Origin of the sequence: Flavobacterium cryophilum, assembly GCF_048286555.1 — a bacterium.
Classification (GTDB): Bacteria; Bacteroidota; Bacteroidia; order Flavobacteriales; family Flavobacteriaceae; genus Flavobacterium.
Map to the genome: position 1 here is coordinate 1 of NZ_JBLVPZ010000014.1, position 57,671 is coordinate 57,671.

Consider the following 57,671-nt stretch of genomic DNA (forward strand, 5'->3'; position numbering starts at 1 on the left):
CTCAATTGAACGGCTTTCTCTTTAAAAGCTCGGTCATAAATTTTACGCACTTGTTTCATAAGTTAAAATTAAGGTTTTATTCTTAACTTTTTATGCAGGTAAAGTTAGCAAGTCCATACTGTTCCTAATATTCTTTTAATTGGATTATGAGTTGACCCAATTAAGATTTTTTTAGTCAAATATCCCGTGGAAATACCAATAACATTATTCAGTATATTTCCTTTAAAATCAGATGATGTAGCCATTTGGCCAAAGACATTTTTGATTAGATTTAAAGGTTTTAAACTTTCATACGTATGATGATACTGGTCTTTAAGATATACTAATTCGTTAGATTGTTTTATTTTAAGCAACTGTATCTTTTTCTTAAGTGTATCTGTCTCGTTAATGGTTTCCATATTACCTTTTTTTAAACATTTTGACAATTATAATATTGCTGATAGGTATTTTAAGCCATTTATCTTTATAAATGTATAGCACTATTGATAGTAATAAATAAGCACTGGATACAATAAAAAAACCATAATAAACTTTGCCTAATAATTCGCCTAGCCACAGGGATAATCCAATGTTTACAAGTAAAACAAACATAACAAAAACAATAGAAACAGTTAATCGTGAAAGAAGTGAGGACAAGACATCAGCAGTTGTATCAACTGCACTCAACTTTACTAATTCTATTGTTGTTTTAGTATAATCCTCCGCTTTGTCAAAAAGCATTTCTATTGTTGTTGCTGTGTTTTCCATGATATAATTTCTAAACTTACGTTGTAGTGAAATTTTAATACCTAAATATCGTGTTAGATATTTGTATTTTTAATTTCGTTTTTAGCATCGTAAAATTTTGATTTACCTTCCGCAAGTAAAGTTTCACCTTCTTGTTTTGCATCATCAAATTTTGATTTTCCTCCAGCGATTAAATTTTCGCCTTCGCTCCAAATTTTCTCATACTTTTTGTTTATTGTTCCCAATAGAGTATCTAATTTGTCTTTTAATTCATCAGCATAATCGTTGCTTTTATCCATAATTTTTCTTCTTGTTTTGTCTCCTTTTTCAGGTGCAAACAATACTCCTAATAATGCTCCAACGGCTGCGCCTCCTAAAACTCCTAATAATATTTTATCTGCTTTCATAATTATGTATTTTATTGTTTTAATTTTTGATTTAGATCCCTCTACCTTGTATTAGTCTAAATAATATTGCAATAACGGCAATAACAAGAAGAACGTGTATAATTGATCCGACGTTAAAGGCAAAAAATCCAATGGCCCAAAAAATGACTAAAATAACTGCGATTGTGTAAAGAAGATTGCTCATGATTTCTAGTTTTTAATGATTTATAAATTTATTTGATTTGTTTTCGTAGGTCAGTTATGTAGGTATTAATAGGTTAATAAATTATATTTTTCTGCCTTGTATTATTCTCAATATAACTGCAATAACTGCAATGACGAGAAGTATATGGATTATTGATCCTACGCTATATGCAAAGAATCCAATTGCCCAAAAAAGGACTAAAATTACTGCGATTGTGTAAAGTAAATTGCTCATGATTTTTAATTTTAACTATTATTTGTAGGTTAAATTTAGTAAAGTTACAGATAAAACAAATAAGTATTGTGTTGTTTTACAGGATTTTAAGTGTATTTATGATAAAATTAAGATTATTTATTTCCTATTAATTAAAAACCAAAAGCAGCGTAGACACTCAAAACACTATTTTTAGCATCTGGCGAGCTAAAGCTAGTTGATGAGTCTTCTTTTCCTATTTTAGTAAGTCCATAATTGTAGCGTACTCCAAAACTAATTGCTTCTAAATCAATCCCAACACCACCGGCCAAACCTGCGTCAAACCTATTAAAATTGTTGGTGTCAATATTATCTTCAAAATTATAACTACCGCTATCTGACTTATTTGTAGTTTTTGCACTAACCATGTAAGCCGCATAGGGGCCGGCGTGAATATTAAAATTTTTCGTTACGTTTACCACTAATAAAAGAGGTAGTTCAATGTAATCTAATTTAAATTGAGCAGTTCCGCTCACTAGAGCGTTGCTGTATACAAGTTCAGCTCCCTTTCCGGTATACGAGATTTCGGGTTGTAAAGCGATATTATTTGAAAGAGGTAGTTTGGCAAAAAAACCAACATTAAAACCTGTTAACACATTGTTGTCATAAACATCGTCAGTATATAAATTAGAGAAGTTTACACCTCCTTTTACACCAAATTTAGTAGCGTTGTCTTGTGCGCTTGCAGAAGTTAATGTTAAACATGTTACCACTAATGAAGCAAAAATCAGTTTTTTTGAATTTTTCATCTTAATTTTTTTTGTTGTTGAATTATCCTACTACAAATATCAGCATCATACTCGCCAACTTTGTTACAAAACTTTGGGTTAAGTTTACATTATTCACACCTTAATTGATTGATTGTAAATCATTCCTCGATGTTTTTCTAAATTAAAAAATAATCAGACAAAAAAAAGACGAGCTATAAAACTCATCTTTTTAATTTACTATTTGTTATTTACGGTTAAGTTTTTCAAGGCCTGACCAAGTTCGTCCATATCGCGATTGCATTCCTGTTTAAAAGATTTCCAATCACTTTTGGAGTCATTTTTATACGTTTCAATCTTAATTTTTAGTTCATTATTTTTTTGTTCTAAAGCTTCGATTTTTTTAACATATTCTTGATCGATTGATTTGCTGGTTTTTTTAAAGTCATCCCTCATTTTAGCTATTCGAATTTCATTTTCGGAAATTGTTGCATTCGTATTTTTTTTGAATGTTTCCCATTCTTCCTGAGTTGCTGCTTTTCTAGCATCAGTTAATTCATCTTTTGCATCTTCAAGATTTTCTCTTGCATCTTCTACATTATCTTGAGCAGCTTCTTCTTTTTTTGTTGAACTCTGACAGCTTATTAAAACGGCTCCAGTCATGAGCGTTATTATTGCAAGGGTAAAAAATGTCTTTTTCATTTTATAAAAGTTTAATGTTAAATGTTTTATTGGATCGGAAGCTTCTGCACAACCATTGTACAATTCCATAAGAATATCGGGCTGATAATTTGATTTAAGCAATAGTCTTACATTTTGTAATGAATGTAATAATAACGGTAAACATGGTTATTTAAATGAAAATTATTAAATAGACTGAATAATGTTAAGAATTTCTTCTTTCGTTTTACCCAATTTAATTTGGAGTTTTCCAATCATTTCTTCTTTTTTACTTATCGTAAAAAAAACATCATTATCAGTCAAAGCTGCGAATTTTTGTTTTAATTCTCCTTTTTGCTCTTCCCAGTTCCCCGTTAGTTCTATTGAATTCATTTTTTAGTATGTGTTGTGGGCGAAATAATTTTCACTTTACAAAGTTGGTGCCTTAAGAGTTTAAAGTAGTTATAGAACTTTGGTGATTTGTTGTTTTATTCACTGATTTTATAAAAAATGCAATAAGTAAGTAATTACTTTTCACGAAATAATCGCAGCCTATTTTCGCTACATATCGATAAATAATCCCGTTTAATTCGAATCAGAGTTATGATTTGGAATGTATTTTTTCAATATATTTTCTAATGATTCGTGATAATCTTTTAGTATTTTAATATTTATTTCAGGATTTGAATCGTCCGGAATAGTTACGGGCATCTCTGATAAGTATTTAGATAATTCAGGATAGTCATTTCGTATTTTCATTGTAATTTTAAGAATAGCGTCATTGAATTCTTTCTCTGTTTTCATGATCAATTAAATTTTAAAGTTATTTTGTGAGGAACTTGTTATTTGCGAGTAAAAAATAAAATCATTAAAAACATCGTACAATTAAATGATGTTTTTAATGATTTTAAATTCAGTAGGGTATAGGTAAAAGCTTTTTGAAATTTCAACTACCGTAAACAATAACCTTAAAGTATGGTAAAAGCTCCTATATCAGTTGTAATACCGGCTGTAACTATTATATTCATTTTTGTCACAGGTAATAACGGTAGAGCAGGAGTGATAGTAATTGTGTACGTTCCAGGAAGCAGTCCCATAACTAAAAAATCACCATTTTCATTAACATTACTGGTATAGCTTATCGATGTCGATGACGTTGCTGTAACTACTGCCATTGTTCCTGCCGAAGTAATTTTACCTTTAATGGAACCGCTAATTGCTTTTTCGATCGTTCTGATCACCGGTTTCAGCTGATATCCACCGTTTCCTAATTTAACCACTGATTTATTGGCATCAAAATCCAAAAGTACAGTATATAATATTCCGTCTTGCAGTGTCTGGTTAACTTTAAGCTTCAAACCGCTTTGTTCTGCACTTGGAGTGCTCAAAGGGTAACTTACGCCATCAAGGACCACTGTATTATCAGCACCCAGAATAAGTCTTATTTGTTTTACTGAAGAAATCTCCAGTGAATCAGTTGCAATTATTGTATCGACACCATTAGAAAATTCTAGTAGGTTATAAATACCTTTTTCTACATTAAGTGCTACAGTTTTGCCATTTTCATCTATTACTTCTACACCTTGGATGTTTACATTCACTTCTTCATAAGGACCGGGAGCGTCAGTCAATCTCACGGCGTAGGGATAACTTGCATTAGTGTCATCACTATTACAGGAAAAGAAGAGTAATCCAAGCAAAGTAAAAGACAGAATAAATTTCATTTTTTTCATTTTAATTTAATTTAGGGATTCAAAATATTAATATGGTTGTAAATGTACAAGGCAGTACTATGTTAAATGTTATACTGCCGTACTATTAAGTTATAGGATTGCCACTTTTTTATTTAAAAATATGTTATTGGTCCGATGTAGTTTTTAATAAATAATAACATCCACATTTGCTAATTAAAGCACTATTTTATAGTATCAAATTTTGCACCCATATTTAATTCTTTTTTCATTTCTATTTCTTCCTGATCGTCCACATCATCTAGCTTTTTATCCTCTGCTTTTTTCTTTTTATTGAAGTAGCCTCTTAATAAAAAATTATGTTTTGCAGCTTCTATAACTTCATTAAGTCCTTGTGTTCCTGTTTTTACATTTGTTAAGGTAGAATCAATCATTCGACCCATTTTTTCATCACTGACTAACTTTGACAGCGCACCTTTTCCATCATTCATTTTAAAAGTAAATTTTTTAAATTCATTAGAACTGTTTTCAAGATTAGTAATCATATTTTTTATACTGTTTCCAAATTCCTCATCGGAGACTAATTTAGATAAAGCGCCGTTTCCATTATTCATGGTATAACTAAACTGTGCAAGTTGCGCTGTAATAACGCCGGCATTATCAACACTCTTTTTAACACTGACCATTAGATCATCCATTTCTATAGCTTTTTTCGAAGCTATATTATCGTTGTCTTCTACAATTACATTAGAGTTTTTACCGGAGGATATTGTAAGCACCTTATCGCCCATTAAGCCATCAGAGCTAATACTTGCTATAGCATCTTTTTTGATGTATTTACGAACTTCTTCTTTTATAAGTAATTTAATTGTTACAGAAGTATCAGTAAGAAATTCAATCTCTTCCACTGTACCTATATTGATACCAGAAAAGCGAACATTATTACCGACTTCTAGTCCATTAACCGAATTAAATTTAGAATTTAATTCAAATGTAGAGCCAAATAAATTTTTCTGTTTTCCAACAAAATATATTGTTGTAACAAAAAGTACTAACCCTATAATTACAAACATTCCTAATTTCCATTGGTATCCAGATTCTTTATCCATTTTATTTTTTTTTAGTGGTTATATGAAAAAGGAACGAACCCACTCGTCATCACTTTTCTCTAAATCATCGTAAGTTCCTTCGATATGAATTACTCCATCTTTTAGAATCGCCAATCGATCAGCAGTGTGTTTTGCACAAGCCATATCATGAGTAATAATAATAGACGTCGTTTTATTTTTTTTTTGGATTTCCAACAGTAATTCGCTGATTTCTCTCGAAGTTATCGTGTCTAATCCAGTGGTAGGTTCATCATATAATATTATTTCAGGTTTTAGAATAAGGGTTCTTGCAAGACCAATTCTTTTTCGCATCCCTCCAGACAATTCCGAAGGCATTTTATCAATTGCTTCACTCAAACCTACACTTTCTAAAACCTCTTTTATCTGGCTTTCTACTTCTTCATCAGATAAATCTTTGGCGTGTCGTTTTAAAGTAAATCCCAAATTCTCTCTAACACTCATAGAATCGTATAACGCTGCGTTTTGAAAAAGAAAACCTATTCGAACTCTAATTTCATTAAGCTCACTGTTGTCTAATTTTGTTATATCGGTGCCAAAAACATTTATTTCACCCTCGTCAGCAACAACTAGACCCACTAAACATTTTATAGTTATAGATTTACCAGAACCTGACTTTCCTAATACCACTAAATTTTCACCTTTGTTTACAGACAACGTAACTCCTTTTAATACCGCATTACTCCCAAAGGACTTGTATAAGTCTTTGATTTCTATAATTGGTCCATTAGTTTTCAAAATGGGAGCAGGGGCTATGGTTGTTGTTTCTTGTATCATTTTAAAAAAATAAATCTGTTAATTGTACAGCGAGCATATCAATAATAAATATGGTGAGCGAGGCAGTAACTACAGCAGAGTTTGCAGCTTTCCCAACACTTTCGGTACCATTAGAAGCATTAAACCCTTTGTAACAACCAATCATGCCAATGAAGAAACCAAAGAAAATAGTTTTGATGGTCGCTGGAAAAATATCTAAAAATGTAATGGACTCTAAAACTTGTGAGATGTAACGATACAAATTAACATCACTGTGAATATTAATACCAACATATCCTCCGATAATCCCAATACCATCTGCAAAAATCACTAAAAGCGGAATCATTAGAGTCGTGGCTAAAATCCGTGTAACGACTAAATATTTATAGGGATTTATTGCTGAAACTTCCATCGCATCTATTTGTTCTGTCACTTTCATAGATCCTAATTCAGCACCAATACCCGATGACACTTTACCTGCACAAATCAAAGCAGTAATTACTGGTGCTATTTCCCGAATCAATGAAAGAGCAACCATACTTGGCAGCCAGGATTCGGCACCAAACTTGGCAAGAGTAGGTCGAGACTGCAGTGTAAGAACTAAACCCATTATAAATCCTGTAATGGTTACTAATGGTAAAGATTTATACCCAATAACGTATGATTGTCTTATGAATTCCTTCATTTCATAAGGAGGCTTAAGTACTTCTTTGAAAAATCGCATTGCAAATAATGTTATCTTGCCTACATCATTGAAAGTTTCCTTCAAGTACGTTAGCATGCTTTCTTTTTTAGCTGTTACAATACTATTCATTGTTCATTGTGTTTTTTAAGAATGCGAATTAAGGATGAACTTATGATAAACTAGAAAAAAAATACTGTTTTGTTAAACACTACAATTGATTTTTCTTTATTTATTTTATTCTTTTTTAACAGTAATTAGATTAAATCATGTTTAATTACATCATATTTCAAACAATGTACTTAACAAAGTTGATCATAATTGCAAGTCAATCTGTTATATAACTAGTATATAATCAGGCATTATTCACACATTCAGTACATTAAAATTTAGTGTATCATGACTAAGCGACTTTTTTATTATTTACCACCATTAAAAGAACGCCGCCTAAAGCAAGTACAACTCCTATTATTGGTGACCATTTTACAGGATGATTAACTTGCTGGTTGATTTCAATTGGTCCAATATCAACTACTTTTTCTGTTGTTACATAATTAAAACTAGTATACAATAACATTATTATTCCTAAAATAATCATAACGATTCCTACAGTTCTCATTTTCATTTTTGTAAGTTTTTAAAGTGATATATAATTTTATAAATTTTGAATTAAGCTCTGGAAAAGTAATCTATAACAAAATTATGTTGCTGATTTTCGTCCATTTTATCGGTGTCTTTAATTTCGAATTTAATTTTTAAAAAACGGATATCTTCACTTAGTAGATCAAAGAGTTCTATCTTTGCATTCGTTGGCCCAAATAGAATTACTCGTTTGTAATTTTTTATGGTTTCCCCAATTTTTTTATAATAATCAAAAAGCTGTTTTTTCTCTTCAATCAAATCATAATTTTCGGATTGCGCTAAACTCGCCATCGTTTCCTTGTTGTTAAGTTTAGATTCAATAGTTTCTATTTCAAAATGTTTAGTAGTAAATTCCATTAAATGGGCTATGGAATGATCCATCCAAATGCCTAATTTTTTGGTTGTTTTCATAATTATGTTTATAAGATTATATAATAAAGCTGTAATTCTAGCTAATTAATTATAATCTTCTAAAGTTCAACTATTTAATCCAATAAAACATTACATTACTATAAGTAAAGTTTATATAATTTTCATGTTTTAACATTAGAATAGCGGTTAAAATAATTTGGATGAATTATGCTATTTTCCAATAGTACTTATAATGCCGAAAAGGCTATCGTAAAAATAATAGCCTTTAACCAAACCTAAAAAAAACCAACCTAACTTTAATGTTTTTATGAATCTGCTTTTGCTGTAGTTTTATCTTCCTCCATTTTTTTAGGAGTTATTTTGCCTACTCTGCAATAACTGGTTGAAGCTAAATAGACTTCTTTTTCTGAATTTTCCATTTTTTAATGTTTTTATTTATTCTAAGTATCTTCGTAGTGTCCAAGACATTGTTTCGTGAGCTTGCATTAAACCTGTCAGAAAATCAGCCGTTCCGGCATCCTGATTTTCTTCGGCACTTGTGTTAACATCTTTTCGAAGATGAACAATAACGGTTTCATGATCCTGTAATAATTCTTTTACCATATCTTTTCGACTTGGGTACTGATTAGGCGATTCTTTGATTATCGTTAAATCTGAAAACTCCTTCATCGTTCCAATAGTTTTACCTCCTAATTTGCTGATACGTTCTGCAATTTCATCTATTGAAGTTTCCAGTTCTGTATATTGACCTTCAAATAATTTATGAAATTCCATAAAACTTTCACCGGAAACATTCCAATGAAATTTTCTTAATTTTACATACAGTGTCATTTCATTCGCTAAAATTGACGAGAGGATAGCAATGCTATTTTTTAAATGTTCTTGTGAAATTCCAATTTGTAGTTTCATGTTTTCGATATTTTATTATTTAGTTAATAGGTACTTTTTAATGTCTTCTTACATTTTTTTTTAAAATTATGTGCAGCAAGTAAAAAGTTTTACATAGTACAAAGGTCTTTTAATTCCTTTCTAAAAGTATTATAGAATTGTTACGATAACTTACATTATTCACACTTTTATTTTATGTAAAAAACTTAAAGTCAACAATTTAATTTATTTATGTGCTTTTGATCAATGGGTAAAATAGAGATATATCCAAAATCCGAATGTCGACGGTGCAACTACTGCGGATTCAAACTTCGAAGAATTTGCCCACTTTTATTGTTTGGTTAAATATTGTATCTATATCAGACGAATTGGACAAATGAATTTGATGTACTGTTTTACAGATATGATTAATAAAAAAATATTTTTCATTGCCTAATAAAAATAATAATTTCGTTGTAACATTCAATTATCCTTTATTTAAAATGATGTAAAACAATGTTTTAGTATTCAACGTGTCATTCTTCAACCGTTATGCATTGGATAATCTGTATATCCTTTCTCCTCAGCCGTATAAAATAAATCCATATTAAGGTCTTGAGATAAAGGCCAATTGTTTTCATATCGTTCTACCAAATCAGGATTATTTATAAATGGACGACCAAATGCTACCAAATCTGTAAAACCGCTTTCAATAGCTTCTTCGGCACTTTCTTTATTAAAGCCACCACACATTATCAAAGTGTTTTTGAAATTATAACGGATCATTTTTTTAATATTTATAGGAACTTCTGGCGCTCCCATTGTTGAATGATCCGTAAGGTGTATGTATGCAATATCCAGTTTATTAAGTTCTTTAGTTAAGTAATCATAAGTAGCGTCTATTTCAGGATAGTGCGGCATATCACTTGCAACTCCATATGGTGATAGTCGAATACCGGTTTTCTCTTTTCCAATGGCCAGTGCAACAGCAGTGGCAACTTCAATAACAAAACGGCATCGATTTTCAATGCTTCCACCATAAGCGTCCGATCTGATATTACTGACAGGCGAAAGAAACTCTTCTAATAAATATCCATTGGCTGAATGTAGTTCTACACCATCAAATCCTGCTGATAAAGCATTTTTTGCTGCCGTTACATGTTCTTCTTTTGCAGTCAAAATATCTTGAGCATTCATTTCTTTCGGTACTATAAAATCTTGAAGTCCTAGTGTATCGGTCCACATTTGCCCAGCTGCTTTTATTTGAGAGGGAGCTACTATTTGTGTTTCTTTACCCATATTAAGAGGATGACTAATTCTCCCCGAATGCATTAACTGAATGATTATTTTACCTCCTTTTTCATGAACTGCACTGGTAGTTTTTTTCCATCCTTCAATTTGGTTGCTATTAAAGATCCCCGGAATTCGAGCATATCCAAGGCCATTAGGTGAAGGTGAAGTCCCTTCGGTAATAATCAGTCCAGCAGTGGCTCGTTGTTGATAATATTTCTGCATTAATTCATTAGGAATATTTTCAATTGCTCTACTTCGAGTCATGGGAGCCATAACAATTCGATTCTTTAAATCGATAGAGCCTACTTTTATTGGTGTGAATAATCGATTTGTTTCCATGTTTATTAGCTCTTAAAATATTGATATAAAGATAATTATAGTTAATTATTTGTCAGTTGGAAAAAGATATAAATTAAACAAGTAGAGGTTTTGAACGAGTTTATTGTAAAATTAAAAGCAATTTCATTTAGGCGATTACTATTGCATAAATAAAATTGCTCTCAAAAATTATGTTAGATTTTTATGCCTTTTTAAAATTTTCTGATTAACAGGTATCAAGCTCGTGTACCACTTCGTTGGTCATAGGCGGAAGGTTGGGAAACCCCTATGTTCTTGATGCTGTTTCGCCAACCTGGCAAACCAGAAAATAGACTATCTAACAAAATAGCAGTATTGTTTTAATTTTAGTGCATAGTAGCCTGATTTATTTATCCTTTGGGAGTAATTGCTCCATACATTGCGTCATATTGCAGTATAATAACGCTTTCGTCTATTGAATAAAAAAAATCTTCTAAGCGTTTAAGATGATCTAATGTAAATTTTAAATGTATTTCTAAAGCATTTACTAATTCGTCAGTAGATGCATTCTTGATCATTACAGGAATAGATAGCATTAATGCTTTTTCACTATAATAAATTTCTTTTAACTCCTCTACAAAAACATTGCGACAAATTTCTTTTTCTTCTGGTATTCTATCCTCTGAAGTTTTTTTACTTTCTTGAAACTTTATTCTTTTAGTATTTTTGGTGGCTGTACTTTTCATTTGTTTCTATTTACTTGTTGTTTCGTGTTTTAGTAAACTTCCGTTTTTAGATCTAAAGTCATTACCTAATTTTTAGAATCAAGTGTAACCTTCGCAATTATAGTTATATAAAAAAAGGAGTATTTAATAATTAAAATGAAGCATTTTTTAGTATAAATAACCGCTCTCTGGAATTAAATAAAAAGAGGGGGGCTATAGATAATGTAAATTATAATGATTTTAGTTTAAATTCATGGGACGAATTCTAAATTTAACATTGGGGAAATAGTGATTAGCACGTCATATAATTTCATTTTTGATCTCCGATTAAAAGGTGCTAATCATCAATAAGAACGCTAAATACAATAGTATAATTTTATGATTCGTCTTTCGTTGTACGAACCAAACTGATTCCTGAAACAAAGAAAATAATACCAAGTACGCCGTAAATAATTAATGATTTTACATCGGTCATGTCGCCAGATGTTGCAGCAAATAATACGGCAGTATAAATTAAACCACCTATTCCAAGTGCAGTTAATAAGGCTCCAAAAATTCTTTTAAGATTCATAATTTTTTTTTTAAAGATTGATATTGTAATTTATTTTTATGTTTAATTTTCAAATTTTATATAATAAAATATAAATATTTTGGATTTATATTTCTTCAAACATTTGTTTTTGAAGTAATTACAAAGCAAATATATTTCAATTAAATTCAAAAAGTGTTACATAATTGTCAATAAAAGTTATATCATTCACACACTTTAAAGAGGAGAAACTACTATTTACAACCAAATGGTACGTTAAAAAAATGGAGAACTACTGTCGGTTTTTCTGAATTGCAACTAGCTATAATTTTATTTTGTTTACTCAACATTATTGGCTGGAAGTAATTTTTACACTTTAGTTTCGTTTGATACACATTGACTCCTACAGCTTTGCATTTTTCTAAATCCACAGTAGAAGCTTCGAATTCAAAGCACCAATATCCTTTTAAAATTCATTGCATAACAAATTTATTCCGAAGTCTCATATCCAATTCTTATAGCAGTTGTGTACCAATTGCAGTGATTTAATATCATTCAACCAGTGTATCGTACTTAATGTTGTTATAACAGAAAAAAAAGCGTTGTTTTTTTACAATACTTTTTGTTTGTGGAGATCTAATTTTCATAAAAAAATTTAAAGTTATAAAAACCATCCAAATTTATTTTCGGATGGTTTTTAAACTAAATTACAATTATTAAACAATAAAAATATTTGCGATTGCTACCGCTTGAGCTGTAGTCAGTGGCTCGTCATAAGATTCTGAACCTGCATCTGCTCCAAATAATGAAGCTGTATTGTATCCTGCTTGCACTGTAACTTCTTCACCGTCATATACGGCTTGTGTTGCTGCTGGCATACCTGCACCTCTCTGATTTCCTGTAATCCAGCCTTTTAATCCTCTTAACCTTCTTACTTCCGATGCATGTCGAGCTTCAACAGAGTGAATCTGTAGTGCCGCGGTTAATAAGTCGGGAGTTGAAATTAGATTTCCAGCCTGTCCTTTGTAAGCTCTTACTCCCGTGTCTTCGAAGGCTTGTGCCAAGGCAAGAAATGTTGGGTACTCGGTAAAAGGTTTAAAAGCACCACCAACGGTGAAATCAAAAGTGGGTTTAGGGACAAAGTTTGCACTTGCAGTACCACCTAATCCTGCGATTAGAAAAGCCACATGGCTGTTTTCGTGTTTAGAAATCTGTTCAAAAACCTTTCTATCACGTCCTGCATTTTCAGATAAAGGTATTACATTAGAATCTAAAGCCATTTGATAAAATTCTTTTTCAAGATATTCTAATGTTAAAGCAAGCTGTAAAGCCCCAATTGGTGTACTCGGAGTTGGCGAAATATCCGCAGCATAGGCTGAAGTTGATACTGATGCTAATCCGAATGGAATAGCAGCTAACGCTAAATTTTTACCTAATTTACTGAATTGGCCTAAACTTTCTCTTCTAGAGCCTTTAGCTTGCATTACACTTTCATCTGCAAGAGACTCTATAAATTTTAATATGTTCATAATTTCTATTTTTAAATGTTAAATGTTAATTGTTTACGGTAAGTATAATGCAGTAAATGGAGTTGTAATAAATCCATCAGCAATGGCGAGGACTTCCGAAGGATTTTTCTTAACATCCAGGCCAGTTGTAGGATCTACTACATCGTCCCCGGCAAAATCTTTGGAATTAGGATTAATTAAACTTCTGATTGCAGAAGCATGTCTTGCTTCAACCGAAACTATTTTCCCGGCTAATAACAAATATTCAGGATTTGAAATTAATCTTCCCGCACCGTTATAAGCGGCAACTCCTGTATCTTCCAATGCTTTAGCTGTAGCTAAAACCTGGCTGCGACTACTAAAATTTAAACCTCCATAATCAAAGGCTAAATCAGGAAGTAATTGTTTTTCTGGATTTGGAAGTGCTGCACTCAGAGTTGCTTGAAAGAATTCTCTGTGTATTACTTCATGATAATACAAATCAATCAATACCTGCTGATCTTCTGCTGTAAAACTTGATGTAAAACCACTAGCATTTACGACTCTAGTATAAAAATCGGCCTCTAATTGTTCTAGAGCGTAAGCGTAGGTCAGTATTCCTAAATCATTTCCTCCTAAATCAAATACACCTTTTTTTACCCCAGGGAAGTGACCGCCACCAAATTTGGATGTTAAACTGTTATCATTAGGGTTTAGCATCTCATCATCGTTAGTACAGCCAGCCAATAGTAAGCCTGTGCCCATAAGCGTGAGTCCACTGATTTTGAGGAATTTCCTCCTGTCTGTCAAGGCAGGGTCTACTTTTTGAATTTTAACTACATTTTTCATAATTTAAACAATTAAAAGGTTAACAATAAAATTAATTAATCATGCAGTAGGTGTTTTAGTTTTGGGAAGATTATTAAAACTTAAATAATTAAAACACTCTAATGGGTTAGAATATAATTATTTATCCAAGTTTAAATTTATGCGATTTATACTGATTTATAATTCGTTTATTTTTCGTCTGTTTTTTTCATTTTCTTCATCATTTCCTCTTTAGTCAATCCAGTAGTATTTATATCTGCATCTGCAGTGTTGTCCTGCACTGCAAAAGTTAGTTTTTGCATATACATTGGATTACCTCCATTCATTTTTTCTTTTACAATATCTCCATATGCTTTTCGTGCCTCTTCAACAGATTTTTTACCCATAATTATATCATTAGCCAAATTTAAGGCTAAGAAATTATTTCCTTCTTTATCGCAGCGGGCACTCATAGTTCCCTGAGTACGGTCAAAAGTTACACTTCCATCGAATTTACCAAGTTCGTCCATTATATCTACCGGCACTTTATAATGTATTGTGGTTTGCATCATATCAGTATGCTCAATTGGAAAACTATGCTTCGTTTCTTTTTTATCAATACATATTTTTTTCCAAACACCTTTTTTCAACCAAATTAATTCGTTATTCGTAACACCGTCGGGTTTGCCGTACTTGTCCGTAATTTCTTTTACCGCCATACGCGAAGCTTCTGGCCAGTTTTTTACATCAGGCATCATTATTGCATTTTTAGACTTAGACATTTTGTCCTGTGCTGATAAATTTCCTAATCCTGATAAGAGAATCAGTAAAAAAATTGCTACTGTGTTTTTCATCTTTAGTATTTTTAAATTGTTGATAAATGTTATCTTAAAACCTTATATATTTATGTTTAATTTTAACTGAGGTAGGTATATAATTTACTGTACTGATGTACAAAAATATTATTATGCAGTGCAGCGGTTATTTTTCAACTAATAACGGTTCTCCAATCATAATAACAAATCATTACCGTAATGCGATAATGTTGTTCATTTTATACTTTATTAAGCTCGATTTGGGGTTTTCAAGCGTTTTTTTCTTCTGTTCAAAAATTATTCATTGTCTGACAAGAGTTCAAATTTTACATGAATTTATTTTCAGCTCATTTCAATTTTCCACTTATGCCAATGAAGTTTTTTTTTGAAGTTTAAAATTACGAAAATAATAACATATGTATGTGTCTGACTATCAAAATATTAATAAAAATTTAACAACCGTTTAATATCGTATCCGTTTGATTTTCAATGCGCTAAGGTTTTAAGCAAAAAACGCAGCCGCTTATGGTAACTGCCTCAAGACTAGGATATAACTTTTGAGGCAAAGATTAATAATGGGTTGTTCTTTTGTTAATATTCTGTCTCTAAACAGTATGATATTTTGTAAGTACTCATTTAACATACTTTAATTTTTAGTACATGTTTTGATCAATAAAGCCACCACAATTATATCGGTGCATGTTTGTGATCTGAGTACAAATTATATATGTAAATGTAGGCTTGCACGTTGCCAAAGCAAATCGTGAGCTATTATTTTTGCACCACATTAAAATGCGATTAGCGTGTTATCAGATCTTTTTTATCTGGCAGGTAAGTACATTTAAAAAAATATCTAGTAGGAAAAAAATACCCGTAACGTTTTAGAATCCCTGCAGGATCACAAATGGTAATGTATACTGTTACTGAAATAATCTGACTCAGGTAACAGCGTTTAAATGAGAACAGGAAAAGGAAAAAAAAAGGCTGCCCGATTAGGACAGCCTTTTTATATGTTTTTTTTTAACAATTACATCGGCTTGGTTACCGCATTCATTTGAAGTGTTACCGCAGTTTGCGCTAGCAATCTTCCATTAATTGTTGCTTTAGTCTGTAAATTGATCCCGGTCATACTTAATATGTTTCCTTCAAAATGACTAGTGGTTCCACATGTAACCGCATCTGAAACTACCCAAAAAATATTTTTAGCTTGTACGCCTCCTGCTAATGTCATTCTAACTGCAGAACTTAATTTAAGAGTTCCTGCTACTTGGAAAATAAAGACATCAGTAGGACTTCCTGCAATAGTTATATCAGTTGGAATAGTAAGCGCGGTTGTCCATTTGTACAAACCTGCTGTAAGTGTTTTTCCACCAATATTTCCTGCACCTAAATTTAGGAAATCAGGATGAGTTCTTCCAGCCGCGTCAGTATAGGCTGTTTGCATATCCCCAACTGCAATTGTTAATCGTGTCGCATTAGGTACACTACATGGCAGTGGACCTGCTGCATCAACCGTATATATTGTTCCTTCAACCTCTGTACATCGAACTAATATTGCGGCGCCAGTTATTGGGCTTGCGCCAACATCACCTGTAATCGCTGATTTGTATACATTCGTAATTCCTGCTTTTGATAGGATAGCAAAATCTCCTGCAATACCTAGATTTACTACTTCTTGAGCACCTGTTTTTGCCTGTATATTATAGGTTTCGTTAACTGTATACATGTTCGAAGTGGAAGTAGCTGATTTTGCAATTGTAGCGTTAGTGACTGTTAAATCATCAGCAGTATCATTACTGCAACTGGACATAAATAGAATCGAAAGCAACGCAAGTGTAGATAATGTATTTCTTAATTTCATAACTCATTTTTTAATCTGTGACTTATTTATCACATCACAAAGATGAACGGAATGTTGGTAATAGAAGTTATACGATTTGAGTTTAATGTTGTAATATTACTCTATTTTTGATAAATTACAATGAAAATTCCTATTTGCCAATAACCAAATGGTAAAATTAAATAGAGTCAAATTAATTTGTTCTTTATAATTTTAAACCAAAAAATATTTTTTAAGAAATCAACAATATTATTTTATTTTTTGGCACTTTTAAATGCATCCAATTCTTGCTGCAATTCGATACACGCTTGTAGACAAACTTCCTCTAGTTGCATCACCAAGCTGTGGATCTCTTCTAATTTTTCTTGTGTTATTGCTGATTCCTGAATTTTTTTTGCCATATTTTCAAAATCTGAACTAATTCCCATTATTGAAAAAGAAGGTATCATCTTATGTACGGAGGCACTTAACAATTGCCAATTTCTCTCCACTAAACTTTGTTTTATACTGCTTATTAATGGAGGTGTTTGTGCTAAATATAATGAAATCATTTCCATCATTAATGCTGGATTTGATTTTGTTCTATGGTGTAAATATTCTAAATTAATACATTTTATATTTTCAACAATAGTACTAATGTCTTCTTTTGAATTAAGTTTTGATTTTTTTAATGTTCCTACAATTTTTTTATATAATACTCTTTCATCGACTGGTTTAGCAATGTAATCATTCATTCCCACGGCGATGCATTTAGCTACGTCAACTGTTGTAACATCAGCGGTTAATGCTATGATAGGAATTGTTGAACGCATCGTATTTCGTATATATTTTGTAGCTTCAAAGCCATTCATTTCTGGCATTTGCAAATCCATGAGTACAATGCTATACTCTTTTTCTTTGAGTTTTTCTATCGCTATTATCCCATTTTCAGCAATGTCAATTTCAAATCCAAAATCATCTAAAAGTGTCTTCATAAGCAATTGGTTTAACGCAATATCTTCTACTACTAGTACTTTTATATTATTCATATCTGAATTTATTTCGACCAACTCATTTTCCACTTCTACATCGGCATTTGTTTTTTGAAAAGCTAATGTAAAACTAAAAGTTGAACCTTGATCAATAGTGCTATTTACACGAATAGTGCCACCTTGAGGCTCTATTAATTGTTTTACAATAGCAAGGCCTAGACCAGTTCCTCCATACAATCTGGAAGTTCCGCTGGTTGCCTGTTGAAAATTTTCAAATATTGTTCCTATTTTTTCTTCGGAGATACCAATTCCAGTATCAATTACAGCAAATTCGAGTATCACTTTATCACTATCTTCATGTAGTAAAGCAACGCTGACAGTAATTTGTCCTGTAGAGGTAAATTTGACGGCATTAGTAACTAAATTTAAAATGATTTGATGCAAGCGGGTAGGATCACCCACTAGTACTTCAGGGATTTTACTGTCGTACTCTTTAACCAATTTTAAGTTTTTTTCCTGAATTTTTGGTTCAAACAGATGAAGCATGGCTGAAATAGAAGATTTCATTTTAAAAGGGGTTTTCTCGAATGTCATCTTACCTGCATCTACTTTTGCCAAATCGAGTATGTCGTTGATAAGAACGATTAATGCATCACCGCTGGTTTTTATTGCGTTTAAATATTCTTTTTGTTTTTCTGTTATTTCTGTTCTCAAAATCACTTTTGTAAATCCGATGATTGCATTCATTGGTGTACGGATTTCGTGACTCATATTCGACAAAAATTGTTGCTTCGCTTTTACTGCATTTTCAGCTATTATTGTGGCATTTTCAGCATTTGTTTTTGCCTCTTCTGCAATTTTTGTGGTAAATTCTGCAAAAACTTTAGCTTCAATTAATTCTGTTTCAATTCTTTTTTGATCAGTTACATCTCGTGCTACAATTGCTGCTCCAAGCACATTGTCTTTATCATCTTTGTAAACGGATCCATTAAATAATACATGAATCAATTTGCCCTTTTTATGGCGAAGGATCAGTGGAGAATCAGCAACAAATCCATTTTCAAACACTTTTTGGTATATTTCACGTGCTTTTTGTGGTTCAGTGAAATAATCAAAAAAATTGGTTCCGATTAATTTAGCACGCGCTATACCAGTTACTTTTACCGATGCATTATTCATATCGGTTATTTTCCCTTCAGGGCTTATCGCAAATAAAGGGTCATTACTCGCTTCAATAAGACTTAGAGAATATTCAGAACGTAGTTTTTGGGCGGTAAGATCCGTATTGAGTTTTTTTAGTTGTTCTGCCTGAATTAATAATTCCTGATTTTTAGTATGTAAATCCGCAAAAACTGCCACTTTTGCTTTTAATATTTCTGGAGAAAGCGGTTTAATCATATAATCAACAGCACCAGCTTGGTATCCTTTGAAAATTTGTAACGAATTATCCATACTGGCCGTTAAAAAAATAATCGGAACATGTTTGAGTTTTTCAATTTGACGAATCAATTCTACAGTTTCAAATCCATCCATCATTGGCATTTGCACATCTATTAAGATTATTGCAAAATCTTGTTGGTGCAGCAAGATTTTCAAGGCTTCATTACCGGAATTTGCTTTAACACATAAATAATTTTCATCAGAAAGAATTACTTCTAAAGCAAACAGATTTTCAGGAAGATCATCGACCAATAAAATTTTAACTGGGCTATTTATTTTCATTTTCAATTGTAAAATAAAAGTTTGAATGTTGACTATTTACTAAAATACCAACAAAAAATGTAACGTAAATGGGATTGGGGAAATACTGCCGTTGTACTATTATTTACTTAACCATACGCGCATCAACGACAACAAGCGCTCTACATCGATAGGCTTGGTAATGTAATCATTAGCACCGGCGTCTATACATTTTTGTTTGTCGTCTTTCATGGCTTTTGCAGTTAGGGCAATAACAGGCAAATTCCTGAATTTTATCTGGCTACGTATTCGGTTCATAGCTTCATAGCCGTCCATTTCGGGCATCATTATATCCATTAGAACTAAATCGATATCAGGATTTTTCTCTAGCATCTCCAATGCGGTTTTTCCGTTTTCGGCTTTGATAACATCCATTCCACGTTCTTGCAGTATTTTGGATAATGCAAAAACATTTCGCATGTCATCATCAACCAATAATATTTTTTTTGAATGAAATATAGCTTCTTTATCATGCAAATTATTAATAATCATTTGTTTTGCTTTTGGTAGATTACTGATCGTTCGGTGCAGAAAAAGAGCCGTTTCATCCAGCAATCGTTCTTCGGATTTTACACCTTTTATTATTATGCTTTCCGCATATTTGTGAAGCAAATTATTTTCTTCTTTTGTAAGTTCTTTACCGGTGTAAACGATAATAGGGGGTAAGTTATGGCCTTTGACATCCTCCAATTTACTGATAAGTTCAAAACCAGTCATATCGGGTAATCCAAGATCCAAAATGATACAATCGATGTGATTGTTCTCAAACAATTCCAAAGCCTCTTTTCCTGTTGCAGCTTCATAACATTTTACATCTCCATTGCCAATGAGTACTTTCATTGCTTTTCTAGAGTTTTCACTATCTTCAATAATCAACAGGTTTTTTATTTTTCTATTGACAAAATTTTCAATTCGGTTAAAAGCTTCTTCGAGACCATCTTTAGATATCGGTTTCATCAGGTACTCTACCGCACCTTCTCTGATTGGTTCCAGCGAACGGTCATTTGCAGATATAATATGCACCGGTATATGTCTTACGGAAGGATTTCCTTTTAATTCATGCAATACTTGCTGCCCTTTTATTCCAGGTAAACCCATATCGAGAATGATGGCTTGAGGTCTGTATTTTGAAGCCAGCACTAAACCATCTTCTCCTGAAGCAGCTGACAAACATTTGAATCCTTTTTTGTTGGCTTGTTGTAAAAGTATCGCAGCAAAATTTTGATCATCTTCAATAATCAGCACTACTGTATCATCAGTGCGTATCGTTTCTCTATCATCTTCTATTGTGGAATAATTTAGATATTTGATGTCATTTTTCGAACTGGTTGCATACGAATTTGGTTTTAACTCAATTTCAGTCACAGATTCTTGTATAGCATGGATTTCCAGTGGAATAATAAGAGAAAAAGTCGATCCTTTATCTAAATTACTTTTTACTTTTATTTCGCCTTCCAGTAATTTGGCAAGTTCGCGGGAAATAGAAAGTCCTAGACCAGTACCACCATATTTTCTGGAAGTTCCACCTTCGGCTTGTTGAAAAGCTTCAAAGATGGCTGTTTGTTTGTCTTCGGATATTCCAATGCCAGTATCAGTAACAGAAATCGTTAAAGTAGTCTCTGTATTTGGGTCAATATGTATGATGACACTTCCTTTTTCGGTAAATTTTATAGCATTGGATAAAAGATTTTTCAGTATTTGATTTAAACGTTGTGAATCGGTGTGAACAAATTCGGGTAAAGTTGTAGCCAATTTACAAAGTAGCGTTAGTCCTTTTTGTTCTGCTTGATGTTTAAAATCGCGAACAAGAGTATTAGTGAAATTTTTCAGTGATACCTTTTCAATATTTATCGCCATTTTTCCTGCTTCAATCTTCGAAAGATCTAACACTTCATTAATTAGCACAAGTAAGTCATGACCACTTTTATAAATTATTTCCGCACTTTCAACTTGAATATCATCCAGGTTTTTCTTCCTGTTTTCTGACAAATCTTTGGACAGAATAAGCAAACTATTAAGCGGAGTTCTTAACTCATGGGACATATTTGCCAAAAATTCAGATTTATACTTGCTGCTAATCTCAAGTTGTTTGGTTTTTTGTTCAATATCATTTTTTGAAGCTTCAACTTCTTTATTTTTCTCTTCTAATGATCGCGTCTGCTGCTCCAGTTCTTCATTAGTCATTTGCAGTTCCTCCTGCTGTTGCTTAAGATTTTGAGCTTGCTGTTCTAATTCTTCATTGAGTTGCCTCAATTCTTCCTGTTGCATTTGTAGTTCTTCCGCTTGGATCGAGAGCTCTTTGTTTGCAAAACTTAACTCCACGGCTCTTTTTTCCTTTTCATCATTTTGAAAGGCGAGCTCTTGGTTTGCAATTCCTAATTCGGCAGCTCTTTTTTCCTTTTCATCATTTTGATAGGCAAGTTCTTTGTTTGCAATTCCTAATTCGGCAGCTCTTTTTTCCTTTTCATCATTTTGATAGGCAAGTTCTTTGTTTGCAATTCCTAATTCGGCAGCTCTTTTTTCTTTTTCATCATTTTGAAACGCGAGTTCTTTGTTTGCAATTCCTAATTCGGCAGCTCTTTTTTCCTTTTCATCATTTTGAAACGCGAGTTCTTTGTTTGCAATTCCTAATTCGGCAGCTCTTTTTTCCTTTTCATCATTTTGAAAGGCGAGTTCCTTATTTGCAATTCCTAATTCGGCGGCTCTTTTTTCCTTTTCATCATTTTGAAAGGCGAGTTCGTTGTTTGCAATTCCTAATTCAGCGGCTCTTTTTTCCTTTTCATCATTTTGAAAGGCGAGTTCCTTATTTGCAATTCCTAATTCAGCGGCTCTTTTTTCTTTTTCATCATTTTGAAAGGCGAGTTCCTCATTTGCAATTCCTAATTCAGCGGCTCTTTTTTCCTTTTCTTCCACTTGTTGAACCGTATTGACACTTATGGCAATACTGTTAACAGAGACATTTATAAATTCCTTTTCTGTTTCGGTAAAATCAGTAAGCTTGCCAATTTCTATTACTCCTATCGTTTTGCCGTCAAGCAAAAAAGGGGTAATCAGCAAATTCTTTGGTGTTGTATCCAGAACGGTTGATGTGATGCGTATTTGATCTTCGGTTATGTCTGTTATAATAATTTGTTTCTGTTCCCATGCTGCCTGGCCAATTAATCCCTCGTTTAATTTAAATATTTCTTTACCAGCTTTTGAAGATGAAAAAGCGAATCTTCCATTAAGAATCAGCGAATTTTCTTTTTCATTAAACAGATATACAGCTCCAATATTAGCGTTCAAGTAGGTGCATAAAAAACTAATAGTATTGTTTGCCAACTGTGCGATGCTTTGATTTCCTAATAATTTTTCATTGAGTTCTGAGTTACCGGTAAGCAACCAGTTCTTACTGGCAGTTTCTGATTCGGAGTTTTTTAATGCTTTAAGGTTTTCAACAACTATAATGTAAACAACAAGAAGAATAAGCATAATGATTAACAATAAAAAAGCGAAAACAAGATTAAATTTGCTGGCATCATATTCGCTGGTTTGCTTTCTTTCGTTAAGCAAAGTTTGTTCTGTTTCCTGTGCTTTAGTAATCCTTTTTCTAATTTCTTCTTGTAGCTGTTTGCCCTCACCAGAGGCAATAAATTCTTGCGCTTTTTTAAAATCGTCTTTACGAAAAGCAATGCATTTATTTAAATTTTCAAAACGAATTTTGATTTGTTCCGTCAGGTCTTCAATATTTATTTGTTGATTTGCATCCTCTGATGTTAATTCCTTTACATTCGCAAGTTGCTCGATTATTTTGGTTTTAGAAGATAAAAATGGTTTTAGGTAATCTGCGTTGCCAGTGATTGTATACCCACGTACACTCGTCTCAGCATCAAGGGCAGATATCAAAATTCTGTCAAATTGATAGATTACCGCATTGGAATGGTTAACTAAAGCATTTGAAGCGACAAATTTTTCGCTATTTTTAAAAGAAAAAATTGCAACTGCTACAAGAACTGCGGCACAGGCACTAAATCCTATTATTATTTTTCTGCCTAGGGTTATTTTCATTTTTTTTTATTTGTAAAGATTATATCTATTCTGTTTTTTTAACATCCAATGCTATCAGCAGCGCAATTATGTTCTCTATTGATAAAATATGATCCGATTCAACAGCGGTAAGTGCTGACAAGGGCATATAAGGAGATTCTGCTGTGGTTGGGTCTTGAATAATGATCAGGCCACCACATTCTTTTATTCGTTTTAGACCTTGGGTGCCATCGTTATTTGATCCGGTGAGCACAATTCCAATTAATGTATGTTTATAAGCTTCAGCAGCCGATTCAAATAATACATCAATAGACGGTCGTGCAAAATTGACACGCTCGTCAATGGTAAGAGAAAAGGTTTTATCCTTTTCAATTAGCAAATGATAATTAGGTGGAGCAAAGTATACCGTTCCTTTTTCAATTTTTTCTTTTTCATCGGCTTCTTTTAAAATGAGATTACTTTTTTCATTTAAAAGTTTTATCCATTTACTATTGGAATTTGCGCCTACATGTTGCACTATAATAATTGGCGTATTGAAATAGGCAGGTAAGGATGAGAACATAATTTTTAAAAGATTCATACCACCTGAGGAAATTCCTATAACAATTGCTTCATAACGCACTTAATATTTCTTTTTAAATATTCGTTGTAAACTATCCAGCTCTTGATAATCCTCATATAAATCGGAGTAGCGCAAACTTTCTTTTGATCCTAAACATAAAACTCCTCCATTTATAAGGCTATTGTAAAAAAGAGTTTGTACTTTATTTTGTAAATTTTTATCAAAATAAATAAGTACGTTTCGACATAATATCAAATTAACTTCAGCAAATACACTATCTGTTACAAGATTATGATTGGCCCAAACAATATTCTTTTTCAAGGATTGATTCATAATGACGTTATCATAATTTGAAATATAATAACTAGAAAAGGATTCTTTTCCTCCTGCTAATTGATAGTTTGCTGTGTATTCTTTTATCATTTTGTTGGGAAAAATTCCCTCTTTCGCGCGATTCAAAGCAAGCTGATTAAAATCAGTAGCATATATCGTAGTTCTGTCATACAATCCTTCCTCTTGTAAAAGTATAGCCATCGAATAAGCTTCCTCTCCCGTAGCACATCCTGCATGCCATATTTTTATAAAGGGATAGGTCTTTAAAATAGGGATGACATTTTCCCGTAATGACCTATAAAAAAAAGGGTCACGAAACATTTCAGTTACAGTTATTGATAAATCTTGTAATAGTTCAGAAGCAAATAATTGATCATTTAAAACTTTAGATTGCATTTGAGAAACATCTTCGAATCCATATAACGCCATGCTGTTCATGATCCTCCGCCTGATATGCGCCTGGGAGTACTCTCTGAAATCGTAACCATATTTCCGAAAGATCGCTTCCAACAACAATGAAATTTCCAAATCTGACGTGTCTTTATACCGCATTTTTTTTAAATAATATTGGTTTTAATTTTGACTAAATCAGCAGTGATTACTATAAATCTATTAATTAAATTCAAACATAACTATATAGTGAAAACGGATTACATCCTGTCCATGTACCAATTTAATTCTTTTTCCATTTTTTGATATTTAAAAACAGAAGTGATTATTTTTTGCAAACGAACAAAAGCTGTTTCGCTTTTAACTACATAGTCAACAGCTTTATGGTGCATACAATTTATGGCAACTTCAATTTTATCTTGAGAAGAAAGCATTACAACTGGGATCTCGGGATTGAAAGCTTTTATTTTATCTAATGTTTCAATGCCGTTCATTGCATTTGCAACAATACCATCAAGTTGATAATCTAAAATTACTATATCTGGATTATTATTTATATTAGCGATGCATAGCTCTCCAGTAGAATAAGTTTCCACTATAAAATCAGCATTTTCTAAAAACTCTATTTCTAAGGATTTTAAAAATAATGCATCATCATCTACTAGGAAAATTTTTACTTTAGTATCATTTTTCATTATATGGTATTTTTGATTATATTAAATTCTTCTTGTAATTCTTGACATGCTTGACTACAAATTGCGTCAAGTTGCATAACTAAGTCATTTATTCCCCCTGATACTTCTTCTGCAATTGCAAATTCTTGAATTTTTTTTGCAATATTTTCAAACTTACGACTCATGCCCATTATTGCAAAAGACGGAATTATTTTGTGTGCGGCCGCGCCCAATAACGTCCAATTTTTTTCGGCTAAACTTTGCTTAATTGTATTTATCAAAGGGGGAGTTTGTGTTAAATAAAGTGATATCATTTCCATCATTAACGTTGGATTTGACTTTGTCCGTTGTTTTAAATAAGCTAGGTCAACACATTTTATTTTTACCACTTTGGGAATACTCTCATCTAAATTTTCATTCTGTATTGCAGTACGTTTTTCGCGTTGTGGTCTCTTTAATAATCCAACGATTTTACTATACAATAAACTTTCACTAACGGGTTTTGCCAGATAATCATTCATTCCTACTGCTCTGCATTTAGCTAAATCTACCGTTGTAACGTCGGCGGTTAAAGCTATTATAGGAATTTTTGAATTCATCGTTTTTCGGATGTATTCTGTAGCCTCAAATCCATTCATTTCTGGCATTTGTAAGTCCATTAAAATGATATCGTAGTCGTTTTCTTTTAATTTTTCGATGGCTATTTTGCCATTATCGGCAATATCTCTGAAAAATCCAAAATCATCTAATAATGCTTTCATTAATAATTGATTCAGAGGAATATCTTCTACCACTAATACTTTTATGTTCCTAATTTCAGTGTCTAATTCAAGCAGTTCATTTTCTAATTCAGCGTCTGCACTAGTTTTTTGAAAACTCAATGTAAAACTAAATGTTGATCCTGCATTAACAGTACTTTTCACACAAATTATTCCTCCTTGTGGTTCTACTAATTGTTTTACTATAGACAGTCCTAATCCTGTTCCACCGTATAATCTTGAAGTACCGCTTGATGCTTGTTGAAAATTTTCAAATATTTTTCCTATTTTTTCTTCTGAAATGCCTATTCCAGTGTCAGTTACTGCAAATTGAATAATTACGTTATTCTCCTCTTCATGTAATAAATGAACACTAACCGTAATTTTTCCTTTAAGGGTGAATTTAACGGCATTACTCACTAAGTTTAAAATAATTTGATGTAATCGAACAGGGTCACCTACAAGAACATTAGGAATTTTACTGTCATATTCCGTAATTAATTTTAAATTTTTTTCCTGAATTTTAGTTTCAAATAGATGAAGCATCGCCGATATTGAAGATTTCATTTTGAAAGGTATTTTTTCAAATGTCATTTTGCCTGCATCAACTTTTGCTAAATCTAGAATATCATTTATAAGTACGACTAAGGCATCGCCACTGACTTTAATTGCGTTTAAATATTCTTTTTGTTTAGATGTCAATTCTGTTTTCAAAACCACTTTAGTAAACCCAATAATTGCATTCATTGGTGTCCGTATTTCATGGCTCATATTCGACAAAAATTGTTGTTTTGCTTTTACTGCATTTTCAGCTATAATGGTAGCACTTTCGGCCTTCATTTTTGCTTCTTCTGCAATTTCGGTGGCTAATTCAGCAAAAATTCGCGCTTCTATTAACTCCGACGCTATTCTCTTTTGATCCGTTACGTCTCGGGCAACAATTACAACTCCAAGTACGTTTCCTTTATCATCTTTATAAACAGAACCATTGAACAATACATCCGTGAGCTTCCCTTCTTTATGGCGAAGCGTTAGCGGAGAATCAGCAACGGAAGCTTTTTCGAACACTTCTTGATATACTTCACGTGCTTTTTGTTGCTCCGTAAAATAATCGAAAAAATCAGAATCGGTAAGATCTTTACGAGTCATACCCGTAATGTTTACAAATGCTTCATTCATATCGGTAATTTTACCTTTGGTATTTATGGTGACCAATGGATCCAGACTTGCTTCAATGAGACTCAGGGAATATTGCGAAGCTAATTTTGCGGTATAACTAAGTTCTTCCAGTTCTTTGTTTGCGATTTGCTGTTTTGCCTTTTCTTTATTTTGAAATTGAAGCTCTTTGTTAACAATGATTAGTTCATTAGCTCGTTTTTCTTTTTCATCATTTTGATAGGCTAATTCTTCGTTAGCAACGACTAATGCTGCGGCTCGTTTTTCTTTTACCTTATTTTGAAACGCAAGTTCTTCATTGACTGCAATTAATTCAGCCGCACATTTCTCCTTTTCATCATTCTGAAAAGCAAGTTCTCTATTGGCTACAATTAATTCCGCTGCCCGTTTCTCTTTTTCAGCATTTTGAAATAGAAGCTCTTTATTAGCAATTATTAATTCGGCGGCTCGTTTCTCTTTTTCATTATTTTGAAACGCAAGTTCTTTATTGGCAACAGCTAATTCAGCTGCCCGTTTTTCTTTTTCATCATTCTGAAACAGAAGCTCTTTATTAGCAATGATTAATTCAGCTGCCCGCTTCTCTTTTTCATCATTTTGAAAAGCAAGTTCTTTATTGGCAACAACTAATTCAGCTGCGCGTTTCTCTTTTTCGTGGTTTTGATAGGCTAATTCTTTATTGGCAATTCGTAAATCTAAGGCCCATTTTTGCTCGGCAATATCTCTGGCGACTATTACAACTCCTAATACAGATCCCAAATCATCTTTATATACAGAACCGTTGAATAACACATCCGTCAATTTGCCATTTTTATGTTTCAGCGTAAGCGGAGAATCTGAAACGGAGCCTTTTTTATACACTTCTTGATATACTTCACTTGCTTTTTGTTTTTCAGTAAAATAATTAAAAAAATCAGAATTTATTAACAGATCTCGATTCAGCCCCGTAATAGTAACAGTTGCCTCGTTTACATCCGTAATTTTCCCTTCCCGATTTATGGTAATTAACGGGTCTAAGCTAGCTTCAATTAGACTTCGGGTATATTGTGATTCTTGAGTTTTTATGGTTTCTATATTTATTTTAAAATTGATTTAATTTTTTATTCTAAATTACCAATGTCTTCTATAGGGTTGCGTCTTTTGTCTTTTAATTGTTTAAAATGGGAAGGGGAGAGTCCAGTAACTTTTTTAAACTGGCTGGATAAATGCGCAACGCTGCTGTAATTCATTTTCCAAGCTATTTCAGTGATGTTTAATTCACCATAAATAATCAGCTCCTTTATTCGCTCCGTTTTATGAGAAATTATAAACTGTTCAATTGTAGTTCCTTGCACTTCCGAAAACAAGTTGGATAAGTAGGTGTAATCGTGATTTAATTGTTGGCTCAGATAGTCAGAAAAATTAATTTTTATATTTTCTGTCGAATGGTGAACCATTTGAATTATCACATTTTTAATTTTTTCAATTAGCATGGATTTTTTATCATCCATTAATTCCAGTCCGGAGTTTAAAAGGGCACTTTTTAGTAGTTGTCTCTGGTCAATTGAAATATTTTCCATAATTTCAACTTCACCTAAATCTACCACCATGAAGTGTAGTCCAAGTTTTTTCAATTCCTCTTTTACCGCCATTTTGCAGCGATTACTGACCATGTATTTAATGTATAGTTTCAAAGATATTTGGTTTACGGTTTAGATTTTTTTTTTGAGGTTCAAGTTACATTATATTTTCTAGGAATGATTTATCAAAAATGTTTCAATCCTATTATGATCTTAAATATTTGCTTTAAAATTAAAATATTGGAATCCGGTATATGATGTTTTTTTCTAGATTTTAGGAACAAAAAGTATTTTTATAAAGTAAAGTTAATTATCATATCCGCTTTTTATGGTTGTTGAAATCATTTTGAACTGCACATTTGCATTAAAGCAATGTCTAGAGTGTGCCGGAATTATTATTCCTTCTCCTAATTTAAGTAAGTGCTTGGTTTCATTAATAAAAATCTCGGCTGTTCCGTCAATTATTTGTACATAATTATCAAAAGGAGATGTTCTTTCAGATAATTCTTCACCAGCATCAAATGATAAAGCGGTAATGTTTCCGGTAGTTTTTTTAATTATGGTTCGGCTTACAACAGCGTGTGGTATATATTGTATAATTTCTACGATGATATGTGATTGAGATCTTGTTAACTCACGATTATCTATCGGTGTATTTTTAGATTGCATATTGACTATTTATTGCTCTACGATGAGTTGATATTTTGTGAAGGTACTCGCTTTAATTGCAATCACGTTATATAATCGTCTAAAAGAGTTGATTTGCTCGAAAAAAGCCAATAATAAAACAGTGGATTTGTTTAAATTATCAAAGATGCAGCTAAACAAAATCTTTTTTTACATCATTAAAAATCTGTCTTAGGTAAATTAAATAAAGCCTCACTAATCTAAAGGTGGATTAAAGAGGCTTTACTGGGGCATAAAAGGGTTTAAATTTACGGGCTCGTGTTTAAAAAAGAATTATTTCATCTCAAAAGGAGTAACCCAATCTAATGATTTAATGGAGGAAACTTTATTTTCTTCATCCATTGAAACACGAAGTTCTTTATTGGCTACTTTTTTTGAATACAATGCTTTGTAGCGAAAAATTGTTGTTCCATCAAAATTATTTTTATAAATTTCAACTAATTGTAAATCAATAAAAGTTCCATAATATTGGCGGAATCTGGTACAGGTTTTTGTCAATCTTTCTTCAGTAGTGTTTTGGATTACTGATGCTGTTGCTTCACTTTGGCTGAAAGGTTTAAATTTAGAGGTGTTACAAGTCATTAATACTCTCTTTCCTAATTCATATGCTTTGTTTTTTTGACTTTCGTTAACGTCAGATAAAGCAAGTTTTTCAATTTTAGCATTTTCAAAAGCTGTCACAGCATTTTTTGATTTACATCCAATAAGCAAAAGAATGCTAAAGACAATAATTATTTTTTTCATGTTTAATTAATTTTTAATAAGATATTCGGATCGGGACAGTTTTGTAAGTAACGCTTTAAGTCGTTTTCACTACTAACTCCAGGATAATCACCAAAGGAATTTGAAATTTCTTCAATTATCTGAAAATGTAAATGAGGTGCATAATCTCCATTCACGGAAGCGTCTCCTAAAGTTGCTATTTGTTGTCCTTTTTCAAAAATTGTGCCGCGATCAATATCATTAATACTTTCTAACGAAAGATGACCATATAAAGTATAAAATTTCTGATTTTCTATTTTATGTTCTAAGATAATGGTTGGGCCATAATCACCTACACCTGTATTGTAATTAAAACTGTGTACTACGCCATCAAGTGCTGCCAATACGGGAGTTCCAGCTTTAATCCATAAATCGAGACCAATATGAATATTTCGTTCTTCAGTTTTAGAATCGTTGAAAATATCACTTCGTTTGTAAAGATTTCTAATTTCATTGTAACCACCAAAGGCTACTTTTGCATTATTTTCTTCTAAATAGTTTTCAATATACTTCTCAAAATCAGTGGCATTATCAATAGCATGTTCAGCAAAGGCGTCATTTTTTATAGATAAATCCAGTGGAATATACTGGTTGTAATCAATTGAATTGTCTATCACTTTAACATTTTGTATGTCGTTTAAGATAGTTTCTAATACGGTCATAATTTTTGTAAATTTATTATAATTCCTAAATTTAAAATAAAAAATAGCAACATGAAAATTTAGGTTGCATTATAACTTTTAATTGTGAAAAACATTTTTAACAAAATCATAATAAAGAATGCCAATATGAAATTTCATATCGGCATTTTAATTCTTCGTTTAGATAATGATTTTTGATATCAACTTTTGCTTCTCCTCCGGAAAGTTGCAAAATGAATTAGAGTTTGAAATAATAAAAAATTCCAATCTATTACGATTGGAATTCTACTTTATAAAAAACGTAATTTTAATACAAATTTGGATATTTCGAAGGATTTACTTCATTCATCATTGCATAGACTTTTTCAAAAATATCTTCTGCAGAAGGTTTTGAGAAATAGTCGCCGTCCGTTCCATAAGCAGGTCTGTGTGCTTTTGCAGTTAAGGTTTGCGGTTTGCTGTCTAAATAATTATAGGCGTCTTGCTGCTCAATTATTTGTTGCAAAATATAAGCTGAAGCTCCACCGGGAACATCCTCGTCAATAACTAAAAGACGATTAGTTTTTACAATACTTTTCACTACATCTTGATTCACATCAAATGGAAGTAAAGATTGTAAATCGATGATCTCACAATCAATGCCTACTTCAAGAAGCTCATTTGCTGCTTGCTGTACTAATCGCAAAGTTGAACCATAGGAAACAAGTGTAATGTCAGTTCCTTCTTTCAACGTTTCCACAACTCCAATAGGAGTTTTGAATTCGCCATAGTTCAAAGGCATTTTTTCTTTCAATCGGTATCCATTCAAGCATTCGATTACTAAAGCAGGTTCATCACATTCGAGCAAACTGTTATAAAATCCGGCTGCTTGAGTCATGTTTCTTGGAACTAACACATGAATTCCTCTTATGGCGTTTATGATCATTCCCATAGGAGAACCTGAATGCCAGATTCCTTCTAAACGATGGCCGCGTGTTCGAATGATTAATGGCGCTTTTTGTTTTCCAATGGTACGATATCGTAGTGTTGCTAAATCATCACTCATGATTTGAATAGCATACAATAAATAATCTAAATATTGAATTTCAGCAATAGGGCGTAAGCCTCTTAATGCCATCCCTATACCTTGCCCTAATATGGTTGCTTCACGAATTCCCACATCGGCAACACGTAATTCACCATATTTTTCCTGCATTCCTTCTAAGCCTTGATTAACGTCTCCGATGGTTCCAGCATCTTCACCAAAAATCAAAGTTTCAGGATATTTTGTGAAGATTGCATCAAAGTTATCACGTAAAATCATGCGACCATCAGTATCTTCTTTTGCATTTTCAGGATATACGGGTAGCACCTTTTCTACTGAAAACACATTTAAATCTGTTTCTGAAAATAAGTTGCTGCTAAAATTTATCTGCGTTTTAGAAGTATATGATGTTATCCACTGGGATAATTCCTCTTTGCCTTTTTCGTTTTGGATTAAACGCAAAACCTTTCGTGCCGCAACTAAAATGTCCTTCTTTATAGGGGATTTATTACTATTTAAATCCGCTGTGAATTGTAAAATTCTTTCTTTACTTTTACTGGTTTCAGCTATTTTTTCTAATAATCCAATCAGTAGTTTTTGATCTTCAATAATAGGTTCAAGAAATGCATTCCAAGCCGCTTTTTTAGCTTCTAAAACATCTTTTTTGGCTTGCGCGTCAATTGCATCAATTTCTTCTGGTGAAGCAATGTTGATCGCAATCATCCATAATTTCATTTGGCGGATACAATCGAAATCTCTTTCCCACGCCAAACGATCTGCATCTTTATATCTTTCATGAGAACCTGAACTGGAATGTCCTTGTGGTTGTGTTAACTCATTTACGTGAATTAAAACAGGAACGTGGTTTTCACGGGCAATATCAGCAGCTTTCTCGTACGTTGCAATTAAGTCAGCATAATCCCAACCTTTTACTCTTAATATTTCGAAGCCATTGGTTCCTTTTTCTCTTTGGTACCCTTTTAAAATTTCAGAAATATTTTCTTTGGTCGTTTGGTGTTTTGCATGTACCGAAATTCCATACTCATCGTCCCAAACACTCATAACCATCGGTACTTGTAATACTCCTGCAGCATTTATAGTTTCAAAAAATAAACCTTCAGAGGTACTGGCGTTTCCTATCGTTCCCCATGCAATCTCATTTCCTTCATTAGAAAAATTAGCCGCATTTGGTATTCCAGAAACTTGTCTGTATATTTTTGAAGCTTGAGCAAGTCCTAATAATCTTGGCATTTGTCCTGCCGTCGGAGAAATATCAGCACTTGAGTTTTTTTGTTTTGTTAAGTCTTTCCAACTTCCGTCTTCATTTAAACTATGAGTGGCAAAGTGCCCGCCCATTTGTCTTCCGGCTGACATTGGTTCTTGTTCAACATCAGTATGACCATATAATCCAGCAAAAAATTGTTGCACGGTTAATTCTCCAATAGCCATCATAAAAGTTTGATCGCGATAATATCCGGAACGGAAGTCACCATTTTTGAAAGCTTTCGCCATTGCGAGTTGGGGAACTTCTTTTCCATCACCAAAAATGCCAAATTTAGCCTTTCCAGTCAATACTTCTTTACGTCCTAAAAGACTGCATTCTCTACTGATTGAAGCTAATTTATAGTCATTCAGTACTTCGATTTTGAAATCTTCAAATGTCAATGTAGTATTGGTTTTTTCTTTTATCATAATTAAAAAGTATAACTTTGTGTGGCAAATTTACTTAAAAACTAGCTATTTTCATCATTGATTAAAAAAAATATAATTTAATTATTGCAATTTATTCTATTAAAAAGAACTTAATTTTTTTGTTAAATGTAATTTCATGTCTACTTTACTGATAATAGTTTAATAAAAAATGAAAATTGTATTGGTTTAGAACCATTTTCGATTAAAAAGATTGATTAATGTTTTAGGTGAAAAAGTAACTATAAATCGTATTTTTTCGTTATAATTAGTTTGCGCTATTTCCCAACCATTATTCGAGTATACTGGAAAATACAATTCAAAGTAATCAGTAACGAGATTAAGTCGTATTCCGCTATCGTATAAAAATTTTTCGTTTTGGCTTTTATTTTTTATAAAACCAATATCGCCATAAATTTCGATCCAATTCCATACGCTAACACTTGCATTCAAACTCGTAATCCATCGATTTGCAAATGGAGTATCCATCTTTGATTTAAAGCCGCCTTCTGCCATTATAAATTGTTGACTGAACAAACCAGTGCTTTCTGATCGCCCAAAATAGTTGTAATCAAACAAATAATCGGTAGGCCTGTCTGTAGCGAAACTAAAAAAATCAGATTCTGTTTTATTGTATAAAAAACTTCCCGTATAAAAGCGCAAATTAATTTGACGATTGTTTTCAAAAAGTTTTCTATATTCTACTTCGGCATTAACTTTTCCAAATTTCCCCGAGATTTGAATATCCGAACTAAAATTGAAATGATTGGTCACCTCCGTTTTTGAATTTATATAACGAACATCAAAAATGGAATAGTTGGATGGTGCATTGTCAATTGCCAAAGCACTTTTTTCCTTGTTTACAATGACTTGCCTTAGTAGAATCAATTGTTTTCTATTGTCTCTAAAATTAGGTTCCCGAATTCGCAATTGCACCGTCGGATTTAATCTAAGGTAAGAGGCATCTTGCGCATAATGAAAATAAGATCCACTAAAAGAGTACTTTACATTATAAAGTGTGCTGTTTCGATAATTTTGATTGACTAATAATGAAGCGGATCCTGATACATTATTGGATTTAGTTGAGTAGGATGGATTAATGTCAAAAGTAAAAGGTTTGTCTAAAATAGTTTTATTATGCAAGCGCAATCCTGGCGTTATTCCGTCGTATAAATTATAATATATTGAAGGAACGTATAAAACTTGATTGTAATAAGGATCTTCCAAATCCTTCATAAATACAAACTTAACCGGACGGTTGTTTGGAAAAAAACCATCTAATTTTTTCCAGTTATTTCTTAAATTATATTCAGGTACTTCATTCTTTAGGTTTAAAATAATTTTATCAGCACCATTTCTTTGCATAGTAAATGTACTGTCACATTCTTCAATATCCAGCCATTTTTTAAAAACAACTACACCTTTCTTCGTACCATAAACTGGAATGGGAATAGGAGTTCCGGTTTTGTTTATTACTGAAAAAGTGATACTTTCATTGGTTTTCTTAACACTGGAGAATTTATAGTCAATAATAGCTCTAGAATTTATAATCGTAGTAAAAAACCAGTCAATGTCTTTATCAGTATTAGATTTTAAAATGGTTTCAAAATCAGTTCTGGAAACCTGCTTTAACTGATTTTGACTGTAAAATTGTTTTATACTAGTGGCTACAGCATTATTTTGAAGATAATCATCCAAAAACCGAATACTTAATCCGGAACGATATTTACTGGCTATTTGTTCATTGAATTTTATTAAAGTGTTTTTTGGGTCGCCAAGTGGTTGGTCCAGATTTTTTCGTGCCATCAGCATATAAAAATAACTATACTGATCATTAAAACCAATATTAGCAATATTAAAGCTTTTCAGTAGTCGGATCTTACTTGCGCTCCCTATCATTTTGGTATTTGGGTGATTTTCATCCATATATTTCATCATAGCATAAACCTGCAAACCATCATATATCCAATTGTCTTTTCGGGGGTCTAATTGTAAACTTGTTTTTAGATATTCATCCAGATAGGTTTTTAGAAATTTTATTTCAAAAAGAAATTCATCGGAAAACGGGCTTATAAAAGAAGGTAGTTGATTCAGACCGTAAAAAGGATTTTTCTCATAGTCTGTTTGTGAAACAATAATTTTTTCATGCGGATATTTTCCAATTAAAGCATTTGTAAAATTCGCCACTCGGTTTATTACAATTGCTTTTTGGATAGTATCTAATTTACTGTTTCGCAAGTCAGTCAGCACTTCAACAGCGCTATTTTTATAGCTTTCAAAATGTGTTTTAGGCTCGACGATAAGACTGAAATCAGTTCTGTTAGTTCCTGATAATTTATAATTTGTAAAAGCGTCATCACTAGCTGATGTGCTGCTTTTTAAATCGGAAGTAACTTCGAAATTTTTAGGTATTTTTAAATCAATTTCAAAACTTGAATAGGCATTGGCGATATCATCTAAATTAATATTGCTGTATCGTATAAAATTATGGTTTTCATACCGGGCTGGCGTAAGAAACCAATTTTTTAAATAGATAGTTCCGTTATTATTGTAACCGTATTTTGTGAATTTATCGCTAGGTATTTTAGCGATATACGTGATATGTAAAACAATCTTCTGATTTGGAAGTAATTTTTCGGATAATTTAACGTCAATTAAATCAGGATTTTTGTTTGGTCTTTCCCATGATAAAACTAATTTATTGGGATCTAAAATGCTGACATTTTTCGTACTTCCACGTTCTTCTTCTTTGGCTAAATGGAAACCTCTAAAAAATTCATCCGAAAATCGCTTGGCTAAAGGAGTATTTTTGGTTGAAAAAGCATTATTCCAATCATTCAACACAATCGAGCTCAGCGTGTCGTCTGACTGATTAAAAAAGGTAATATCCTGCTGAATAGTCAACGTTTTATTCTCCATATTTAACTCAGCCGCGATATCAGAATGATGTTGCGCATATTGTTTTACTGATAGTAATAAAACAAGCGTATAAAACGTAATTTTAAAGAATGAGTTCAAATTCCAGTATAAATTTTATTAAAAAAATAAATATACTTTTTTTTAAAATACAACACTATCGAAACGCCGTAATTAACATAAAAAAAGCTGTTGATTAGACAGCTTTTTTGTTAAAAGTTCGGAGTTAAATCATATTTTTTATAAAATTTATCCAACACATCAACCACCTCATCTTCAGTATCTACAATTTTAAATAAATTTAAATCTCCGGCGCTTACGGTATGTTCTTTTTCTACTAAAACTGTTTTTATCCAATCTATTAATCCTGCCCAAAAGGTAGTTCCAACAAGTATAATAGGGAATTTCGCAATTTTTTTGGTCTGAATCAAGGTTATCGCTTCAAACAATTCATCCATGGTTCCAAAACCACCGGGCATCACCACAAATCCTTGAGAATATTTGACAAACATTACTTTTCGAACAAAGAAATAATCAAAATTTAAATTTTTATCGCTATCAATGTACGGGTTGAAGTGTTGTTCAAATGGCAGCTCAATATTCAGTCCTACCGATGTTCCGCCGCCTAAATGGGCACCTTTGTTTCCTGCTTCCATAATACCAGGACCACCGCCAGTAATCACGCCATAACCCGCTTTACTGATTTTATAGGCAATTTTCTCTGCTAATAAATAATAAGCATCATCTGGTTTGGTTCTGGCAGAACCAAAAATTGTTACACAAGGACCTATCCGCCCCATGCTTTCGTAACCATTGACAAATTCGGCCATGATTTTAAAAATCGCCCAGCTATCATTGGTTCTTATTTCATTCCAGGTCTTCCTTTTCATTCTGTCTTGGATGACTTTGTCCTCGTCATTATCAAAATCTTCTAATCTCATTTTCAAAAATATAATTTAATTTCTGTTTTTTTTGCAGCTATTTCCTGCTATCCATTTCAATCTTTATTGTTTTAAACAAAAACAATAAAGCATTTCCATTGCTATCAGGGCTAAGCAAATTTAATACGTTTGCTCTTCAATGGATTTTGTTATTTTGGATATAACTTTACCCGTATGTTCCGTTGTTTTTGATTCTATCAGCATTATTAAACATTCGTTAGTCGACGAAACTCTATGATTTATACCTTTTTTCACTACAAACAAATCTCCTTTTTCCATAGTGAATTTAGGTTCGTTTTGAATTTCCATTAAAAGTTCTCCTTCTACGATGTAAAATAATTCATCTTCATTTTCATGATTATGCCATGGCAAATCTTGGCCCTTAATTTTTGCTACTTTAATAAATTGATCATTAACTTCACCAATTATTTTAGGTGAAAAGTAGTTTTCGACACTACTAAACGCTTCTTTTAAATTCATAATTTTCCCAAATTATTTTTTTAGTTCTATGTATACTAAAGTAATTCTTTTTTCAAGAATTGCGCCGTATAACTTTTCTTATTTTTAATAATCTCTTCCGGACTTCCTTTGGCAACGAGCTGTCCGCCACCTTTACCACCTTCTGGACCAATATCTATAACATAATCCGCAAGTTTAATCACGTCCATATTGTGTTCGATAATCAGAATCGTATTTCCTTTATCAACTAGTTTATTAATCACTTCCATCAACACCCTGATGTCCTCAAAATGCAAGCCGGTTGTAGGTTCATCCAGAATGTAAAACGTGTTCCCGGTATCTTTTTTAGATAATTCACCCGCCAGCTTGATGCGTTGTGCCTCACCACCGGAAAGTGTCGTGCTTTGTTGGCCAAGTGTTATATAGCCCAAACCTACATCCTGAATGGTTTTTACTTTTCTATAAATCTTTGGAATCATTTCAAAAAACGGAACCGCTTCATCTACCGTCATATTCAATACATCTGAAATGGATTTTCCTTTGTATCGAATCTCCAATGTTTCTCGGTTAAAACGTTTCCCTTGGCACGTTTCACATTCTACATACACATCGGGTAAAAAGTTCATTTCAATTGTTCGTACGCCAGAACCTTGGCAGGTTTCACAACGTCCACCTTTTACATTAAAACTAAAACGACCCGCTTTATAACCTCGAATCATACTTTCGGAAGTCATCGTAAACAGATTTCTAATTTCCGTGAAAACTTCGGTATACGTTGCCGGATTACTTCGTGGTGTCCTTCCAATCGGGCTTTGGTCAATATCAATCACTTTATCGATATGTTCCAAGCCTTCAATTTTTTTATACGGTTTTGGTTTTTTGACACCATTAAAATAATACGCGTTCAAAATAGGGTAAAGCGTCTCATTAATCAACGTAGATTTACCACTTCCGGAAACTCCAGTCACGCAAATCATTTTGCCCAAAGGCAATTCTATCGAAACATTTTTCAAGTTATTTCCTGTTGCTCCGGTCAGTTTTAGGAATTTCCCATTTCCCTCCCGACGTTTAGCTGGAACTTCAATTTTCATTTCACCATTTAGGTACATCGCTGTAATAGTATGATGTTTCAGGATTTCAGCCGGCGTTCCTTTACTAATGATTTCTCCTCCGTATTTTCCTGCTTTTGGTCCAATGTCAATCACATAATCAGCGCGTTCAATCATGTCTTTATCGTGTTCAACCACAATGACAGAGTTTCCAATATCGCGTAATTGTTCGAGAGAATGGATCAATTTATCATTGTCCCTTTGGTGTAAACCAATACTTGGCTCATCCAAGATATATAAAACACCTACAAGTTGCGAACCAATTTGAGTCGCTAATCTAATGCGCTGTGCTTCACCACCCGAAAGTGATTTAGAACTTCGACTTAAAGCCAAATAATCCAAACCTACATTCATCAAAAAGTTCAATCGATCTTTGATCTCTTTGATTACTTCCGTAGCGATACGTTTTTGTTTGTCAGATAAATGATTGTCCAAGTCAAGAAACCAAGTTGTCAAATCCGAAATATCCATATCACACAATTCGGTAATATTTTTTTCATTTATTTTAAAGAACATCGCTTCTTTTTTCAAACGGGAACCTTCACAAACGGGACATTTTATTTCGTCCATGAATTCTTTTGCCCAGCGTTTTATAGTTGTGGAGCCGCTTTCATCATGTTGGTTTTTTATGAAATGCGAAATCCCTTCAAAATCAATTTTATATTCACGGGCAACGCCTAAATCTTTGGAGTTGATGGTGAATTTTTCTTTGCCGCCATTTAAAATCATTTCCATTGCTTCCTGCGGAATGGTTTCTATGGCATCCGTCAATTTGAAACCATATTTTTCGCCTATGATTTCCAATTGCTTAAAAATCCAGGATGATTTGTATTCGCCCAAAGGAGCAAAACCACCCGCTTTTATCGATAATTTAGGATTGGGGATAATTTTTTTCGGATTAATTTCATTGACCGTTCCTAATCCGTTGCAGTGATCACAAGCGCCTTTTGGGGAATTAAAAGAAAATAAATTCGGTTCGGGATTTTGGTACGAAATTCCAGTAGTAGGACACATTAAATTCCTGCTAAAAAATCGTACTTCATTTGAATCTTGATCTAAAACCATCAATACGTTCTCGCCGTGATGCATGGCCGTATTGATGCTTTCCGACAAGCGTTTCTCATTATCAGGGGTGGCTTCGATCACCATTCGATCCACAACAATTTCGATATCGTGTGTTTTGTAACGGTCTAATTTCATTCCCAAAGTGATATCCATCACATCGGCGTTTACGCGAACTTTAAGAAAACCTTGCTTGGCAATTTGTTGAAAAAGCTCCGCATAATGTCCTTTTCGAGCGCGAATAACCGGCGCTAAAATATTGATTCGTTTTCCGGTAAAATCCTGAATAATCAAATCTTTGATTTGCTCATCACTGTAACTCACCATTTTCTCGCCTGTATTATAGCTATAGGCATCGGCACCACGAGCATACAACAAACGCAGGAAATCATAAATCTCAGTGATAGTTCCCACGGTGGAACGCGGACTTTTACTGGTGGTTTTTTGTTCGATGGCAATCACAGGGGAAAGTCCATCGATTTTATCCACATCGGGACGTTCCAAGCCACCAAGAAACTGTCTGGCATAAGCCGAAAAAGTTTCTACATAACGGCGTTGCCCTTCGGCATAAATGGTATCAAAAGCTAAGGAGGATTTTCCAGAACCCGAAAGACCGGTTATTACTACCAGTTTCTCCCGCGGAATGGAAACATCTATATTTTTTAAGTTGTGTACACGAGCGCCCTGAACTTCAATGGTATTGTCTTTGTCTAACATAATTTTTGCAAAAAAGCAAAGTTACCATTTTGATTTATTCTTTCGATAGAACACTTTAGAAGTTTATGTTAAATTAGGATATAAAAAAACGCTAATTGTAGTTAGCGTTTTTTAATTTGTAAATTTTTTATTTTATTCCATCCCTAATCCTAGTGTCTGTAAAACTCCCACAATCCACACTATAGGTTTCCAAAACACAATAAAACCTATAATTGATAAGATAGAGAGAAGTGACCAAAACCAAAAACCAGCATCATGGGTAAAAACGGGAAACATTTCATTTAATAACATATAAATACCGAAAGGAATGGCAGCTAATACAAATAGGATCCAAACGATACATTTTATAATAAAAACGATAATATTTAATAATACTTGAAATAACATAACTGTAAATGTATTGTGACTTTCGTCTGATTAAAAATGATTATTTGGATAATAATAACTATTTAAGTTGTTGAAATTTTGAGCAGGAAGGTCATCATTCATTGCGGTGATTAAACCGGTAACTGACAGTGACAGCCCGACACGAATGATACCATCCGTTTTTGATTTTTTCTAGCATAATTTGCAATTGCCGTCAATGTTAATGCAATTGTTACAATTAGGTTTGCAAATTAATTATCATTTTGCATATAATTTTGTTTTTAACATTAATCGTCAAAATCAGGAAACCAACACCCACAATCGTGTTCAAGTAATTGGCACCTATTACATCTTCTCATACTCAAAACACTTGGTATTTTTTTTAATATTCTCTTTATCATAATTTTAGGTTTGGTTATTTATATTTTTCATTATTTTTCAATTACATTTTCGGCTACTTTTATAAATGTATTAGCACCAGGTGGTGCAATTGCTTTAATGGCATTATTAACAACTCTATTGATTGCTTCTTCGTTAACTTTAAAATCGTTAAAATCATGTCTTTCTAAAAAAGTATAAACAGGTTCAAAAACAGGAATTCCTTTAACAAATAATTGCCGCTTAAAACCTACTTCAGTAAATTTCCTTTTAGTGTTAAAAATTACAAAATCATTTCCTTCTTCAAAATATTCTTTATAAGGTGTAATATTTACAAAATAATCTTTTTCAAATTCTACAGAAGCATCTTTTTTTCCTCTATCAAAAGATTCCCTTTCAATAACGATACACTTATTCTTTAATTCTAGAATTTGTTCATTTAAAACTGAGACTTTTTCCTCAAGTTTTTTGTTTACTTCATAATCAATGTTAGATTTTACATTAGCTAATTCAATTGATAATTTTTCTTTATCATGAGTCAATTTTGTTTGAATATTCTTAAAGAAAATTATCCAAACTAATGTTGTTAAAACTAAAGTACTAGATATAGATGCTATTATGATTTCCATTTTTCTCTTATTTAAAAATTAATATTTTTCTACAACGCAGGCGAATGCTTCCCTTTACCAGCACCATTCGGATGTCTATGGCAGGAATTTCCAGTTAAGCTTGTAATAGTTGAAGAAGAAGTTCCACAGTATTTGCAACTATATTGCATTTTTTCTGCACCTTCGTAGAGTTTGTGTTTGCCATTACCTTGAGGATGACGGTGGCAAGAGTTAGCGGTTAAACTCGAAATACTCGAACTTTTTGTTCCGCAGTATTCACAGTAAAAATTAGGCATATTCTTTGTTTTTTTTTGGGTTTTAAACCAAATCTAAAAAGATAAAAAACAATAAAAAACCCCGAATATGTAATTTGGGGTTTCTGTCTTATAAAGCGGGTATTCTGTACTATAATTGATTTTTTGGTTAAATCATTAATCGGATTTTTACAGTAGTTCCGTTTTCTGAAAAATTAATTTTTATGGGGTCTAAATTGGAGGGTTGCATAATTTGTAGGCGTTCTTTGGCTATGGAAATCCCTCTAGAAATATGCGTTTTAGTAGTTTTTGCATTGCCTTTTCCGTTGTCAGAAATGATAATTTCTATTAGGTTTTTATCAAGGATGATAAATTCAATTTTGAAGGCAGGGTAGAGGTACTCCTCATCAAAAGCGTGTTTGAAAATATTTTCTACAAACGGTTGTAATAACATCGTTGGAATTTCGATAAATTCCATATCTATAGCTTCTTCAACTATTATTTGATATTGAATACGATTGTCAAAACGTTGGTTTTCTATCAAAATATAGGTTTCTAAATAGTCAATTTCATCTTCAATTGTGATGGTTTGTTTAGCCGAATTGTCTAATGTTTGTCGCATCAAACTAGCCACTTCGCTAATATAAATGGTTGAATTTCGGGAGTCATGATTAAAAACAAAACCTTGAATAGTATTCATCGCATTGAATGTAAAATGTGGATTCATTTGACTCAGTAAGGCTTCGAGCTTTGCTTTGGCAATTTGATTTTCGGTTTCGGCTTTTTGCTCGGCCCGCTTTTTTATTCTTAAAATTATAAAAACAGCAGTAAAAATCAGTAGGATTCCTATTAAACCATAAAACCATCCCGTTTTCCATAAAGGCGGTTGAATTTTAATTTTTAAAATGTCGAAACGCGATGTTTTCCCCGCATTCAAATCTAAAATTTCAATTTCTAAATGATAGGTATCATTGGGCAAATAGGACAAATAAACAAAAGGCTTTTCGGAATATGGACTCCAATGATTGGTGGTTTTTAGTCGGTATCTGAATTTTAATTTGTTGGGGAAAGAATGCCCTTTTGGCACAAAATCTACAGCAATAGTATTGTGATCATAATCGCAAACTAATTGGTTAGAAGCATAAGAAAACCAACGAAAATCGGATTGATTTATAGGGACTGAATTGATTGTAATTGCTCTGATTTCGATACTAGAAACGGTGCTTTTATTTGCTGTAAGTTTATCTAAATCAATAGTGTAAAATCCTTTTTTGGTGCCTAGCCATAATTGGTTCTTAAAAATATGCGAACTACTAATCGCAGCATCTTTTAATCCTTGTTCTTTGTCAAACAATTGAATGATTCCGTTTTGATAGATGTTGATTCCTTTCTCGGTGCCAATAAAAATGAAGTCCTTGTAACTTTCAAGAAAAGTTATAGTATTTCCAATAATTTGATTTTTTGAAATTGTTTTGAGTATTCGAAATGATTTCGCCACATCAATTACGGTAACAGCGCCAAATTCTGAAGCGATGATTAAGTTGCCTTTTTTGTTTTTGGTAATAAATTTTAGTTTGCTTTCTTTCCAAATGTTTTCCTTTAGCAGCGATTGGAATGCTTTGTTTTGATACACAAACAATCCTTGAAACACCGAAATCAAATAGGTTTTGTCATCCGTATTTAAAATTCCAACAATATCCAAAGGAGTATTTTTATCAAATTCCGAAAAGTGGCTGGCTTTCAAATGATGCACATCATCATACACCCGAACGCCAGCATAAGGAATGGTTTCTATGAATTTATCATCATTGGTAAACCCAATTTTATAACTGTGAATGGGAACATAATTAATGATTTTGCCTTCAGAATTGATTTCGAAAACACCAATATTACTGGTGATCCAAAAGGATTTTTGATGTTTCAAAATTTCATAAAATTCAATTTCTAGAGATTGAATAGAATAATTTAATTCGTAATATCCATCTTGATGTGTAGGTAATTTTTGTTTTGAATTTTTAATAGATTCAATTTCAAACTTTTTAAAATCAGATAATGAAATTATTTTTGAAATGGAATTTTTAATATCCAAAAATGAAACTCCATCTTGATGAAGTATGATTTTTTGACTTTCTAAAGTTTCAAAATCTACAATTGCTTTATTTTCAAATGAATTATAATCAATGGTTTCGTCCAATTGAATTTCGTAAACTCCTTTGTCTTTTGATCCTACATAAAGGATGTCTTTTTTTGGACTGTAAACAACATTCAACAAATTTTTGGAATCGATTCCGTATTGTTCTGAAATGTTTGTCATTTGATTATTGGCAATCGAATAAAGTCCGCCACTTAAATCAAAAACGCCCCAAGCAGCTGCATAAAGCGTGTGGTTTTTGTCTTTTATAAAATCCCAAACTATAGATTTTCCAAACGATTTGGAAGCTGTTTTTTTTGAAACTACATCTTGAATATTGAAACTATCGATAAATCCTTTGTTTCCACTATAAACGATGTTGTCGTAAAATCCTAAACTATAAGCCAAATTATATTTATGAACGGATTCGATGAAGGGTGTATTATTCTTGTAAATGATTTTAAACAAACCTTCGTTTATCGCTGAAAAATAAACTTCATTATTACAAACAAAGAAATCAGAAACCAAGAAAACTCCAAAATGGGGTAAAATCCCTTTTGGAACTGTGAGTTTATTGGTTTTGATATCGATAATGGCAACACCTAATTCTGTGCTTACGTAAATATTGTTTTTGTAAGCCAATAATTTTCGGGTTCGATCTATTGGTAAACCATTTTTGTGATTGAAAATAGTAAATTTTCTACCATCAAATTTGTAAACGCCACCGCCATAACTGGCAAACCACATAGCACCGTTTGCATCTTGCGTAATATCCCAACAACTGTTATTGGTTATTGTATTTGGAAGTATCAGATTGGTAAAAGCACCATTTTCTAATTTAGAAATTCCGTTCTCAGTACCAATCCATAAATCAGTGTTTTTGTCTAAAAACAGCGACCGAACGGCATTATTTGGCAAACCATCGGCAGTAGTGTAATTTTTTGAAGGCTTGAATTGAGCAGTCAAAAAGTAACTAGTCAATAAAAAAATAAAACAGAAAAAATTATTGTTTAAGCGCATGCATTAATGTTGATTTGTTAAATAAATCATCTGATACCTTGATGTTTTTTCCACTCGTCATCTCCAATTCGAACTTTTTGGTATTAAAAGATTTTACGTAATTTTTATTGACAATAGCACTTGCACTCACTTTCAAGAAAAGAGTTTTAGGAAGCAATTGAACCATTTCTTTTAATGATTTTGAATTTACAATTGTTTCTTTGGTTGTTACGATGGTACATTTTCCGTCGCCATTTCCAGTTTCACAGTACATAAAATCTGAAACAATTGCCACTTTGAACCCATCATTATCAGAGAAAACAATCGATTTTTGTTCGTTATTTAGGTTGTTTTTTAATATTTCAAGTCGGTTTAAGGAATTTTTTTGGATTGTTTTAAATTCAAACTGATCAATAATTGATTTTAAACTTAACGGATTGATGGGTTTCATTAAATAATTCATCGCACTACAAGCGATAGCTTCGGTTTGATGATTTTTATGTCCAGTGACAAATACGATTTCAAAGGATCTATCCAAAAAGTGGTTAACGAGGTCGAAACCATTCTTTTCAGGCATATCAATATCTAAAAAAATCAAATCGGGATTGTGTTTTTCGATAGCGACAACTGCTGTATCAACAGAATTGCATAGCTCTAAAATCTGAATTTTATCATCGCTGTAGGTTCTACAAAAACTATGAATGAGTTCTCTTGATTTTAGATCATCATCAACGATGACTGCTTTAATTTTCATGGATTTATATTTTACTTCAATTATATTATGTTAAAAATAATTAGGAAATTATTCTATCGTCATCGATTTTAGTTTTGTTCTATAGGCTTCAAGCGCAATAGATTTAGAAATGAAACCGTAATATTTTCCTTCCTTGAGAACGGGTAAGAAGGCTTTTTTCGATTTTTCAAATTTATTCATTACCATTTCCATGCTGTCGTCAGGAGAAATGATTTCTGTAGGTCCTGTCATTATATCGCCAACCAACGTATATTTAACACGATAGGTATTGAAAATTATTTCTCGAATATCATTAAAATGAACAATACCCAACAAGGTTTTTTCGGGATTAACTACGGCAAAAATTACTTGATTAGAATGAGAAATTAAATCGACCAGTCTACCTAAATTTTCATCGGGTGAAACCGTTAAATAATCCGTTTGGATTATAGAAGTGGTCTCCAGAGTCGATAGGATATTGGTATCTTTATTGCTCGTAAAAGCATGGCCCTTTTGGACTAAATTTTTAACATCCATAGAGTGTTTTTCAAATCGTTTTGAAATTGCAAAACTAATTGAGGCTACTATCATCAAAGGTATCATCAAGTTATACCCTCCTGTAATTTCAGCAATTAAGAAAATTGCAGTCAAAGGAGCATGAAAAAGCCCACTTAAAATTCCGGCCATTCCAACTAATGTGAAATTACTAACAGGTAATTTAGTAAGTCCTGTCAGATTTAAAAATTTAGAAAAAAAGAAACCAACATATGATCCCAAAAATAGGGAAGGAGCAAAATTACCACCATTACCGCCACTGGCTAAGGTAATTCCAGTTGCAAAGACTTTCAGCATCATTGTAAAGCCTACGAAAATCAATAAAGCCCAGCTATTGTCACGAAAACCGCTAAACAATGTGTTTTCAAGTAATTTCCCGGGATCATTGTCAGACAATGTTTTGATACTTTCGTAACCTTCTCCAAAAAGCGTTGGAAAAATAAAAATAAGAATGGCTAAAATCGAAGAACCAAACAACGCTTTTTTATAAGGCGATAATTTAAATTTTGCAAAAAAATGTTCTACTTTTTGAAAATTACGAGAATAATAAACTGAAATAAATCCGGTAAACAAACCTAAAAGAATATAGAAAGCGATGTTATGGTAATCAAAACTTTCCTGCTGTTTAAACGAAAGCAAAATGCCTTCATCCAATGCAATCACGGAGACTAAAGCGCCTGTAGCAGCTGCAATCATAATAGGTGTAAATGCGGCAATACTAACATCAACCAGCAGCACTTCGATCGCAAATAAAACCCCAGCAATTGGCGCATTAAAAGCAGCGGCAACACCTGCGGCAACACCACAACCGATTAGGAGCGTTCGGTCTTTATAACTTAATTTATATTTTTGAGCATAATTCGAACCAAAAGCAGCACCAGTAATTACAATCGGACTTTCTAAACCTGCCGAACCTCCTAAACCAACGGTTAGGGAACTTGTGACGATTTGGGCATACATTTGTTTTTTGGGGATAATGCTCGCTTTTTTTGCAACGGCATATAAAATTTGTGAAGTCCCTTTTTCAAGTGTTCCTCCTAAAACCCTTTTGACAACGAATACGGTAAGCAGGATACCAATTATGGGTAAAATACTATTGATGAATCCTAATTTTAATATTCCACTGACATAAGTTGCAAAAGAAAAAACCCAATGCGCAAAAGTTTTTAAAACGATTACGGCAAATGCAGATGAAATACCAACTAAAACAGCTGATAAAAATATAAATTGCTTTGGCGTTAAAATGGATTGTGCAAAAGCTATTATTGTTTCTAATTTGGAAATATATTTTTTGAACATGATAATTTTTAAAAGGGATGCAAAACTACTATTATTTTAATTTCAACAAATATTTTTCAACGCTTCTTTTGCGCTTAAAGGTTTTAAATTACAAACTGCCGCACAGCTTCTGGATTTATTTTGTTTAAAAGTATTTTCTAAGGCGTGTGTAAAATTCATAAAAAAGTAAATTTTTCGTCATTCCGAGCACAATCGACGGACTAAAATCCAACCGCTGTATCGTCACCTCTGAAATCAGCGCCACCTTCTAGTTTTTTACTTGGCAAAACCAAAATAGCATCTACTTTTCCTATAACAGGTGTTGTTTTTTCATTAATGATGTATCCTCGTGACTTTAAGGATTCGAAAGTTGTAGCATCGAAAGTATTAGGCTCAAAAGTGATTAAATCCGGTAACCATTGATGGTGAAAACGAGGTGAGTTTACTGCTTGTTGCATGCTGAAATTATATTCAGAAACATTTAAAATCGTTTGCAATACCGATGTGATAATTGTAGAGCCTCCGGGCGAACCCACAACCATGAATAATTTACCGTTTCTTTCCACAATTGTTGGCGTCATGGAACTCAGCATTCGTTTTTGTGGCGCAATACTATTGGCTTCATTTCCCACTAATCCAAACATATTAGGTTCACCTGGTTTGGCACTGAAATCATCCATTTCGTTGTTTAAGAAAAACCCCAATTCATCACAATAGTATTTAGACCCATAACCGTCGTTTAATGTTGTCGTTGCCGAAACAGCATTACCAAATTGATCTACAATCGAATAATGGGTCGTCTCTGTACTTTCATTATAATTTACCTTTCCTTCTTTTATTTCCGATGATAAGGTGGCTTTTTCAAAACTAAAATTCGACATTCTTTGTTTCAAATAGTCATCTGCCATTAATGCTTTCAAAGGAATTTTAACAAAATCAGGATCACCTAGATAATAACTTCTGTCGGCGTAAGCTCTTCTTTCGGCTTCAACAATAACTTGAATCGCTTCAGTTGAATTATGTCCCATTTTAGCGAGGTCGAAAGGCGCTATCATTTTGAATATTTCAGCGAGACAAATTCCTCCACTGCTGGGCGGAGGCATCGATATTACCTTTAAATCCTTGTAATCAAAAGTGAGTGGCGTTCTCCATTTGGCTTCGTATTTAGCCAAATCTTCCAAAGTGATTATAGCTCCTTTTTCCTGAAGATATTTGACTAATATTTCAGCAGTTTTCCCTTTGTAAAATTCAGCTCTGCCATTTTTTGAAATCCTTTTCAACGTAGCTGCCAGCGCAGGATATTTTACAACATCATTTTCTTTGAAAGCAGTTGCAAATAGCGTTTTGTCACCATTTACTTTTATGATTTTCGCTCGGTAATCATTTAGTCTGGCTTCTTGTTTTTTAGTAACAATGACCCCTCTTTCGGCTAATGCAATTACGGGTTTCAGCAGTTCTTCGATAGGGAGTGAACCTAGTTTTTCATGAACGGCAAAAACGCCTGCAATTGTTCCGGGAACTCCAATAGCAAGTGGAGATTCCGTACTTTTTCCTTTTATCACATTTCCTTTTTCGTCAAGAAACATGTCTTTAGTGGCTGCCAATGGTGCTTTTTCTCGGTAATCCAATGAACCAACTTCGCCATTTGCTTTACGATACACCATAAAACCACCACCGCCAAGATTTCCTGCAAACGGGTAAGCCACTGCAAGAGCCAATTCGGTTGCTACCATCGCATCAAAAGCATTACCGCCTTTTCTCATGATTTCCACTCCAATTTTTGACGCTTCTTCACGAGCCGATACTACCATTGCCTTATTAGCAACTAATCCTGTAGGTTGAACCATTACATTTTGGGTTTTACAACCAATAGAAAAAACACTCAATAAAATAATCATTTTTTTCATTCGAATACTATAAATTTAAAAACCAACGGCTTTATTATCACCCCTTTTGTCTGCGCCACCTTCCAGTTTTCCATTTGGAAGAACCAAAACAGCGTCTACTTCGCCAATGATTTCTTTGTTTTTTTCATTGATAAAATATCCTTTTCCTTTCAGTTGTTTTATTACGTCCTTGGCGAAAGAATTGGGTTCAAAAGTAATTTCATCGGGTAACCATTGATGGTGGAAACGTGGTGCGTCTACCGCTTCTTGCATACTCATATCAAATTCATACACATTTAATATTGTTTGTAAAACCGAAGTGATAATGGTGGAGCCTCCCGGTGTACCCACAACCATGAAAAGTTTACCGTCTTTTTCTACAATAGTTGGCGTCATGGAACTTAACATTCTTTTTTCGGGAGCAATGCTGTTGGCTTCACTTCCCGTTAGTCCGTATAAGTTTGGAACGCCGGCTTTGACACTAAAGTCGTCCATTTGATTATTTAAAAAGAAACCTAATTCGTCACAATATATTTTCGAACCATAATTATCATTTAAAGTAGTTGTTGCCGAAACTGCATTTCCTTTTGAATCTACAATAGAGTAATGCGTGGTTTGGTTGCTTTCATATCCTTTTATTGCTCCGTGGGCAATATCCGAAGATTTAGAAGCTTTATCGAATGAAAAATCAGCCATTCTTTTTTCTAAATAGGATGGACTTACTAATTCTTTTAACGGCAGTTTTATAAAATCAGGATCACCCAAGAAATAATTTCTGTCGGCAAAGGCTCTTCGTTCTGCCTCTGTAAGTACTTGAATTGTTTTTACGCTGTTGTGTCCCATTTGCGAAAGATTGAAAGGTTCAATCATTTTCATAATTTGATTCAGACAGATTCCGCCACTGCTGGGAGGCGACATAGATGTGATTTTTAAATTTTTATATTGAAAAGTAATTGGAGTTCGCCATTTGGCATTATAACTTTTTAAATCTTCTAATGTGGCATTTCCACCTTTTTTAGCAAGAAAAGCAACTAACTTTTGAGCCGTTTCCCCTTTGTAAAATTCATCTCGTCCATTTTTAGCAATACGTTTTAATGTTGCTGCTAAAGCGATATATTTTATGGTATCATTTTCTTTGTATGTTTTGGAAAACAAACTGTTCTTGCCATTACTTTTTATAAAGGAAGCTCTGTAGTACGCCAAACTTTCGGCTTGAAATTTAGTAACAACAACGCCTCTTTCTGCCAAAGCAATTACAGGTTTTAGAATTTCACCAATGGGTAAAGAACCATATTTTTTGTGTACTTCAAATATTCCTGCAATGGTACCCGGAATTCCGGATGCCAAAGCAGTCGCAGTACTTTTTCCTTCAATTACATTTCCTTTTTCGTCCAAAAACATATTTTTATATGCTGCCAAAGGTGCTTTTTCTCTGTAATCGATAGCACCTGTTTCACCATTGGCTTTTCTAAAAACCATGAAGCCGCCACCACCAATATTTCCTGCCTGAGGATGTGAAACCGCCAAAGCCAGTTCCATGGCAACCATAGCATCAAAAGCATTACCGCCTTTTTTCATAATTTCAACTCCAATTTGTGACGCTTCTTCACGAGCGGAAACGACCATCGCTTTTGAAGTCACTAAACCAGTTGGTTGAATAGTCTTTTCATTCAATTTGCAACCTAAAACGATAAGTAAAAGCAGGAACATTATTTTTTTCATAAAGTGGTTTTTTTACTATTCGAAAATAAGATTAATTCTTCAAAGAATTCGGTGAACTCCTTTTCAAACTCCGAATAAAATTCCGAAAGCTCATTGGTAGCAAACCGCATTTTAGATTCGTTTTTGGTGCGATGGTCCATTTGAGTCAAAATATGCTCAATTCCTTCAACCGTTTGATAACTCACCAGCCAATTTTCTTTCATCATGATAGGCATTAGTACTTTGGTTCGTTCTGACAGCATTTCATAATTATAATGCAAGGATTGGTAAAATCGTTCCACAAAATCCTCCAGTTTTTCATCGGAATACTTCTTCCAGTTTTTTGCCAAAAAATGGTCGTAAAAAATATCTATAATCACACCGGCATAATGATGATAATGCTCATGCAACCGTTTGGTACTTCGTCTAAAAACGGGATGTGCATCAGTAAAAGTATCAATGGCACGATGCAGAATAATTCCTTTTTGAATTTCTAGAGGATAACTCTCAAAATGTTTTCCACGAATTCCATCAGCCATGAAATTGCCAATTTTGATTAAATCATTATCACCGGAAAGATAGATGTGTGCTAGAAAATTCATTCGCCTAATTTAGGAATTTTAATGGTTAATTTTGAATTCTAAATGACTTTTATAAACCGTCAATTATTATATTTGTGAGCAATTTAAAATTTATAATTCAAAATTTAAAATAATAATCAATGACTTTAATAAAATCAATATCGGGAATACGTGGAACAATAGGAGGAAAAGTAGGGGATAACCTGACACCTGTTGATGCGGTTAAATTTGCCGCGGCGTACGGAACTTGGTTGAAAAAATATATCGGGAAAGAAAAAATTACTGTTGTGGTAGGTCGTGACGCTCGTATTTCGGGACCAATGATTCACAATTTGGTGGTAAATACTTTAATTGGTTTAGGAATTGACGTGATCGATTTAGGTCTTTCAACAACGCCAACTGTTGAAGTTGCTGTTCCGTTAGAAAAAGCCGAAGGTGGCATTATCCTTACGGCTTCTCACAATCCAAAACAATGGAATGCCTTGAAATTATTAAATGAAAAAGGAGAATTCCTGAATGGAGAAGAAGGATTAAAAATTCTTGAAATTGCGGAAGCTGAAGCTTTCGATTTCTCAGATGTGGATGATTTGGGAGAAATTATGATTAACGATGCCTACATGGATATTCATATTGATGAAGTGTTGAATTTGCCTTTGGTAGATGTTGATGCAGTAAAAGCGGCTAAATTTAAAGTGGTTGTGGATGGTGTAAATTCTTCTGGAGGAATTATTATCCCAAGATTATTGGAATTATTGGGCGTTGAAGTAGTAGAATTATACTGTGAACCAAACGGACATTTCCCTCACAATCCCGAACCGTTGAAAGAACATTTGACTGATATTTCAGAGTTGGTGGTGAAAGAAAAAGCGGATTTAGGAATTGTGGTTGATCCTGATGTTGATCGTTTGGCTTTCATTTGCGAAGACGGTGAAATGTTTGGTGAAGAATATACTTTGGTGGCTTGCGCCGATTATGTATTGAGTAAAACACCAGGAAATACGGTTTCGAATATGTCGTCTTCCCGTGCGTTGCGTGATGTGACTATCAAGCACAACGGAAGCTATGAAGCCAGTGCCGTGGGTGAAGTGAACGTAGTGGAATTGATGAAAAAGAATAATGCTGTAATCGGTGGTGAAGGAAACGGCGGAATCATTTATCCGGAACTGCATTACGGTCGTGATAGTTTGGTAGGAGTGGCGCTGTTTTTAACGCATTTGGCCAACAAGAAAATGACGGTTTCTGCTTTGCGTGCTTCGTATCCGGAATATTACATGAGCAAAAACAAAATCGAATTGACGCCACAAATTGATGTGGATTCTATTCTTGTTGCTATGACGGAAAAATACAAAAATGAAGATATTACCACTATTGACGGAGTAAAAATTGACTTTGCTGAAAATTGGGTTCACCTTAGAAAATCGAATACGGAGCCAATCATTCGTATTTATACCGAAGCGGCTTCACAAGAGAAAGCAGACGCTTTGGCACTACGAATCATTGATGAAATTAAAGCAATAGCTGGAATTTAATTTCGTGTTTTTAAACTAACCACTATGGACTTGAAGTCCATAGATTTGTTCTGGCAGACTGAGAGTCTGCAATGTTAAAGCTTTTTACTTTGCTACAGATTAAAAAGATTCACACAGATTAATCAGTGATAATCCATTTAATCTGTGGCTAAATATTTCTTATAAGCTAAAGCGAAATGCTCTAAAGTGCATAGTTTTAATTATTTTTGGCACCAATAAACAGAACCCTTTCAAAATAAAATTTGAAAGGGTTTTATGTTTTATTATACGGTATAAAATGGAATTAAAAATTCACTCTAAAACTTACATTTGGCGTTAAGCCTAGTGATTTATTATCTACTTGAACGGCATCATTTGAGTCATTTGGATTGACTTTGTAATAACGATTGATACCATTATTTTGATTGGTAACATTAATCACACCAGCAGTAACCGAAGCTTTAATAGATTTCGACAGATTGAAATTGTAATTTATGGAAGTGTCTAATCGCATGAAATCATCTAGGTTTTCACTGTTCGGAGAATCATAATTCACTAAAGTATTATTTCCGTTTTGCACGGTTTCATTGCCTGCAATTGGTTTTGTATACGGTTGTCCATTTCTCCAAACACCACCAACAGCTATTTTTAAATTTTTAAGAATGTCGTAATAAAAACCAACCGATACAGAATGCCTAATATCTGCATTATTAGGAAAAGTGGAAGGGGTGAAAGTATCAAATGCATAATTATTTGTACTAAACGTATAACTCACCCAAACACTATAGTGGCGCGCCGTTTTGTTGGCTAAAAATTCAAAACCTTTAGCAGTATAGCTTCCATTTGCGGTGGTATACTGAAAGCTGTTATAAAAACCCTGATTAGAAGCGGTAATACCATCAACAATTTTATAAAAACCCGTAGCCTCAATATTTAGTTTGTCTTTATTAAATTCCACACCAAAAGAGCCTTGTTTACTCGTTGCTATTGGAATGTCTTTATCATTTACTAAAACCCAACGCCTTTTTTCGACACCTAAAAAATCATCTTCAAAGTCTACGATTTGAGTAGTAGATTGATTTTTAAATTCTCCTTCTAATTTTAAAGCAAATTGATCTGATAATTTTTGTCGAATGTTTATTCTTGGCTCGACCAAAAGTTTTTCAAATTTTTGAAAATAATTCAAACGCAATCCAACTCTCAAATAGGTATTGTTTTTATTGTACTCCACTTCAGAAAATAAGGCATGATTCAATAAAACATCTTTTTTAGTGCTAGAGTACAACGGAGCACTAACGGTAGTTTGATTTAACATCCCCGTTTCATTAAATTGGTATCCAAACAAGAAATTTAAGTTGTCATTAGTTTTGTAATGTGTATTTAGTTTAACTCCCGTTTCCAGCACTTCATTAGCTTCGGTTAAAAGCTGATCCGTTTCCACTCTGTAATCCGCAGCATCAATATTGTATCTGGAAAAGTAGGTGACAAAGTTTGAGCTTAATTTTGAATTCCATTGCGCTTTCCAATTTCCGCCGTAGCCAATATTTTTCTGAGATAAATTACTGGTTTTAGATTGAGTTTCGTTCGAATTTAAAAGGCGGCTTTCTGAATAATCCAAAGCGTTATTGATGCCAATAATATTCACTCTGAATTGATGATTTTCATTCAAATCGAAAAGTAATTTCGCGGTGTAATCATAAAAGTAAAAATCAGAAGCCGTATTATTCTGGTCAGTATCTGCATTGATTTCGGTATCTTGAAAACTACGGTCAAAGTATTTAGTGTAGGTAGGAGATTTAAACAAATCAGTAATCGAACGACGTCCCGAAATATGAAGCTCTAATTTTTTAGTTATTGGAATTTCTAAAAAGGCATCAGTACTAATGGAGTTAATTCCTGTGCCACCAGAAAAGGTATTGGTGACGAGATCTTTAGTATACATATTAATAGTACTGGAAACGCCATCACTGTATTCAGCACTTGTTCCGTTTTTACTGACGATAACTTTGTTAGTAAGATTAGGGTTGTAAGCGGAAATCAACCCAAAGAAATGACCGGAATGATACATCTTGATATTGTCCCAAAGCACTAAATTCTGATCGTTAGTTCCGCCACGCACGTTAATGTTAGCAATGCTTTCATTGGTACTTTCAACACCGGGAAGCGCTTGAATGGATTGCAAAATATCAGGTTCTATTAATCCGGGAAGAATACCAAATTTTTTGGTGTTTAAAACAGTGCTTCCATCCAGGTATTTTTGTAATCCTGGCGTCAAATAAACATTTATCAGGACCTGATTTAATTCTTCGTTTTTTGTAGAAAGAACAATTTCCTTGCAATTGTTTTGTGCTGAAAACAATTCATTTGCAGAAAATTGTCTGGATTCAAAACCCACAAAAGAAATAGTAAGCGTTGCAGTTATTGGAATATTTTGCAGGTTAAATGTACCGTTTTTATCGGTTATAGTACTTCTTTCGATATCATTTATAAGTACTGAAGCGCCTACTAAATGAGATTTTTTTTCATCGGAAAAAACAATGCCACAAACCGATATTGTTTTGTTTAGCACAGAAACGGTCACATATCGATTGTCTAAAGCTTTGAAATTTAAAATTGTTTTCGAGTTCAGGTAATCAATTGTTTCTTGTAATGTGTAAGAAGCATTCGGTTTGTCAATTTTAATGGTGGCTACATCTTCAACTGCATATGAAAACTTAATATTGAATTGTTTTTCGAGAGAAATAATAACATCAGTTAATGTTATTTTTTTAACTGTATTTTGTCCGGAACAAATACTGCCAATGCAAAGTAGCAAATAAATCAGCCATTTATTTAACACCATAGTTGTAAAATATAATGGTTTTGCCTTTTATCTTATAACTCAATTGAAGCGGAATTGTGACCGCCTGAAGCGCTATTTCTTTATCAGTATGAGTAAAACTTCCCGTAAAGAGTTTTGCAGTGTCGACATCTTGCACATTAATTTTTATGTCATACTGACGCTCTAATTCTGCAATAACCTGATCTAACGGAATCTTATTAAAGCTTGATTCTTGTTGCATCCAAGAAGGGTTCGCTACGTTAAAATCTTCAATATTTTCGATAATCCCATTTATAACTCGGAATGTTTTGCCGGGAGGTAATTTAATAGTTTCGTTATTATATGTCACACTCACCAAACCTTCGTAACAATTCACTTCAAAATAGTTTTTGCGTTCCTTGACGTTAAATTGTGTCCCTAAAACGGTAACGACTCCAGCAGCTGTGTTTACACTAAACGTTTGTCCTTTCTGAACTTTGAAAAAAGCTTCTCCTTCTAAAGTCAAAGCTCTTGTAGCAGCCCATTTTTTTTCGTTAAAACTTAATTTTGAAGCGGAGTTTAATATCACTTCAGAATTGTCCGGTAACGTTACTGATTTTGTTTGTGCAATTTGGGTCTCAAAAGAAGTAATGTTATTAAAAAACAGGAAGTAAGCAGAGGTTAACATTACAATTAAAATTGCAGCAACTTTATAGAATGCCGTAACGTTTAAAGTTCTGACTTTTGTTTTCTTTTTACTATGGTTTCGAGCCTTAAAAGCTTCCAAAGCAGCGTGGGCATCTAGTTTTGGAGTTTCTAATTGTGATGCATAAT

General features: G+C 33.0%; 48 protein-coding genes and 1 pseudogene (1 of these 49 running past the window's edge). 1 reads left to right on the forward strand and 48 read right to left on the reverse strand.

All coding sequences use genetic code 11. From position 1 onward, the window contains the following. Positions 1-104: 104 nt before the first annotated feature. The 46 genes and pseudogenes from ACNQGJ_RS15725 to ACNQGJ_RS15950 form a co-directional block, all read right to left on the reverse strand. On the reverse strand, positions 105-398 hold the full coding sequence (locus ACNQGJ_RS15725; RefSeq protein WP_417974689.1) for a hypothetical protein: 294 nt from the start codon (positions 396-398) through the stop codon (positions 105-107). Between the two features lies 1 nt (position 399). Next, entirely contained in the window at positions 400-747 is a 348-nt protein-coding gene (locus tag ACNQGJ_RS15730; RefSeq protein ID WP_417974691.1) for a hypothetical protein, read from the reverse strand. 53 nt (positions 748-800) lie between these two features. Then, a complete protein-coding gene (locus ACNQGJ_RS15735; protein ID WP_417974693.1) occupies positions 801-1,133 on the reverse strand; it encodes a YtxH domain-containing protein in 333 nt (110 codons plus the stop codon). 31 nt (positions 1,134-1,164) lie between these two features. Then, positions 1,165-1,317 (reverse strand): lmo0937 family membrane protein, encoded by a 153-nt coding sequence (locus tag ACNQGJ_RS15740; protein WP_417974696.1) that lies wholly within the window; start codon positions 1,315-1,317, stop codon positions 1,165-1,167. An 81-nt stretch (positions 1,318-1,398) separates the two neighbouring features. Continuing rightward, positions 1,399-1,551, reverse strand: coding sequence for a lmo0937 family membrane protein (locus ACNQGJ_RS15745; RefSeq protein WP_121342222.1), 153 nt, complete (start codon positions 1,549-1,551; stop codon positions 1,399-1,401). Positions 1,552-1,682: 131 nt separating this feature from the next. Then, positions 1,683-2,318 carry a porin family protein gene (locus ACNQGJ_RS15750; RefSeq protein WP_417974698.1) on the reverse strand — a complete coding sequence of 212 codons (636 nt, stop codon included), beginning with the start codon at positions 2,316-2,318 and terminating at the stop codon, positions 1,683-1,685. Positions 2,319-2,516: 198 nt separating this feature from the next. Next, entirely contained in the window at positions 2,517-2,978 is a 462-nt protein-coding gene (locus ACNQGJ_RS15755) for a sll1863 family stress response protein (protein ID WP_417974700.1), read from the reverse strand. Between the two features lie 165 nt (positions 2,979-3,143). Beyond that, a complete protein-coding gene (locus ACNQGJ_RS15760; RefSeq protein WP_417974702.1) occupies positions 3,144-3,329 on the reverse strand; it encodes a CsbD family protein in 186 nt (61 codons plus the stop codon). Positions 3,330-3,521: 192 nt separating this feature from the next. Continuing rightward, the gene (locus ACNQGJ_RS15765; protein WP_417974704.1) at positions 3,522-3,740 is read right to left on the reverse strand and encodes a hypothetical protein; all 219 of its coding nucleotides are present in this window, start codon (positions 3,738-3,740) and stop codon (positions 3,522-3,524) included. Positions 3,741-3,904: 164 nt separating this feature from the next. Then, positions 3,905-4,636 (reverse strand): DUF4382 domain-containing protein, encoded by a 732-nt coding sequence (locus ACNQGJ_RS15770; protein ID WP_417974706.1) that lies wholly within the window; start codon positions 4,634-4,636, stop codon positions 3,905-3,907. 215 nt (positions 4,637-4,851) lie between these two features. Further along, positions 4,852-5,736, reverse strand: a complete 885-nt coding sequence (locus tag ACNQGJ_RS15775; RefSeq protein ID WP_417974708.1) for an MlaD family protein — start codon at positions 5,734-5,736, stop codon at positions 4,852-4,854. Positions 5,737-5,754: 18 nt separating this feature from the next. After that, positions 5,755-6,531, reverse strand: a complete 777-nt coding sequence (locus ACNQGJ_RS15780; RefSeq protein ID WP_417974710.1) for an ABC transporter ATP-binding protein — start codon at positions 6,529-6,531, stop codon at positions 5,755-5,757. A 1-nt stretch (position 6,532) separates the two neighbouring features. Further along, positions 6,533-7,291 carry an MlaE family ABC transporter permease gene (locus ACNQGJ_RS15785; RefSeq protein WP_417974835.1) on the reverse strand — a complete coding sequence of 253 codons (759 nt, stop codon included), beginning with the start codon at positions 7,289-7,291 and terminating at the stop codon, positions 6,533-6,535. A 304-nt stretch (positions 7,292-7,595) separates the two neighbouring features. After that, positions 7,596-7,817: a hypothetical protein gene (locus ACNQGJ_RS15790; RefSeq protein WP_417974712.1), complete on the reverse strand. Its 222-nt coding sequence runs from the start codon at positions 7,815-7,817 to the stop codon at positions 7,596-7,598. A 44-nt stretch (positions 7,818-7,861) separates the two neighbouring features. Continuing rightward, entirely contained in the window at positions 7,862-8,245 is a 384-nt protein-coding gene (locus ACNQGJ_RS15795; RefSeq protein ID WP_417974714.1) for a hypothetical protein, read from the reverse strand. A 396-nt stretch (positions 8,246-8,641) separates the two neighbouring features. Next, positions 8,642-9,115, reverse strand: a complete 474-nt coding sequence (locus tag ACNQGJ_RS15800; RefSeq protein WP_417974716.1) for a Dps family protein — start codon at positions 9,113-9,115, stop codon at positions 8,642-8,644. Between the two features lie 501 nt (positions 9,116-9,616). Further along, complete coding sequence (locus ACNQGJ_RS15805) at positions 9,617-10,705, reverse strand: alkene reductase (RefSeq protein WP_417974718.1); 1,089 nt, start codon at positions 10,703-10,705, stop codon at positions 9,617-9,619. 368 nt (positions 10,706-11,073) lie between these two features. Further along, complete coding sequence (locus ACNQGJ_RS15810; protein WP_417974720.1) at positions 11,074-11,409, reverse strand: DUF892 family protein; 336 nt, start codon at positions 11,407-11,409, stop codon at positions 11,074-11,076. A 355-nt stretch (positions 11,410-11,764) separates the two neighbouring features. Then, on the reverse strand, positions 11,765-11,959 hold the full coding sequence (locus ACNQGJ_RS15815) for a hypothetical protein (protein ID WP_417974722.1): 195 nt from the start codon (positions 11,957-11,959) through the stop codon (positions 11,765-11,767). Between the two features lie 674 nt (positions 11,960-12,633). Further along, positions 12,634-13,446: a ferritin-like domain-containing protein gene (locus ACNQGJ_RS15820; RefSeq protein ID WP_417974724.1), complete on the reverse strand. Its 813-nt coding sequence runs from the start codon at positions 13,444-13,446 to the stop codon at positions 12,634-12,636. A gap of 33 nt (positions 13,447-13,479) precedes the next feature. Beyond that, positions 13,480-14,253, reverse strand: a complete 774-nt coding sequence (locus tag ACNQGJ_RS15825) for a ferritin-like domain-containing protein (protein WP_417974726.1) — start codon at positions 14,251-14,253, stop codon at positions 13,480-13,482. Between the two features lie 167 nt (positions 14,254-14,420). After that, positions 14,421-15,065 (reverse strand): hypothetical protein, encoded by a 645-nt coding sequence (locus ACNQGJ_RS15830; protein ID WP_417974728.1) that lies wholly within the window; start codon positions 15,063-15,065, stop codon positions 14,421-14,423. A gap of 988 nt (positions 15,066-16,053) precedes the next feature. Beyond that, positions 16,054-16,887, reverse strand: a complete 834-nt coding sequence (locus ACNQGJ_RS15835; RefSeq protein WP_417974730.1) for an ice-binding protein — start codon at positions 16,885-16,887, stop codon at positions 16,054-16,056. A 233-nt stretch (positions 16,888-17,120) separates the two neighbouring features. Then, positions 17,121-19,559, reverse strand: coding sequence for a response regulator (locus ACNQGJ_RS15840; RefSeq protein ID WP_417974732.1), 2,439 nt, complete (start codon positions 19,557-19,559; stop codon positions 17,121-17,123). Between the two features lie 99 nt (positions 19,560-19,658). Continuing rightward, positions 19,659-23,624, reverse strand: a complete 3,966-nt coding sequence (locus tag ACNQGJ_RS15845) for a response regulator (protein ID WP_417974734.1) — start codon at positions 23,622-23,624, stop codon at positions 19,659-19,661. Between the two features lie 25 nt (positions 23,625-23,649). Further along, positions 23,650-24,225, reverse strand: a complete 576-nt coding sequence (locus tag ACNQGJ_RS15850) for a chemotaxis protein CheB (RefSeq protein ID WP_417974736.1) — start codon at positions 24,223-24,225, stop codon at positions 23,650-23,652. Next, positions 24,226-25,050: a CheR family methyltransferase gene (locus tag ACNQGJ_RS15855; protein ID WP_417974738.1), complete on the reverse strand. Its 825-nt coding sequence runs from the start codon at positions 25,048-25,050 to the stop codon at positions 24,226-24,228. A 98-nt stretch (positions 25,051-25,148) separates the two neighbouring features. Then, positions 25,149-25,583 (reverse strand): response regulator, encoded by a 435-nt coding sequence (locus ACNQGJ_RS15860; RefSeq protein WP_417974740.1) that lies wholly within the window; start codon positions 25,581-25,583, stop codon positions 25,149-25,151. Next, positions 25,583-28,543, reverse strand: a pseudogene (locus ACNQGJ_RS15865) (PAS domain-containing hybrid sensor histidine kinase/response regulator); the annotation flags it as partial. The gene ACNQGJ_RS15860 and the pseudogene ACNQGJ_RS15865, both read right to left, overlap by 1 nt. A gap of 50 nt (positions 28,544-28,593) precedes the next feature. Next, positions 28,594-29,145, reverse strand: coding sequence for a helix-turn-helix domain-containing protein (locus ACNQGJ_RS15870; RefSeq protein WP_417974837.1), 552 nt, complete (start codon positions 29,143-29,145; stop codon positions 28,594-28,596). Between the two features lie 213 nt (positions 29,146-29,358). Beyond that, on the reverse strand, positions 29,359-29,721 hold the full coding sequence (locus tag ACNQGJ_RS15875; protein WP_417974742.1) for a cupin domain-containing protein: 363 nt from the start codon (positions 29,719-29,721) through the stop codon (positions 29,359-29,361). 291 nt (positions 29,722-30,012) lie between these two features. After that, entirely contained in the window at positions 30,013-30,483 is a 471-nt protein-coding gene (locus ACNQGJ_RS15880) for a hypothetical protein (RefSeq protein ID WP_417974744.1), read from the reverse strand. A gap of 2 nt (positions 30,484-30,485) precedes the next feature. Then, complete coding sequence (locus ACNQGJ_RS15885) at positions 30,486-31,163, reverse strand: peptidoglycan DD-metalloendopeptidase family protein (RefSeq protein WP_417974746.1); 678 nt, start codon at positions 31,161-31,163, stop codon at positions 30,486-30,488. Positions 31,164-31,449: 286 nt separating this feature from the next. After that, entirely contained in the window at positions 31,450-33,858 is a 2,409-nt protein-coding gene (locus ACNQGJ_RS15890; protein ID WP_417974748.1) for an alpha-ketoacid dehydrogenase subunit alpha/beta, read from the reverse strand. Between the two features lie 186 nt (positions 33,859-34,044). Next, positions 34,045-36,792, reverse strand: a complete 2,748-nt coding sequence (locus ACNQGJ_RS15895) for a gluzincin family metallopeptidase (protein WP_417974839.1) — start codon at positions 36,790-36,792, stop codon at positions 34,045-34,047. Positions 36,793-36,983: 191 nt separating this feature from the next. Then, a complete protein-coding gene (locus ACNQGJ_RS15900; RefSeq protein WP_417974750.1) occupies positions 36,984-37,712 on the reverse strand; it encodes an LOG family protein in 729 nt (242 codons plus the stop codon). Positions 37,713-37,832: 120 nt separating this feature from the next. Further along, positions 37,833-38,192 carry a cupin domain-containing protein gene (locus ACNQGJ_RS15905; RefSeq protein WP_417974752.1) on the reverse strand — a complete coding sequence of 120 codons (360 nt, stop codon included), beginning with the start codon at positions 38,190-38,192 and terminating at the stop codon, positions 37,833-37,835. Between the two features lie 35 nt (positions 38,193-38,227). Then, positions 38,228-41,059: an excinuclease ABC subunit UvrA gene (gene uvrA, locus ACNQGJ_RS15910; protein ID WP_417974754.1), complete on the reverse strand. Its 2,832-nt coding sequence runs from the start codon at positions 41,057-41,059 to the stop codon at positions 38,228-38,230. A gap of 797 nt (positions 41,060-41,856) precedes the next feature. After that, positions 41,857-42,432, reverse strand: a complete 576-nt coding sequence (locus tag ACNQGJ_RS15915; protein WP_417974756.1) for a hypothetical protein — start codon at positions 42,430-42,432, stop codon at positions 41,857-41,859. 29 nt (positions 42,433-42,461) lie between these two features. Beyond that, positions 42,462-42,707 (reverse strand): hypothetical protein, encoded by a 246-nt coding sequence (locus ACNQGJ_RS15920; protein ID WP_417974758.1) that lies wholly within the window; start codon positions 42,705-42,707, stop codon positions 42,462-42,464. Between the two features lie 127 nt (positions 42,708-42,834). Beyond that, positions 42,835-45,762 carry a sensor histidine kinase gene (locus tag ACNQGJ_RS15925; RefSeq protein ID WP_417980387.1) on the reverse strand — a complete coding sequence of 976 codons (2,928 nt, stop codon included), beginning with the start codon at positions 45,760-45,762 and terminating at the stop codon, positions 42,835-42,837. Positions 45,763-45,799: 37 nt separating this feature from the next. Continuing rightward, on the reverse strand, positions 45,800-46,549 hold the full coding sequence (locus ACNQGJ_RS15930; RefSeq protein WP_417974762.1) for a LytR/AlgR family response regulator transcription factor: 750 nt from the start codon (positions 46,547-46,549) through the stop codon (positions 45,800-45,802). A 48-nt stretch (positions 46,550-46,597) separates the two neighbouring features. Beyond that, the gene (locus ACNQGJ_RS15935; RefSeq protein ID WP_417974763.1) at positions 46,598-48,382 is read right to left on the reverse strand and encodes a chloride channel protein; all 1,785 of its coding nucleotides are present in this window, start codon (positions 48,380-48,382) and stop codon (positions 46,598-46,600) included. 200 nt (positions 48,383-48,582) lie between these two features. After that, a complete protein-coding gene (gene ggt, locus ACNQGJ_RS15940) occupies positions 48,583-50,268 on the reverse strand; it encodes a gamma-glutamyltransferase (protein ID WP_417974765.1) in 1,686 nt (561 codons plus the stop codon). Positions 50,269-50,283: 15 nt separating this feature from the next. Next, positions 50,284-51,969: a gamma-glutamyltransferase gene (gene ggt / locus ACNQGJ_RS15945; RefSeq protein WP_417974767.1), complete on the reverse strand. Its 1,686-nt coding sequence runs from the start codon at positions 51,967-51,969 to the stop codon at positions 50,284-50,286. Further along, on the reverse strand, positions 51,966-52,550 hold the full coding sequence (locus tag ACNQGJ_RS15950) for an acyl carrier protein phosphodiesterase (protein ID WP_417974770.1): 585 nt from the start codon (positions 52,548-52,550) through the stop codon (positions 51,966-51,968). Before ACNQGJ_RS15950 ends, ggt (ACNQGJ_RS15945) begins: the two co-directional genes overlap by 4 nt. 119 nt (positions 52,551-52,669) lie before the next feature. On the opposite strand from ACNQGJ_RS15950, the gene glmM reads away from it, so the two are divergent. Continuing rightward, on the forward strand, positions 52,670-54,058 hold the full coding sequence (glmM, locus tag ACNQGJ_RS15955; protein ID WP_417974772.1) for a phosphoglucosamine mutase: 1,389 nt from the start codon (positions 52,670-52,672) through the stop codon (positions 54,056-54,058). A gap of 283 nt (positions 54,059-54,341) precedes the next feature. On the opposite strand, the gene ACNQGJ_RS15960 is transcribed toward glmM, so the two are convergent. Together ACNQGJ_RS15960 and ACNQGJ_RS15965 are read right to left on the reverse strand one after the other, a co-directional pair. Continuing rightward, positions 54,342-56,879, reverse strand: a complete 2,538-nt coding sequence (locus ACNQGJ_RS15960; protein WP_417974774.1) for a TonB-dependent receptor — start codon at positions 56,877-56,879, stop codon at positions 54,342-54,344. Next, positions 56,866-57,671, reverse strand: the 3' portion of a protein-coding gene (locus ACNQGJ_RS15965) for a FecR family protein (RefSeq protein ID WP_417974776.1). The gene runs 109 nt beyond the window's last position; only the last 806 of its 915 coding nucleotides appear in the window; its start codon lies off the right edge, out of view; it ends in the stop codon at positions 56,866-56,868. The genes ACNQGJ_RS15960 and ACNQGJ_RS15965 overlap by 14 nt, the downstream gene beginning before the upstream one ends.

What these genes read in the sequence shown, in the direction of transcription:
- ACNQGJ_RS15890 (WP_417974748.1), bottom strand. Translation starts at nt 33,858, where the DNA reads ATGATAAAAGAAAAAACCAATACTACATTGACATTTGAAGATTTCAAA.
- ACNQGJ_RS15885 (WP_417974746.1), bottom strand. Translation starts at nt 31,163, where the DNA reads ATGACCGTATTAGAAACTATCTTAAACGACATACAAAATGTTAAAGTG.
- ACNQGJ_RS15820 (WP_417974724.1), bottom strand. Translation starts at nt 13,446, where the DNA reads ATGAACATATTAAAATTTATAGAGTCTCTTGCAGATGAAAGTGTAATG.
- ACNQGJ_RS15935 (WP_417974763.1), bottom strand. Translation starts at nt 48,382, where the DNA reads ATGTTCAAAAAATATATTTCCAAATTAGAAACAATAATAGCTTTTGCA.
- ACNQGJ_RS15825 (WP_417974726.1), bottom strand. Translation starts at nt 14,253, where the DNA reads ATGAAAAATGTAGTTAAAATTCAAAAAGTAGACCCTGCCTTGACAGAC.
- ACNQGJ_RS15930 (WP_417974762.1), bottom strand. Translation starts at nt 46,549, where the DNA reads ATGAAAATTAAAGCAGTCATCGTTGATGATGATCTAAAATCAAGAGAA.
- ACNQGJ_RS15880 (WP_417974744.1), bottom strand. Translation starts at nt 30,483, where the DNA reads ATGAAAAAAATAATTATTGTCTTTAGCATTCTTTTGCTTATTGGATGT.
- ACNQGJ_RS15730 (WP_417974691.1), bottom strand. Translation starts at nt 747, where the DNA reads ATGGAAAACACAGCAACAACAATAGAAATGCTTTTTGACAAAGCGGAG.
- ACNQGJ_RS15725 (WP_417974689.1), bottom strand. Translation starts at nt 398, where the DNA reads ATGGAAACCATTAACGAGACAGATACACTTAAGAAAAAGATACAGTTG.
- ACNQGJ_RS15760 (WP_417974702.1), bottom strand. Translation starts at nt 3,329, where the DNA reads ATGAATTCAATAGAACTAACGGGGAACTGGGAAGAGCAAAAAGGAGAA.
- ACNQGJ_RS15750 (WP_417974698.1), bottom strand. Translation starts at nt 2,318, where the DNA reads ATGAAAAATTCAAAAAAACTGATTTTTGCTTCATTAGTGGTAACATGT.
- ACNQGJ_RS15870 (WP_417974837.1), bottom strand. Translation starts at nt 29,145, where the DNA reads ATGGTCAGTAATCGCTGCAAAATGGCGGTAAAAGAGGAATTGAAAAAA.
- ACNQGJ_RS15735 (WP_417974693.1), bottom strand. Translation starts at nt 1,133, where the DNA reads ATGAAAGCAGATAAAATATTATTAGGAGTTTTAGGAGGCGCAGCCGTT.
- ACNQGJ_RS15795 (WP_417974714.1), bottom strand. Translation starts at nt 8,245, where the DNA reads ATGAAAACAACCAAAAAATTAGGCATTTGGATGGATCATTCCATAGCC.
- ggt (WP_417974767.1), bottom strand. Translation starts at nt 51,969, where the DNA reads ATGAAAAAAATAATGTTCCTGCTTTTACTTATCGTTTTAGGTTGCAAA.
- glmM (WP_417974772.1), top strand. Translation starts at nt 52,670, where the DNA reads ATGACTTTAATAAAATCAATATCGGGAATACGTGGAACAATAGGAGGA.
- ACNQGJ_RS15815 (WP_417974722.1), bottom strand. Translation starts at nt 11,959, where the DNA reads ATGAATCTTAAAAGAATTTTTGGAGCCTTATTAACTGCACTTGGAATA.
- ACNQGJ_RS15830 (WP_417974728.1), bottom strand. Translation starts at nt 15,065, where the DNA reads ATGAAAAACACAGTAGCAATTTTTTTACTGATTCTCTTATCAGGATTA.
- ACNQGJ_RS15775 (WP_417974708.1), bottom strand. Translation starts at nt 5,736, where the DNA reads ATGGATAAAGAATCTGGATACCAATGGAAATTAGGAATGTTTGTAATT.
- ACNQGJ_RS15805 (WP_417974718.1), bottom strand. Translation starts at nt 10,705, where the DNA reads ATGGAAACAAATCGATTATTCACACCAATAAAAGTAGGCTCTATCGAT.
- ACNQGJ_RS15840 (WP_417974732.1), bottom strand. Translation starts at nt 19,559, where the DNA reads ATGAAAATAAATAGCCCAGTTAAAATTTTATTGGTCGATGATCTTCCT.
- ACNQGJ_RS15950 (WP_417974770.1), bottom strand. Translation starts at nt 52,550, where the DNA reads ATGAATTTTCTAGCACACATCTATCTTTCCGGTGATAATGATTTAATC.
- ACNQGJ_RS15745 (WP_121342222.1), bottom strand. Translation starts at nt 1,551, where the DNA reads ATGAGCAATTTACTTTACACAATCGCAGTAATTTTAGTCCTTTTTTGG.
- ACNQGJ_RS15790 (WP_417974712.1), bottom strand. Translation starts at nt 7,817, where the DNA reads ATGAAAATGAGAACTGTAGGAATCGTTATGATTATTTTAGGAATAATA.
- ACNQGJ_RS15900 (WP_417974750.1), bottom strand. Translation starts at nt 37,712, where the DNA reads ATGAGATTAGAAGATTTTGATAATGACGAGGACAAAGTCATCCAAGAC.
- ACNQGJ_RS15835 (WP_417974730.1), bottom strand. Translation starts at nt 16,887, where the DNA reads ATGAAATTAAGAAATACATTATCTACACTTGCGTTGCTTTCGATTCTA.
- ACNQGJ_RS15765 (WP_417974704.1), bottom strand. Translation starts at nt 3,740, where the DNA reads ATGAAAACAGAGAAAGAATTCAATGACGCTATTCTTAAAATTACAATG.
- ACNQGJ_RS15800 (WP_417974716.1), bottom strand. Translation starts at nt 9,115, where the DNA reads ATGAAACTACAAATTGGAATTTCACAAGAACATTTAAAAAATAGCATT.
- ACNQGJ_RS15915 (WP_417974756.1), bottom strand. Translation starts at nt 42,432, where the DNA reads ATGGAAATCATAATAGCATCTATATCTAGTACTTTAGTTTTAACAACA.
- ACNQGJ_RS15755 (WP_417974700.1), bottom strand. Translation starts at nt 2,978, where the DNA reads ATGAAAAAGACATTTTTTACCCTTGCAATAATAACGCTCATGACTGGA.
- ggt (WP_417974765.1), bottom strand. Translation starts at nt 50,268, where the DNA reads ATGAAAAAAATGATTATTTTATTGAGTGTTTTTTCTATTGGTTGTAAA.
- ACNQGJ_RS15960 (WP_417974774.1), bottom strand. Translation starts at nt 56,879, where the DNA reads ATGGTGTTAAATAAATGGCTGATTTATTTGCTACTTTGCATTGGCAGT.
- ACNQGJ_RS15780 (WP_417974710.1), bottom strand. Translation starts at nt 6,531, where the DNA reads ATGATACAAGAAACAACAACCATAGCCCCTGCTCCCATTTTGAAAACT.
- uvrA (WP_417974754.1), bottom strand. Translation starts at nt 41,059, where the DNA reads ATGTTAGACAAAGACAATACCATTGAAGTTCAGGGCGCTCGTGTACAC.
- ACNQGJ_RS15845 (WP_417974734.1), bottom strand. Translation starts at nt 23,624, where the DNA reads ATGAAAATAACCCTAGGCAGAAAAATAATAATAGGATTTAGTGCCTGT.
- ACNQGJ_RS15785 (WP_417974835.1), bottom strand. Translation starts at nt 7,291, where the DNA reads ATGCTAACGTACTTGAAGGAAACTTTCAATGATGTAGGCAAGATAACA.
- ACNQGJ_RS15810 (WP_417974720.1), bottom strand. Translation starts at nt 11,409, where the DNA reads ATGAAAAGTACAGCCACCAAAAATACTAAAAGAATAAAGTTTCAAGAA.
- ACNQGJ_RS15740 (WP_417974696.1), bottom strand. Translation starts at nt 1,317, where the DNA reads ATGAGCAATCTTCTTTACACAATCGCAGTTATTTTAGTCATTTTTTGG.
- ACNQGJ_RS15860 (WP_417974740.1), bottom strand. Translation starts at nt 25,583, where the DNA reads ATGAAAAATGATACTAAAGTAAAAATTTTCCTAGTAGATGATGATGCA.
- ACNQGJ_RS15875 (WP_417974742.1), bottom strand. Translation starts at nt 29,721, where the DNA reads ATGCAATCTAAAAATACACCGATAGATAATCGTGAGTTAACAAGATCT.
- ACNQGJ_RS15855 (WP_417974738.1), bottom strand. Translation starts at nt 25,050, where the DNA reads ATGCGGTATAAAGACACGTCAGATTTGGAAATTTCATTGTTGTTGGAA.
- ACNQGJ_RS15920 (WP_417974758.1), bottom strand. Translation starts at nt 42,707, where the DNA reads ATGCCTAATTTTTACTGTGAATACTGCGGAACAAAAAGTTCGAGTATT.
- ACNQGJ_RS15905 (WP_417974752.1), bottom strand. Translation starts at nt 38,192, where the DNA reads ATGAATTTAAAAGAAGCGTTTAGTAGTGTCGAAAACTACTTTTCACCT.